The organism is Methylobacterium sp. NEAU K, assembly GCF_030700285.1.
Lineage (GTDB): Bacteria > Pseudomonadota > Alphaproteobacteria > Rhizobiales > Beijerinckiaceae > Methylobacterium.
The window spans coordinates 1-55,835 of sequence record NZ_JAUYZJ010000030.1 but is presented as its reverse complement, the minus strand read 5'-3'; the positions used below and the strand labels follow the sequence as shown (position 1 = coordinate 55,835).

The following is a 55,835-nucleotide window of genomic DNA, read 5'->3' as shown; positions in this document are numbered from 1 at the left end:
CGGCAGCGACGCGGCGCAGCTGCGCGGCCACGGGCTCCTGGAGCGGGTCCACGTCGCCGACAGGCCGGCCTTTCTCAAGGCGGTGAGCGACGTCGCAGCCAGCGGCCGCCCCGCAACCCTTCCCCTGCGCCTGCATGTCGAGCCGGCCGCCGGCCGGCCCGACGGCGCGCGGCTGATCCATGCCGAGATGCGCGCCCACCGGATCGAGCACGGCCCGCACGATGCGGCCAAGACGGTCGTGGCGGTGACCCGCGACATGACCGAGCACCACCGCCACGCGGAGGAGCTGGAGCGCGCCCGCGCCGAAGCCGAACGGGCCGATGCCATCAAGGGTCGGTTCCTGGCCAACGTCACGCACGAGCTGCGCACGCCCCTCAACGCGATCATCGGCTTCTCCGAAGTGCTCGCGGGCGAAGGCGCGATCAGCCTCGGCCCGGACCAGGCACGGGAATATGCCGGGATCATCGGCGCGTCCGGCCATCACCTCCTCGGCGTCGTGAATACGCTCCTCGACATGAGCCGGATCCAGAGCGGCAATTTCGATTACGCGCCTGAGACTTTCGACGCCGCCGCCCTGGTCCAGGCCTGCTGCGACCTGATGCACCTGAAGGCCGATGCGGCCGGCGTCACCTTGGTGGCCTCCCTGTCGGGCCCGGTTGAGATCACCGCCGACCCGACCGCGTGCCGGCAGGTGCTGATCAATCTCGTCTCGAACGCCGTGAAGTTCACACCGCGGGGCGGTCGGGTCGACCTGTCCCTGCGCCGCGGCCCGGACGGGCTGGACATCATCGTGGCCGATACCGGCGTCGGGATTGCCGAGGGTGATCTGCCCAAGCTCGGCACCCCGTTCTTCCAGGCCGGGAGCGGCGGCTACAAGCGCGCGCACGAGGGGACCGGCCTCGGCCTCTCGGTGGTGCAGGGCCTCGTCGGCCTGCACGGGGGCACGATGCTGATCGAGAGTTCGCCGAATGCCGGCACCGCCGTGACGGTGACGCTGCCCCGCGTCTGCCGGAAGCCGGACGCCGCCTCCGGCCCAGCCCCGCTCCGCACGGCCGTGCGCGGTGCGGCCCCACCGCGCCGGGCGGTGGTGCGCCTGCCGCTCGGCCTGTTCGACGCGGAGCCGAGCGCCGCCTCGGCCGCACCGCGTGCCGCCTCCGAGCCGGACATGCGGCGCGCCGGCTGAGCCATCGATCCGCGACAAGGAGACACGATGTCAGGCTACCGCGAGATCACCGTCCCGAACGAGGCGAGTCGCGCCCGCCGTCCCGCGCCCCGGCGCGCCGCCGCCGTCCAGGGCGACTGGCGCGCCGTACTCATGGGTGCGCTGAAGGCGACGGGTGCCTCGTGTCGCAACAGCCCGGGAACGGTGCTCGGCAGCGTCCTGGCTGTGGGCGCGGCCGGCTTCATCTGCGTCAACGCGCTGGGCCATCAATCCGGGCGTCATCCGGCGCCGATCCTGCCGAAGGTCGCCGCCCAGAAGGTGCCACCCCAGCGCGAGGCGGGGCTGACGCCGAAGGAGGCGATTCGGGATGTCGCGAAGGAGCCGGTGCGGCCCGATCCCGATCGGGCACCCGCTCCGGCGAGGCAGGCCGCCCGGGACCCGATCGGCGAGCTGATCCGCTCCGATGAGACCACCGCCTCGGTGACGCCGCGGGCCGCAGGGAAGCCGGCTCCCAAGGACGCCTCCAAGGATGCCTCCAAGGCGGCGAAGCCCGAGAAGGATGCGGATCCGGTCCTGCAGGCGCAAAGGGCCCTGTCGAAGCTCGGCTATTCGGTCAAGCCAGACGGCGCGATGGGTCCCGGCACGCGGGCGGCGATCGAGAAGTTCGAGCGCAGTGCCAAACTGCCGGTGACCGGCGAGGCCGCCGGCCGGACCTTGCGCGCGCTGGTCTCCCGCGCCGGCCAGGGCTGAGCAGATCTCGCAAACGCGTCCTGCCGTCCGGCGTCAAAACCCCCGCTCGACGAAAAGGCCTGGCAGCCACGCATCGGTCCGCTCACAAGGCTGCTCGGGGCGGCGGCCACCGTCTGGACCTCGCCCCCCCGGCTGAGCTCATCGTGACAGCCGTCATAGGCAGAGCGGCGGCCTAGCTACCGGAATGCAACACAAGCAAGCCTTCCATTACTGGGTGCGGACGAAGCGGCAGATCGACTTGCCTCGTCGGCCGCCATTACCCTGACAAGACTTCGCATGGCCTATCGATCCAGTCGTATACCGGGTCTGATTCCCCCCAGCCGGCGGATCACGATCTTGCAGGGATCGCGCCGGGTCGCCTGGCCTCTCGGGCAGGACTATCGGCTCGCGTCCCCCGATAGATCCATGAGCGCCTCCGACTGGCGCTCGCCAGCGGATCGAGAAGATACCCAATGACTGCCACCGGACCGGAGCCCGTGCGCATCCGCGATCCGGTCTGTTTGAGCGTGGTTCCAGTTGCCACGGCAGGCGGATTCGCGCATCTCGGATGCGCTTCCGGGAGGCTCGACACGCATGCGCCTGCGCTCAGACTTCTGGGTCTCGGCCCACCTGCGCCGCCTCGGTGTCGAGGGCATCCCGGCGGTCCTTCGGCGGCGCGGGTCCCCGGAGGCCGGGGCGATCTTCGTGAAGGTCGACCGCCTCGACGGCACCGCCGACCTCTACGGGCCCGCCCCCCAGGCTCTGTTCGAGGCCGAGGAAACCGGTGGCCGCCGCTTCACCGCCCTGGTCACGGGCGGCACCCCGCTCGACGCGGAAGAGCGCCTGACAAAGGAGATCCGGTTCGATTCCGACCTCTGGATCGTCGAGGTCGACGACCGGCAGGGCCGGCATTTCCTGGATCTGGCGGAGTAATATATTACTCGTTTGATTGAATTATTGATGTTTTATCGTTCGCGAGATCGAATCCTGCTCCAGAAACAATTCTCAGACCTGAATTCGTCAGGCATGTTGGCTTGACGGATTGCCTTGGGTCGAGAGCGATCATCCCGTCCCCGCGCGATCCGTCTCACCCCCTACCCCCACAGCTCCGGCTCGGGCGGGTGGACGATGCTGCCATCGTAATGCAGCGGCGGGTCGCGGTCGCGGGCGAGCAGCAGCGGCCCGTCGAGGTCGACGAAGTCGGCCTGGGCGGCGAGCAGCGTCGCGGGCGCCATGCCGAGCGAGGTGCCCAGCATGCAGCCGACCATCACGGAGAGGCCCCGGGCCCGGGCCTCGCGGGCGAGCAGCACCGCCTCGGTCAGGCCGCCGGTCTTGTCGAGCTTGATGTTGATCGCATCGTAGCGCCCGGCGAGGGCGTCGAGGCCGGCGCGATCGTGCAGGCTCTCGTCGGCGCAGACCGGGACCGGATGGGCGATCTCGGCCAGCAGCGCGTCGGCATCGGCGGGCAGCGGCTGCTCGATCAGCGCGACGCCGGCCTTCAGGCAGGCTTCAAGGTTGGCCTCGACGGTCTCCGGCCGCCACGCCTCGTTGGCGTCGACGATCAGCCGGGAGTCCGGCGCGCCGGCCCGCACGGCGGCGATCCGCTCCGGGTCCCCTTCCCCGCCGAGCTTGACCTTGAGGAGCGGGCGATGGGCCGCCGTGCGGGCGGCCTCGCCCATGCTCGTAGGGGTGCCGAGGCTGAGCGTGTAGGCGGTCACCGCCGGCATCGGCGCCGACAGCCCGGCGATCTCCCAGGCACGGCGCCCCTGGAGCTTCGCTTCCAGGTCGAACAGGGCGCAATCGAGGGCATTGCGCGCCGCACCCGCCGGCATCCGCTCCGTCAATTCGTCCCGGCCGATCCCGGCGCCGATCGCCCCGGCCTGCGCCTCGATCAGCGCGACGACGCTCTCGACGCTCTCGCCGTAGCGCGGATAAGGCACGCACTCGCCGCGCCCGACCCCGGTCTCATCCGCGATGGTCGCCACCACCACGGCGATCTCGGTGCGGCTGCCGCGGGAGATCGTGAAGGCGCCCGCGATGGGGAAGCGTTCGACCGAAAGACTCAGGCGGCGGCCCATGTCAGGCTCCCGGGAAGTCGGCGACGATCCGATCCACCAAGCCGGCGACGCCGAAGCGCACCGGGTCGGTGGCAGGCAGGCCGTGCTCGGCGGCGAGACTGTCGAGGAGCGCCAGCGCCTCGGCCTCGCCGAGCGCCTGCGTGTTCACCGCGATGCCCACCGGCTTGATCTCGGGGTTGGTCAGGCTTCCGAGTTGTACGGTGAGGTCGATCACCTGCCGGATGGTCGGAAGCGGATGCTTCACGCCGCGCATGGTGGTGCGGGTGGGCTCGTGGCAGACCACGAAGGCATCGGCCTGCGCGCCGTGCAGGAGCCCGAGGCTGACACCCGCGAAGGACGGGTGGAACAGCGAGCCCTGCCCCTCGATCAGGTCCCAATGGTTCGGGGCGGCGTCGGGCGAGATCGCCTCGACGGCACCGGATATGAAGTCGGCCACCACGGCGTCGATGGCGACGCCCCGGCCCGAGATGAACACGCCGGTCTGGCCGGTGGCGCAGAAATCCGCGTCGAGGCCGCGCTCACGCATCCCGCGCTCCAGCGCCAGTACGGTGTACTTCTTGCCCACCGAGCAGTCGGTGCCCACGGTGAGCAGGCGCCGGCCCGTGCGCTTGGTGCCCTTGCCGGTAGGGAAGCGTTCGTCGGTGTGGCGCACGTCGTGGAGCTTTCGGCCGCGCCGCGCCGCGGCCTCCGCGATGGCCGGGACCGCGCCGAGCTTGACGTGCAGGCCGCTCGCCACGTCGAGTCCGGCCTCGATCGCCGCCACGATCTCCTTGACCCAATGGTCCGGCAGCACGCCGCCGGCGTTGACGACGCCGATCACCAGGGTCCGGCAGCCCTTGGCCAAGGCCTCGGCCAGGGTCATGTCGGGAATGCCGAGATCGGCGGCACAGCCGGGCAGCCGTATCTGGCCGATGCACCAGTCCGGGCGCCAGTCCTTGATGCCGTAGGCGGTCTTGGCCGCCAGCGTGTCGGGCACGTCGCCCAGGAACATCAGGTAGGGCGTGGCGATCTGCATCGGTCGAGCAACCTTCTCCGGAGGCCGGCAGCCCGTCTATGCGGGATCGCGACCGCCCGGCGCAATGCACGATGCCGGCCAGGAGAGTGAACTTCGCCGCCTCCGGCGCATCTCCGGCATGCCCGGGATGCGGTCTCGAGCCTCCACGGGCGAACGATCGGGGCGTCCGCGTCCCGTTTGTACGCCGGAATCGCGCGTCCGGCCCGCGACGTCCGGAACAGGCCCACGCCGAGCACGATTGGCGGGGCACCCCGTGCTCGCGATCCGCGGACTGCGTGGATCGATCAGCCTTCCGCTTCCGGAGGTCATCCGATGATTTTCATGACCGACGCCTCGGGGGCCTTGACCTATGTGAGCCCCGAATGGCGCGGCCTCACGGGGCAGGATCGCCTGGAGGCCGTCGGGAAGGGGTGGTTCGAGCGCCTCCACGCCGAGGACGGCGCGGTCCTGAGGGCCGTCATCAAGGAGGCGGCTCAGGCCCAAGCGGAGTTCATGGTCCGGCTCCGCCTGTCCCGCGAGGGAGGCGCGCCCATCTGGGCGGCGGCCGGAGCGGTGCCCTCCTACGGGCCGCCCGACCACACCTTCCTGGGCTTCCTCGGGTCGATCACCGAGATCGCGCCCGACGCCGCCGAGACGCCGCAGGCGCAGGGCAGCGTCGGGCGCTTCGTGCCGCCGCCGCCGCGCTCCTCGACGACTCCCGCCTCGACCCTCGACCTCGTGGCCGATCACCTGTTGATCGCACACAGCCTGATCGAGCTGGATGGCGGCAAGGCGGCGCTGGCACCCCTGCGGGAAGCCCTGTTCCGGATCGGCCAGGCCATCGCGCAGAAGATGGCCGTCGTGCCCACCGAACCGAAGGGCGAAGACGGCGAGTCGGTCCACTGAGGCCGCAGCCCTGCCCCGCGGCGCTCACCGGGACCCGTCCCGTCGCGGGAGGTCAGGCGGCGCGTCGTCGCGCGACCCCCGCCTCGGCGTTCACGGCCTCGACCGGCGCGGCGCGGCCGGTCGCCCGGACCATCCCCTCGACGCCCGCGAGCGCTCCCGGGCGCAGCTCCAGTCCGAGGAAGCGCGCGCGCTCGAACGGCCCCGGCAGGGTCAGGCCGTCCGCCAGGGCACGGTCGAACCCGAAGCGGGTATAGTAGGGCGCGTCACCCACCAGCAGCACCGCGCCATGGCCGAGGGATTCCGCGCGGCCGAGAGCGGCCTGCATCATCACCGAACCGAGCCCCTGACCCTGGATCGCCGGATCGACCGCAAGCGGCCCGAGCAGCAGGGCGGGCCGGGCGAGGCCGGCCTCGACATGCCACAGGCGCAGGGTGCCGACGAGGCGCCCCGCCCGGGTGGCCGCGAAGGCGAGGCCGCGGGCAGGCAGCCGCCCCTCGCGCAGGCGCTCCGAGGTCTTGGCGCGGCGATTGCCGGGAAAGCAGGCGTCGAGCAGGCGCTCGCGCGCCCCAACGTCGTGGATATGCTCCGCGCGGATCTCGATCATGGGTGTGCCCTCCCCGGGCCGGCGAGCGGGAGAAGCGACAGGTCTTCTCGGCGGGCGGCCCGTGGCCACCCGCCGGGGGCGGTGTCTGACCAAGCTCGGGCGGCGGCCCGGGCCGTACGGTCGATCAGATGACGATCTGCTGGAGGGGCGGGAAACCGTTGAAGGCCACCGCCGCATAGGTCGTGGTGTAGGCACCCGTGCCCTCGATCAGGACCTTGTCGCCGATCGAGAGCGAGACCGGCAGCGGGTAGAGCTGCCGCTCGTAGAGCACGTCAACCGAGTCGCAGGTCGGCCCGGCGATGACGCAGGGCTCGGTCCGGTCCCCGTCCCGCGCGGTGCGGATCGGGTAGCGGATCGACTCGTCCATCGTCTCTGCGAGGCCGCCGAACTTGCCGATGTCGAGATAGACCCAGCGCACCTCGTCCTCGGCCGCGGACTTCTTCGACACCAGCACGACCTCCGCTTCGATCAGGCCGGCATTGCCGACCATGCCGCGGCCCGGCTCGATGATCGTCTCCGGGATCCGGTTGCCGAAATGCTTGGTCAGGCCGCGGAAGATCGCCTCGCCGTAGCTCTCCACGCCCGGCACCGCCTTGAGGTACTGGGTCGGGAAGCCCCCGCCGAGGTTGACCATCGACAGGCCGATGCCCCGCTCGGCACACTCTCGGAAGATCCCCGCCGCGGAGGCCAGCGCCCCGTCCCAGGCCTCGGTGTTGCCCTGCTGCGACCCGACATGGAACGAGATGCCGTAGGCCTCGAGACCCTGCCGGTGGGCATGCTCCAGCACGTCCGCGGCCATCTCGGGCACGCAGCCGAACTTGCGCGACAGCGGCCAGTCGGCGCCGGCGCCATCGCACAGGATGCGGCAGAACACCCGCACCTCGGAGGCCGCCACCGCCACGGCTTCGGCGGCCCGGGCGATCTTCTCGACCTCGGCTTGGCAATCCACCGCGAAAAGTCGGATGCCGAGCTTCAGGGCGCGGCCGATGCAGCGCTCCTTCTTGATGGTGTTGCCGAATGAGATCCGGTCGGCGGTGGCGCCGGCGGCCAGCGCCATCTCCATCTCGGCCACCGAGGCGGTGTCGAAGCACGATCCCATCTCGGCGAGCAGCCGCAGCACCTCGGGGGCCGGGTTGGCCTTCACGGCGTAGAACACGCGGGTATCCGGCAGGGCACGCGCGAAGGCGGTGTAGTTCTCGCGCACGACATCGAGGTCGAGGACCATTACGGGCCCCTCGTCCTGACCGAGGTCGCGGCGCACGCGCAGGAAGTCACGGATGCGATCGGTCATAGTCTGCTCCCGGCACGGGTTCGCGAGCGCCCTACGCGGGGCGCGCTGTCGAAGGTGACGGCCTGGACAGGCCGCCGGCGTCAGGGGGCGATGCGTCGCGCGGACCCACGCGCTTTGGAGACGCGTGTCACCGAGCGGGCGCAGAGCACCCGGAAGCTGCCGTGGATTGGAAGGGAGGACCCCCACCGCACGCCGGGCAAAGAGAAACAAGCCTCTTCGGTGCCGGCCTGTGGAGGGCCGACGAGACCAAAAAAGCCCGTTCGTCGTTGCTTTAAGCTGCGTCCCCCGTGGAGAGCGGGGTTCGCCGGTTTCGCCTCCGGCTGCCGGTTGTTGTCGGGGTCCGGTGTTGCCACCTGGATGCCGGCCGTAGGGATCCACCCTTGCGACCATCGATCCTTTAAGACCCCTGGCGGCTGTCCGGCAGTTGACCGGATGCCCACCAACCGGCACGCGGCCACAGGCACGTGCGAAATTGGGCACGGCGCATATACGGAGATCGCCCCGTCCCGACAAGTGGATGTGACGCCGGTCGACCCGTATTTCCGCCCTAAATCCACACCTCGCCGACATCGTTGCAAAAACGCCGCATCCCGGGCGCGGCGGCGGCCGCGCCCGGGCTTCCCAAGCGGGGCGGAAGCGGGCATCTGACCGGCGGAGCGATGTTCTCAGGCGGGTGAACGATGGCCGGGCCGAACAGATCCAGCGCGACGGCCCGGGCGTGAGCGCGCCCCTGCGCGACCCGCGCGGCGAAGGGCTCCCGGAGCCGGTGATCCGCACGGCCTGCCACGACGATCTCGACGCCCTGATCGCCCTGGAGCACGCCGCCTTCGCGACCGACCGCGCCGAGCGCCGGGCGATCCGCCACGCGATCCGCTCCCCCAGCATGGATGTGCTGGCGGCACTGCTCGAGGCGCCGAACGGGGATCTGGGGCCGGTGCTCGTCGGCGCGGCGGTGCTGGAGCGCCGCCGCGGCAGCCGGATCGCCCGCCTCGCCTCGATCGCGGTGGCGCCCAACCGCGGCGGCCTGGGGATCGGCGGCAGGCTCCTCGACGCCGCGGAGGCCCGGGCCCGCGCCCACGGCTGCGACCGCCTGCGCCTCGAGGTCCGGGCCGATAACGGTGCCGGCATCCGCCTTTACGAACGCCGGGGCTACACCCGCTTCGCCGTACGGCCCGCCTATTATGAAGACGGAATGGAAGCTTGGCGCTACGAGCGAGGGTTGTAGGGGGCCTTCGCCCCTCGCCCCGCTCCCGCCCAGTTAGGGGAGTTTTACGGGTCACACGCTACATCGCTGAGGCCGCCCCGGAGAGACCGCCGCGCATGAGACGCCGTCCATGGCAGTGATCGCCGCCTTCGTCCTCAATGCGGGGCTCAACTTCGTCCTCGGCCTGCTGATCGCTAAGCTGCTCGGGCCGGCGGATTTCGGCCGGTTCGCGCTGGCGACCACCGGGGCGATCGTGCTGAACACGGTCCTTTTCGAGTGGCTGCGGCTCTCGGCGACGCGGTTCTACTCCGGGCGCGTGCGCGTCGACGAGCCCTGGATCCGGCACGGGCTCGACCGGGCCTACCTGCGTATCGGCCTGCTGTTGCTGTGTGCCGCCGCCCTGTGCGGGGCCTTCGGCTTCGCCGGCGGCGCAGCCGGGCGCGAGGCGGTCTTGTGCGGCACGGGCCTCGCGGCCCTGGGCATCGGGGTGTTCGACTACCACGCGGCTTTGGCCCGGGCCCGGTTCGACGGAAGACTCTATCTCGGGCTCGTCGCGGTGAAGAACCTCCTGTCCTTCGCCATGATGGCTGCGGCTGCATGGTGGCTGCCGCAGCCGGCCTGGGTGTTGGCGGCGGCGGGCCTGAGCCAGTTCGCCGCGGTGTTCCTGCTGCGGCACCCGCTGCGCGATCCCCGGACCCCGTTCGAGCGGCCGCGCCTGACCGAGACCTGGCGGGTCTTCGCCCGCTACGGTCTGCCGCTCATCGCGGCCAACACCGCCTACCAGTGCCTGGCCTTCGTGAACCGGGGCGCCATCGCCGGCCATGCGGGTTTCGCGGAGGCCGGGTACTTCGCGCTCGCGGCCGACGTCACCTCGCGATCGCTGATGACGCTCGGCACCGCGCTCGACCTGCTGCTGTTCCAGTTCGCCGTCCAGGCCGAGGAGCTGCACGGCCGCGCGGCCGCCGAGGCCCAGGTGGCCGAGAATGCCGGCACCGTGTTCGCGCTGCTGGCGCCCTGCGCGGTCGGGTTCTGGGCGGTGCTGCCGGCCCTCCAGGGGCTGGTGGTGCCCGATGCCTATCGCGGCCCGTTCGAGAGCTACAGCGTCGCGCTGATGCCTGGCCTGTTCTGCCTCGCCATGATGTTCTACGCCCTCAACCCGGTCTTCCAGATCCGCCGCCGGACGTTCCCGGTGATCGCCGCCGCCCTGGTCGGGCTCGCAGTCAACGGCGCCGGCCTCCTGTTGCTGCCCGACCGGATGGGCGGGATGGGCGTCGCGCTGGCCCAGACCCTGGGGCTCGCCGCAGCAGGGCTCTGGCTCGGCTGGCGTGCGCTCACGGGTCCGCAGCGGATCGTGCTGCCCTGGGGCCAGATCGGCGCTGCGGCGCTCGCCTGCGCGGCGATGGGCCTCGCGCTCGCGCCGTTCCGGCAGTTGCCGCCCGCCGCCGCACTGGCGGTCCTGGTTCCAGCCGGGATGGCCCTGTACGGGGCGCTGGTCTGGATCTTCGACATCGCCGGCCTGCGCCGGCAGGTCCTGGCGCGCCTGCGCCCAGCGCGGACGATGGTCGCGGAGTAGGCGGATCAAGGGCTACGTTTTCATCTTGCGCGCTCCTGCAAGCCCGCGACGCCACCTCCGCTTGAATCCTCCGCCCGTTCCGGCGACACCCGTCCTGGAATGGATCCAAAAAGAACCGGGGCGGAGACGATGGGCGGCTACGAGCCCGGCAGCGAGGCGGAGGCCGAGGACATCGTGCGGGCGGCCGCCGGGCGCGGCGAGCGCCTGCGACTCGCCGGCGGCGGCACGGCGGCGGGCCTCGGCCGGCCCGCGCAGGACACTGCGACGCTGTCGGCGAAGGGCCTGTCCGGCATCACGCTGTACGAGCCCGCCGAGATGGTGGTGGCGGCCCGGGCGGGCACGCCGCTCGCCGAGGTCGAGGCGCTGCTCGCCTCGCGCAACCAGATGCTGCCTTTCGAGCCGATCGACCTGCGCGGCCTCTACGGCACCACCGGTGCGCCGACCCTCGGGGCGGTGGCGGCGATCAACAATGCGGGGCCCCGCCGGATCAATGCCGGGGCGGCCCGCGACAGTCTGATCGGCGTGCGATTCGTCAACGGGCGCGGCGAGGCGATCAAGTCGGGCGGCCGGGTGATGAAGAACGTCACCGGGCTCGACCTCGTGAAGCTCATGGCCGGCGCCCACGGCACCCTCGGGCTGCTCACCGAGGTCACCTTCAAGGTGCTGCCAGCCTGCGAGCGCGTCGCCACCCTGGTGTTTGTCGGCCTCGACGATGCCCGCGCGGTCGCGGCCCTGGCGGCGGCACTGGGCTCGCCCTTCGAGCTCACCGGCGCGGCGCACCTGCCGGCCGGGATCGGCGCCCCCGAGGCGCGGACGCTGATGCGGCTCGAAGGGTTTTCGGAATCGGTCGACTACCGGACCGGCGAGCTGCGCCGCCTGCTCAAGCGCTACGGCGCCCCCGAGATCCTGGAGGGCGAGGCCGGCGCCGCCCTGTGGCGCTCGGTGCGCGACGCTGCCACGCTCGCGGAACCCCGGGAGGCCGCCCTGTGGCGGATCTCGACGGCGCCCACCCATGGCCCGGCTCTGGTGGCGGCGATCGCGGCCCAGCGCGACGCCCGCTGGTTCTACGATTGGGGCGGCGGCCTGATCTGGCTCGCCACCGGGTCGGCCGGCGATGCCGGCACCGCTATTGTGCGCGCCGCAGTGCGGGGTCACGGCGGCCACGCGACGCTGGTGCGGGCCCCCGATGCCGTCCGGGCCGCGGTGCCGGTGTTTCAGCCCCTGGCGGAACCGCTGATGCGGATCACCGCCGGGATCAAGGCGGCGCACGATCCAGCCGGGGTGCTGAACCCGGGCCGGATGTACGCGGGGGTTTGAGTTCGGGTCCCTCCCCGCGTGGAGAGGAGAGCAGCAGGAAGGCATCGTGCAGACCAATTTCAACATCGCCCAGCTCGCCGACCCCGCCATGGCGGCGTCGGAGAAGATCCTGCGGACCTGCGTGCATTGCGGCTTCTGCACGGCGACGTGCCCGACCTATCTGCTGCTCGGTGACGAGCTCGATTCTCCGCGCGGGCGGATCTACCTGATCAAGGACATGCTGGAGGGCGGCAAGCCCGCCTCACAGGAGGTGGTCAAGCACGTCGACCGCTGTCTCTCGTGCCTGTCCTGCATGACCACCTGCCCGTCGGGGGTGCATTACATGCATCTCGTCGACCACGCCCGCGCGCATATCGAGGCGACCTTCGCGCGCCCGGCCGGAGACCGGTTCCTGCGCGCCCTGCTGGCGCAGGTGCTGCCCTACCCGAACCGCTTCCGGCTGGCGCTCATCGCCGCCAAGCTCGGCGCCCCGTTCCGCGGGCTCGTGGCGCGACTGCCGCGGGTGGGGAACCCGCTCGCCGCGATGCTCGACCTTGCCCCGGCGCGACTGCCCGGCCGCGAGCCCACGAACCGGCCCGGCCGGTTCCCATCGGGCAGCGGGCAGGCGGCCAAGCGTGTCGCCCTGCTGCGGGGCTGTGCCCAGAGCGTGCTGCGGCCGGATTTCAATGCGGCGGCGATCCGGTTGCTCAACCGCCACGGGGTCGAGGTGGTCCACGCCGAGGAAGGCTGCTGCGGGGCACTGACCCACCACATGGGCAAGGAGGCCTCGGCCCACGCCCATGCCCGGCAGACCATCGACGCCTGGGACGCAGAGATCGCCAAGGGCCTCGATGCGATCCTGGTCACGGCCTCGGGCTGCGGCACGACGATCAAGGATTACGGCTTCATGTTCCGCGACGACCCGGCCTATGCCGAGAAGGCGCAACGGGTCTCGGTCCTCGCCAAGGACATCACCGAGTACGTGGCGCAGCTCGATCTCGCGGCGACCACCGAGAGCGACCTCGTGGTGGCCTACCACTCCGCCTGCTCGATGCAGCACGGACAGGGCATCCGCACCGAGCCGAAGGCGCTGCTCAAGCGCGCCGGGTTCACCGTGAAGGACGTGCCGGAGGGGCACATCTGCTGCGGCTCGGCCGGGACCTACAACATCCTGCAACCCGAGCTGGCGGCGAAGCTGCGCGCCCGCAAGGTCGCCAACATCGAGCGCGTTCGCCCAGATGTGATCGCCACCGGCAATATCGGCTGCGCCACGCAGATCGGGAAAGGCACCGGGATCCCGATCGTGCATACGGTGGAGCTGCTGGATTGGGCGACCGGCGGGCCCAAGCCGGCCGCGCTCGCCGGAGTGGCGCCGCGGCTCGAGGCAGCGGAATAGGATCCGGGGCGGATGTCCGCTCCGATCGACCGCGATGCGCCACGCCGGCGCACGGTCGCCGTGACGATCCCGTGACATCGTCCCGCTCTTGACCCTTGCCAAATCCCGGCGGCGGTCTGTAATGATATCGACCCTTCTCCGGTCCCGCCGGCCATCGCAACGGCCCGCGGACGCGGCCGAGTTCCTTCGAGAAACCGGGCGCGGCGTCGCGACGGGCCGTTTCGGCCCGTCTGGCGACGACGGGTGTCTTTGCCGATCGGGCAGGTGTCGAACGACGCGGTGGAGATCCTCCGCCGCACCCAGGAATTCACGGCCGGTCCCATCCGGCCGAGATTGTTTCGCGAGGTCGGGACCAGGATGGACGGACGCACGGCCCAGCATGGCGCTGCGCGTGCCCCGGAGGCGCGAGAGACGCGTCGCACCGGTCCGTCACTCCTCCCGGCCAGGTTCAACCCCAGGCGCCCAGGGCGCCGAACGGCGGTTGACGGCAATTTCCCCTCGAACCCAGCCGCCTCGGCGACGAGGCCGGTACCGCGCCCGACAGGTTTGACGTCGGACGGGGCGCCGCCGGGACCACGGGCACGGAGAACGACGTCGGCCGCCATGCCGAGAGTCCGACATGGCCAACAAAATGCTGATCGACGCGATGCACTCGGAGGAGACCCGGGTCGTCACGGTCCACGGGTCTAGGGTCGAGGAATTCGATTTCGAAGCCGCCAACCGGCGGCAGCTGCGCGGCAACATCTATCTCGCCAAGGTCACCCGGGTGGAGCCGTCGCTCCAGGCAGCGTTCGTCGAGTACGGCGGCAACCGCCACGGCTTCCTGGCCTTCAACGAGATCCACCCCGACTATTACCAGATCCCGCTCGCCGACCGGCAGGCGCTGCTCGAGGACGAGGCGCGCGATGCCGAGGAGCACCGCGAGCGCGAGGAGCGACGCCGCCGTTCGCCGCGCCGCTCCCGCGGCCGCCGGGCCGAGGCCCGCACCCGCTCCGATGAGACCGTGAGCGTCGAAGACGCCTCCGAGGCCTCGCAGGGGTCAGAGCACCCGCAGGACTCAGAACACCTGCAGGGCTCGATGTCCTTCCAGGTCGAGGGTCGCGACGAGGTGCAGGGGGCCGGAGCCGATGCGGCGGGAATGCCCGATGCCCTCGCCGAGAACCCCGAGGCCGTGCAGGAGGCCCTCGCTTCCGAGGTCGAGGCCGGGGACATCCCGGCGCACGCCGAGGGCGCCAGCACGCCCTCCGAGGCCCAGCCCGAGCCGCCCGCTGAGCACGACGGCACGGTCGAGCCCGAGACCGTGGTCGCCGTGGCCGAGGCGCTGACCGTGGCCGACGCACCGGCCGAGACCGTCGCCGAGGACATCGCCGCGGCCTCGAGCCCGGGCGGGTCCTCGACGGGCGAGGCCGACGATGTGGTCGATGAGGAGGAGTCGGAGGACGAGGATTCCGACGAGGAGGACGACGAGGACGATTCAGAGGAGGATGACGAGGACGAGTCGGACGAGGATTCCGACGATCCCGACGCCGAGCCCAGGATCGCTCAGGTCGGCGGCAACGGCGACGCCCTCGCGGAGATCCCCGAGCGGCCCCGCCACTACCGCCGCCACTACAAGATCCAGGAGGTGATCAAGCGCCGCCAGATCATCTTGGTGCAGGTGGTCAAAGAGGAGCGCGGCACGAAGGGCGCTGCGCTCACGACCTACCTGTCGCTCGCCGGCCGCTACTCGGTGCTGATGCCCAACACCGGCCGCGGCGGCGGGATCTCCCGCAAGATCACTTCGGCCGCGGACCGCAAGCGCCTGAAGGAGGTCGTTCAGGACCTGGAGGTGCCGGACGGCATGGGCGTGATCCTGCGCACCGCCGGCGCCTCGCGCTCCAAGCCCGAGATCGCCCGCGACTTCGAGTACCTGATGCGCCTGTGGGAGTCGGTCCGCGAGCTGACCCTGACCTCGATGGCGCCGGCGCTCGTCTACGAGGAGGGCTCACTGATCAAGCGCGCCATCCGCGACCTGTACAACAAGGACCTCGACGAGGTGCTGGTCTCCGGCGAGGAGGCCTATGCCGAGGCCAAGGACTTCATGCGGATGCTGATGCCCGGCCAGTCCAAGGTCGTGAAGCCCTATCGTGACCCGACGCCGATCTTCGCCCGCTACGGCGTCGAGCAGCAGCTCGACGCGATGTTCTCCACCCATGTCTCGCTGAAGTCCGGTGGCTACCTCGTGATCAACCCGACCGAGGCGCTGGTCTCGATCGACGTAAACTCCGGTCGTGCCACCCGCGAGCACGACATCGAAGACACCGCGCTCAAGACGAACATGGAGGCGGCCGAGGAGGTCGCCCGCCAGCTGCGCCTGCGCGACCTCGCGGGCCTGATCGTCATCGACTTCATCGACATGGAGGAGAAGCGCAACAACCGCGCTGTCGAGAAGAAGCTCAACGAGTGCCTGAAGAACGACCGCGCCCGCATCCAGGTGGGCCGGATCTCCCCCTTCGGCCTCCTGGAGATGAGCCGTCAGCGCATCCGCACCGGCGTGCTCGAATCCTCCTCGATCCCGTGCGTCCATTGCGGCGGCTCGGGCTACGTGCGCGCCACCGCCTCGGTGGCGCTGCACATCCTGCGCTCCATCGAGGAGGCGCTGCTCAAGTCGGCCTCCCACAACCTGATCCTGCGCACCCGCACCGAGGTGGCGCTGTACATCCTCAACCAGAAGCGCGGGCACCTGCGCGAGCTGGAGCTGCGCTTCGGCGTCACCATCACGATCGCGGCCGATGAGCGGCTGGCGGTCACCGCCGCATTCCAACTCGACCGCGGCGAGCCGGCCCAGCGCGCGGAAGGCCCGGTGACGGGCGTGCGCGCACAGGCGATCTCGCCCGCGATGGAGTTCGAGGACGAAGACGAGACCGAAGAGGGCGACGAGGCCGAGGTGGAAGCCGAGGGCGAGGCCGAGGAAGGCGGCGCCGAGGCGCGCGAGGAAGGCGACGGCCGCCGCCGCCGCCGCCGTCGTCGTCGTCGCGGCGGCCGCCAGGATGGTCGCGCCGAGGACGGCCAATCCGAGGAAGGCCGCTTGGACGGCGAGAATCGGGACGCTGACGACCAAGACGAGGAGCGCGGTGCCGAGGGCATGTCCGATGCCGGTGAGCCCGCGGAAGCCCCCGTAGCCGCCGAGTCCGACGAGACCGTCGCCGGCCCAGACGAGGCTGCCCGGACCGAGGAAGACGGCGGACGCCGCCGTCGCCGCGGACGCCGGGGCGGTCGCGGGCGCGCGGAGGGCCGCACGCGCGAGTCGGGCGAAGCGGAGGGCTCCGCCGAGGCGGAACCCGATGCGGTCGCCCTGTCGGCCGAGGAGCCGGTGAGCGCGCAGGCCGTGGCGGAGGCGGTCGAGGCCGCACCGTCGACGCCCCGGAGGGAGACCGCCGTCGAGCTGACGGTTGCGGCCGCACCGGACGTCGCGCAGCCGGCCGACGCCCCCGCCGAGGCGGCAGCCGGACTCGAGGTGGCGACCGCAGTGGCTGCACCACCGCCCGAGCCCGTGGCGGTGGTGCTGACGCCCCCCTCCGATCCGGATCGGCCGAAGCGCGCCGGCTGGTGGTCCCGCACCAAGGCTGCCCTGACGGGCGAGTGAGAAGCAGCGGCGCTCGCGGACGGTTTCGTCCGGGAGCGCCCTGCGCTATGCCCTCCGACGCATCGGCGGCGTCCGGCGCAGGAGCACGGCCCGCAAGCGCTGACAGTCTCGCAGCTGAAGTAGGATTGGGTTTATCCTTCATCTTCGGTTGAAGATTCCATGCGAATAAAGCTCCCGAATCGTCGCTCGGAGGAGTCCCGCATGTTCAGTTTGCGCCGCAAGCGCCCGAACCCGGAGATGGTTGGGGCCGCGGTCACGGCCTTCAGTCCGGCTGAACCGCCCGTCATGGTGCCCGCGGAGCCGGCCCTGCCGGGCGCGTCCGTTCCTCCTCTGGACCGCGAATTTCTGACCCTCCAGGCGCGCCTGTCGGCCGCAGCCTCGGATGCCGGCACCTCGATCGGCTGGCTTACGAACGATGCCGCCGGCACCGCCGAGCAGGCGCGCCTGATCGCGGCGGCCAGCGAGGAACTCGCCGCCACCACCAGCGAGATCGCCGCCCGGTCGTCGTCCGCGGCCGAGACGGCCGAGACGGCCCGCTCCGGCATCGCCACCTGCGTCGGCGACCTCCAGCGCGCGGCCGAGGGTATGCGCGGGATCGAGCAGGGCACCGAGGAGATCGGCAGCCGGCTCGACAGCTTCTCGGCGGCGGCCCTGCGGATCGAGGAGATGGCCGGCACCATCGCGGCGATCTCGGCGCAGACCAACCTTCTGGCGCTGAACGCCACCATCGAGGCGGCTCGGGCCGGCGAGGCCGGACGCGGCTTCGCGGTGGTGGCCGCCGAGGTGAAGGTCCTGTCCGCCCAGACCGCGAAGGCGACTGACGAGATCCGCGCCCGGCTGGGAAGCCTGCGCGAGGAGATGGCTGCGATGCAGGCGGCGGTCACGCGCAGCCGCAGCGCGGTCGAGACCGGCGCCGCCGCCATGGAGCGGGCCAACCTCCGGGTCGAGGCGGAGAGCGGCGCCGTCGCCACCGTGGCGGCGCAGATGCGCGATGCCTCCGAGATCATGAGCCAGCAGATCCAGGCCACCGGGGAGATCGCCCGGAGTGTGGGCCGCATCGCGGAAGGCACCGACAAGTCCCGCCGGGAGATCGGCGATGCGCTGGGCCAGCTCGACCGGATCGAGGAGCTCGGCCGCGACCTGCTCGACCGGCAGACCGGAGCCGAGGCGGAGTTGCGGATCGCCCGCATCCCGGCGGACTGCGCCGCTTGGCGCCGTGCCATGGCGGCGACCCTGGTCGGAATGCGGTCCGTGGATACGCCCCCGGTGGGCATTCCTGCCAATCCGGCCCGTCCGGCCGCCGTGGAGTCGGCACTGACGCAGGCCCGGGAGCAAGCCGCGGCGTTGGCCCGCCATGTCCGCGCCCACGCCTGGGACGAGGCCACCGCGGCCTTCGTCGCCTTCGAGGCGGCCCTGGCCGAAGCGCAGTCGGCCGCCGCGGCCTGAAGGTCGGGTTCTAGCGTCGACCAAGCCGATTCGGGTTACGCGGGCGACCTCGTCGCACGCGCTGGCCGGATCTCCGGGGATGCCTCTCGAATGCCGGCCGGATCTCGGCTGGGCTGCGCCGGCGACCGAGGCCGCGACGAGCGTCAGCGCAACGCTTGGTCCGGCCACTGTCCGGCTGGGTCCGCATGCGCACCGCTCGGCCGCACTGCGCGCCGCGCGAAGGCCTCCCCAGCAACCGGGGGGCGTTATGTCGTCCTGGGGTTGGCTTGGGACGTCAGTCCGTCGGCGGCCTTCCTGCGGTCGCGCTCCTTGCGTAGCTCCCGCTCGGCCAACAGCCAGAACTCGATCTCGAACCCTTCCGGGCGGTGATTGCGCTCCCAAAGCTCGTAGGCGCGCTCACGGATCTGCTCGAACGGAATCGCGTCCGGCGTCCGTGTCGGGATGTTCGGTGATTTGTCGTCGCACGCGGTCGATGACCGGGGAGGACGAGGCTGGTTCCCCGGAGCGAAGGGCTCCGGGGATGGGTGAAGGCCGAGACCGGTTTCCGACGCCGTCGGCCGCATCAGGAGGCCGGCTTGTCGAGATAGGCGGCAACGCTGGTGATCCGGCTCCCGACGATGGTGACGGCCTTGCGCAGCCGCTCCTCGCTGACGCCGAAGCGCTGCGCCCATTCCTCGCGCACAGCCCGGTCGTAAATGTCGATATGCGTCTTGCCTCGGAATCCGGTCGACATGGTTCACGCGCTCTGAGTGTCGGTAGGCCGCGGCCGTGCCGGGCTCTCTGAAGGGACAACCGGGGTCGGCGTGTTCGGTTGCCGCCCCCCGGGCGCGGCGGGATCGGCGGGCGTCAACGGACGGATCGCTGCGCGATCGATCCGGGCAGCAGAACCGAGCCCGCGATGGTCGCGGCCGTTCCGGCAGGTCGCGCAGCCCGAATCGTTGGAAGGTTCAGGATGAGGCGCGGCGACGGCCTCTGCAGGCCCCTTGCGGGATCTTCGATCCCGAATCGCACGGACCGAGCCGGAAAGGCCCGGCGAGAACCTGTTTGCCGGGGATTTGAAGATCCGAGAGCCGCAGAGCGTCGCACGGCTCGCTCCGCCAGCGCGTCTTCTCACGCCGCGCCGACGACCACCTCGGCGAAGTTGCGCTATGCCTATTTCACGGGAAATAAGCGCGCCCGGCGATCCAGGATCAAGGCGTCTGGCGCGGCTGCATTCCATCGCCGGGTCCTTCGGCCACAGCCTCGCAGGCGAATGGTGACGGCGGTGCCTCGACGCCACGCCAACGGGCGTAGCGCCAGGGGCGGTACCAGGTCGCCCCGTCCGGCAGCCGTTCCGGCACGAGATCGATGCCGTGCGTGCCGAAGGGCCCGCAGCGGCAGATCCGTGAGAACCCCATCCAGGCGCCCGGCCAGAACCCGTGCCGGGTTATGGCTGCATCGGTGTATTCCGAGCAGCTCGGCCAGTGGCGGCACTGGCGACCGATCAGCCCCGACAGGGTCAGCTGGTAGGTGCGGATCGCCAAGTGAGCGGCGTACCGGATCATGTCCCCGAGCAGGTTCCGCACAAGTGCCTCGCGGTTTCGCGTCGGAGACCCGCGATCGATCAAAAGCCTAAGCGGCCTGCCGCTTGGCCGCGATCTGGTCGAGGGCGTCGACCACCGCGTCGAAGGTCAGCAACGTCGAGGCATGGCGCGCCTTGAAGTCCCGGACCGGCTCCAGAACCGCGAGGTCCGCCCAGGCCCCGCCGGGCGCCGGGCCGTTCTCCTTGAGCATCGCCCGCATGGTCTCACGGACGCCGCGCAGTTCCTCTTCCGAGGCGCCGACCACGTATCGGCCCATCAGCGACGAGGAGGCTTGGCCGAGCGCGCAGGCCCGCACCTCCTGGGCGAAGTCGGCGACGCGGCCGTCATCGCCGAGCACGAGATCGACCGTCACGGTCGAACCGCAGAGGCGCGAATGGGCGGTGGCGCTGGCATCGGGATGGGCCAAGCGGCCCAGCCGGGGGATGTCGGCGGCAAGTTCGAGGATACGGCGGTTGTAGATGTCGTCGAGCATCAGGTCCTCGGCCGGGTGCGCACTTCCCCTCCGGATTATGCCCATCGGGAATCTGCCGCGCGGCGCGCGCATTGCGTGTTGCCTCGCGAACAATGATATAGGCCACACACGGTCGCTTCGCGAGGAGGCGACCGATCGACCAGGGTCGCGCCCACGGCCAAGGTAGTTCCCTAGGCTCAGTCCAACCGGGGCGCCGGCTCGAATCCGTTCGAGCCCGGGATCATCCCTCCAAGCCCGACGCGATCCGACGATGTACGCCAAGCCTGACAGCACCACGATGAAGTCCCGTGTGGCGCGGGCCGGAGATGCCATGGATGCCGCGCTTAAATCATTGTCCTACCGCAGCGATGGGCACGATTTGCACCGGAACGGTGTCGATGGGCAGGGTCTGGGGCAAGGTCTGACGGGCATGCGCGACGACAACCGTCCGGTCGGCAACGGCCATCCCGTGCCGCTCGAGGTCGCACCGGAGCCGGCCTCCGCCACACGCGTGCCGGAGGGCATCGAAACCGGCCGGCCGAGCCGCGCCGAGGCCGAGGCCGCCGTGCGCACCCTCCTGCGCTGGGCCGGCGACGATCCTGCCCGCGAGGGTCTGCGCGACACCCCGGCCCGGGTCGCAAAGGCCTACGAGCAGCTGTTTGCCGGATACGTGATGGACGCCGAGGCCCTGCTGGCCCGCGTCTTCGAGGAGGTCGAGGGCTACTCGGATATCGTGCTGGTGCGCGACATCCCATTCTACTCCCATTGCGAGCACCACATGGTGCCGTTCATGGGCCTCGCGCACATCGCCTATTACCCAACCCGCGGCGTCGTCGGGCTCTCGAAGCTCGCCCGGGTGGTCGACACCTTCGCGCGCCGCCTCCAGACGCAGGAGACCATGACCGCCCAGATCGCCGACGTGATCGAGAGCATCCTCAAGCCCCGCGGCGTCGCCGTGATGGTGGAGGCCGAGCATCTCTGCATGGCGATGCGCGGGGTGCAGAAGGCCGGGGTCTCGACCATCACCAGCCAGTTCCGCGGCGTGTTCAAGGACGACGCCAGCGAACAGGTCCGCTTCCTGACCCTGGTGCGCGGCGGCGGCAAGTAGTCTCAACCCCGTAACCTTCGCCCCGTAGCCTCCAGCCAGATTCCCGGGACCTCCCTTCGGCGCCATGACCGCGAGCGACAGCGCTTTCGATCCCCCCGGCACCCGCGCCGAGCTCGAAGAAGGCACGGCCTTCACCCCGCGATTCGACCGGGACGGGCTGGTGGCCTGCATCGCGGTCGACGCCCATGACGGGCGGGTGCTGATGCTCGCCCACATGAACGCCGAATCGCTGGCGCGCACGATCGAGACCGGGGAGGCTTGGTACTGGTCGCGCTCCCGGCAGGAACTCTGGCACAAGGGCGCGACCAGCGGCCAGATCCAGCGCATCGTCGAGATGCGGGTCGATTGCGACCAAGACGCGCTGCTGATCCGCGTGGAGGTCGATGGCGACGGGGGCTGCTGCCACACCGGCCGGCGGGCCTGCTTCTACCGCAGCGTGGTCCGGTCCGCGGAGGGCGGCGTCGCCCTGAAGGCTGCCAGCCCATGAGCCCGACTCTTGCCGCGAAGCGGCAAGATGGTCAGGCCGTGCCCCATTTCCGTCCCGGGACCGTCGAGCCGGTCCGGCCGGTGCCCAGTACCGGCCCACGGGTCGGGCTCGCGCTGGGCGGCGGATCGGCCAGAGGCTGGGCGCATATCGGGGTGATCCGGGCGCTGGAAGAGGCCGCGATCCATCCGACCGTGGTGGCGGGCTGCTCCATCGGCGCCGTGGTCGGCGCCTGCTATGCCGCCGGGCGCCTCGACCGCCTGGAAACTTTCGCCCGGGCGCTGACCAAGCGCCGGGTGGTCGGGCTGATCGATCCGCGCCTGCCGGGCTCCGGCCTGATCGCCGGCAACCGCCTGCGCAAGCGGCTGTTCGCCGATCTCGGCGCGCGCCGGATTGAGGACCTGCCGATCCGCTTCGGCTGCGTCGCCACCGAGTTCGGCAGCGGCCAGGAGGTGAGCCTGATCGAGGGCCCGGCGGTCGAGGCGGTGCGCGCCTCCTACGCGATCCCCGGCCTGTTTCCCCCGGTGACCTACGAGGGGCGCGTGCTGATGGACGGGACGCTGGTCAACCCGGTGCCGGTGGCGCTCGCCCGGGCGCTCGGGGCCGATCTCGTGATCTGCGTGAACCTCAATGGCGACACGGGCGGCCCGGTCGTCCATGAGGCGCCCGCGCCGGTCCCGCGCCGCAGCCTCTTCCAGGTGGTACGCGGGCGCCTGCCGGGCTTCGACCGCGCCGAGCCCGAAATTCCCGTTCCCGGCATCGCCCGGGTGGTGCTCGGCGCATTCAACATCACGCAGGACCGGATCTCCCGGGCGCGGCTGGAGCGCGACCCGCCGGACGTGGCCATCGGCCCGGACGTGGCGGATTTCGGCCTGTTCGACTTCCACAAGGCGGCCGAAGGCATCGCCATCGGGCACAGGGCCGCCCGGGCGGCCCTGCCCCGGATCCGCGCCGTCCTGAAAGGTGCCGCCGCGCGCGCGTAGGATGTCACGCGGCTGTCGCGACCACTTGCGATGGAGGCCTCAACAGGTTTGAGGACTTCCAATGTATGCGAGCCGCCGCCAGATCCTTCTCTCCGGGGGTGCGAGCCTCGTCGGGATTGCGACCGGCCTCGCCCGCCCCGGCCTGAGCCGGGCCGCCGATCGGCCGATGCTCACCCACGGACTCCAGTCCGGCGACGTCGGTACCGATTCGGCGGTGGTCTGGGCGCGCTCGGACCGGCCGGCGCGGGCGATCATCGAGTGGGCGACCACCGAGAGCTTCTCCGAGATCCGCGGGGGGGTCTTCGCCGATGCGCTCCCCGAGACCGACGGCACCGTGAAGGTGGCGCTGACCGGGCTGCCACCGGGACAGGACGTGTTCTACCGGGTCAGGCTCCAGGACGTCGCCGCACCCACGATCGTCGGACCGGGTGAGGTCGGGCGGTTCCGCACGGCGCCGGCGGACCGGCGATCAGTCTCGTTCTGCTGGTCGGGCGACACCGTCGGCCAGGGCTGGGGCATCGACGAGGCCCGCGGCGGCATGACGATCTACTCCGCGATCCTGAGGAACCGGCCGGACTTCTTCATCCATTCCGGCGACACGATCTACGCCGACGGGCCGATCCAGGCCGAGGTGAAGCTGCCGGACGGCAGCCTGTGGCGCAACCGTGTCACCGAGGAGGTGTCGAAGCCCGCCGAGACGCTCGCCGAGTTCCGGGGCCGCCACAAGTACAACCTCACCGACAAGAACGTGCTGGCTATGAACGCCGCCGTGCCGATCCTTGCGCAGTGGGACGACCACGAGGTCACCAACAACTGGTGGCCGGGCGAGCCGCTCACCCGGGCCGAGCACCTGAAGAAGAAATACACCGACCCGAACGTGCTGGCCCTGCAGCTGCGCGCGTCCCGCGCCTTCCACGAATACATGCCGATGCGATTCGAGCCGGCCGAGCCCGGCCGCGTCTATCGCAAGATCGCCTACGGGCCCCTGGTCGACGTGTTCATGCTCGACATGCGCTCTTACCGCGGCCCGAACGGCGAGAACCGGCAGACGGCCTACGGCCCCGATTCCTACTTTCTCGGGCCCCAGCAGCTCGCCTGGCTGAAGCAGGCGCTTGCCGATTCACGGGCGACCTGGAAGGTCATCGCAGCCGACATGCCCCTGGGCCTCGTGGTGACCTACGACACCGACCGCAACTTCGGCTCGGAGGCGGTAGCGCAGGGCGACGGGCCGCCGCTCGGGCGCGAGTTGGAGATCGCCGACCTGCTGCGGTTCATCAAGCGCGCGAACATCCGCAACACGGTCTGGCTGACGGCCGACGTGCATTACACGGCCGCCCACTACTACGACCCGAACAAGGCGCAGTTCCAGGATTTCGACCCGTTCTGGGAGTTCGTCTCCGGGCCGCTTCACGCGGGCACCTTCGGCCCCAACGCCCTGGACAACACGTTCGGGCCGCAGCTGCGCTACGTGAAGGCGCCCGACAAGGGACAGGTGAACCTGTCTCCGGCAGCCGGCTACCAGTTCTTCGGCCACGTCGCGGTCGACGGCGCCACCGAGCAGATGACCGTGACACTCAAGGACGCGGCCGACACCGACCTCTGGCACGTCACCCTCGATCCCGCGAAAGCCTGAGGCCCATGGGCCTCACGGATCCTCGCGGAGCGAAGCCGGCTCAGGCCGTCGTGATGTAGTCGCGCAGGGCCTGATGCTCGGCTTCGACGCTGGCGATCTTGCGCGCGACCACGTCGCCGATCGAGATCAGGCCGACGAGGCGGCCGCCCTCGCAGACCGGCACATGGCGGAAGCGGCCCTTGGTCATCAGCTCCATCACCTCCTCGATCGAGGTGCTCTTGCCGCAGGTCGTGACCGCGGTCGTCATATGGGCCGAGACCGGCGCGTCGAAGGTCGCGCCCCCATGCTGGGCGAGCGCCCGCATGATGTCGCGCTCGGAGATGACGCCGGCCACCGATCCGTCGGCATGAGCGACCACGAGGGCGCCGATGCGCTTCTCGGCCAGGATCTGGATCACGTCCTCGAGGGTCTTGTCGGGGCTCACGGTGACGACGGAAGTGCCCTTCTCGGCGAGGATGCGTGCGACATTCATGGCTCTCTCCCTTGTGACGCGTCTGATGCGTCGTCAGCCCGCGGCGCCCGCGTTGCGCTGTCGTCCGGGTAGACCCCGGCTCGTTCACATTGTGGCGAGTGTGTGACCGAACCGTCGTGTTGGCAAGGTGTTCAGCGCCGGACCCGGTCGCGCGGATCCAGCAGCGGGAAAAGCAGGAAACCCGCGATAAAGCCGCCGAGGTGGGCATCCCACGCGATGGCGGCGTTCTCGGCGACGAGCGGCACGCTGACGAGGCCGAAGAGCAGGTTGGTGACGAGCCAGATCGCCAGGAATGCGACCGCCGTCCGGTTGCGCAGAAGCTCGGGGATCGTCTCGACAGGCCGACGCGGCGGCAATTGCCAGGGCGGCCCCTCGTAGCCGGAGGCGGGGGGCTGGAAAACGAAGCGGGCGGCGGCGGCCATCAGGGCCGAGATCCCCGCCGAGGCGCCGACCAGCGGCCCCGCGCTCAAGGGATCGATCAGCACGTGCAGCACGCCGCCGGCCGCGGTGCCCGCCAGGGCGATCGCCCCGTAGCGCCACGCGCCGCAGCGCCGGGCCACCGGCGAGCCGAAGGCGGCCAGCCAGACGCTGTTGAAGACCACGTGCATCCAGGAGCCGTGCAGCAGGGCATAGGTGACGAGCGTCCAGGGCTGCAGCGCGTGCTCGGAGACGATATAGCGGGCGAACGCCTCGCGGGCGGCCTCCATGTCAGCGTCGCCCGCCCCGGCCGCCGCACGGATCACGTCGACCGCCTTGTCGGGATCGAACCACACCGTCCAGCGGGCCGGCACCAGAGCGAGGTCGAGGACGACCTGGATGTCGAGGGTGTCCGGCAGCAGGAATGCGCGCACCGCCTGGATCGCCATCAACAGCCCGATCGAGAGCGTCACCACCCCCGGCATGTTGAAGACGGGCACGCGGCTCTGGCGCGGAAATTCAGGGGAGGCATCCATTCCGGCACCATGTCGGGGCGACGGGCGTTCGGGCAAGTCCCGGCGACGTATTGAAGCCTTATCGGACCGGGCCGCAGGACCCAAAGCAGTGCGGCGCGTCAGGAGTCCGAGGGGCAATCTGCTCGCAGCGTCACGAAAATCATATCGGCGGCAGCGTGGCGAAGACCCCCGGCGATTACGAGCCCCAGGTCGATGCCCCGCGGCCTACCGGTGCCCGTAACCGGCCCAGCCGAGGCCACCCGGGAGAGGAGGCCACCCGGGAGAGAATGTCCCGCGCCGGGCGGCACGCCGCATGCGCCTTGAGCCCGAGATCGCCCCGGAAAGGCGGCGCGTCCCCCGCGGATGTGCCAAGTCGATCCGGGGACGGGCAACAGGCGTATCAAATCGGGACACCGATGAAACATCCCACGAGCCGCATGCTTCATGCCTATTGGGAGCGTCTGCGCGGAGAGCGCGCCGCGCCCGAACGCGCTGAGATCGAGCCGGGCGAGATCCGGCACCTGCTCGCCGACAGCCTGATCCTGGAGCTCGATATGGCCGAGCGCTCGGCCACCGTCCGGCTAGCGGGCACCCGGGTCTGCGCCCTCTACGGCCGGGAGCTGAAAGGCGAGACCTTCGCAGGGTTGTGGGGCGCGCAGGCGCCGGATCCCTGGCGCATCGTCGAGATCGTCGCCAGCGACACCCTCGGGGTAGTGGCTGGCCTGCGCGGCACGAACACGGCCGGCGAGGCGGTCGACCTCGAACTCCTGCTCCTGCCGCTGCGCCACCGCGGCCGCATGCAGGTCCGGGCGCTCGGCACCCTGAGCCTCGAGAGCCCGCCCCACTGGATCGGGCTGCGCCCGCTGGTGCAGGCGGAGACCACCTCTCTGCGCATCCTTCCCGGGCGCAGGAGCGAGGCGACGCTGCCGGCACGGCCGGCGATCCGCGCAAGCGCCGGCTCTCCCGGCCCGGTGCGCCGGGGTCACCTTCTCGTCCACGCGGGCGGCCGCGCCTGAGGTCTTGGTTCGGGACGCCTTGTCCGACGCTCGCGCGTTGGGGTTGCTTGCCCAGGACAGACGAGAGGGAGATCCTCAAGTCATGTGCGTGATCGACGACAGGGCGCCACAGAGCGATATTTTGATAAGGTCGATAAAGCCTGCACCGGGAACAAGGCTTTCGTAACGGTCCCGGCCTAGCCTGCGGTTCCGATTGTCACGGCGCAGGACCCATGTCGGTATGATCGCGGTCGACGCCACCGCCTGGAGGGATGCAGCCGGCGCGCCCAGCGCGGGGCGCAACGCTGCCGACCAGCGCCGCCACCAGCGTGTGCGGGTCGCCGTGCTCGGGCGCTACATGCTGGCGGACCGCCGGGAATATCCCTGCCAGACTGTGGACATGTCGCCGGGCGGCGTGCGCCTGACCTGCGCGGTGGTGGGCGAGGTCGGCGAACGCGTCGTGCTCTACCTGGAGCATATCGGCCGGATCGAGGGCATCATCGCGCGCCACAGCACGGGGGGCTTCGCGGTTCAGCTCAGCGCCACGCCGCGCAAGCGCGACAAGATCGCGTCCCAGCTCACTTGGCTTGCCAACCGGGAGATCCTGGGGCTGCCCGAGGGGCGCTCCCACGAGCGTCTCGTGCCGACCCAGACGGCGGTGGTCCTGCGCCTCGACGGCGGCCGGGAGATCCACGCCCGGCTCATCGACATCTCGATGTCGGGCGTCGCGATCTCCAGCTCTGTCTCGCTCCCGCTCGGCGCCGCCGTGACGGTGGGCAGCACCCCGGGACGGCTGGTGCGCTACTTCGAAGGCGGCTTCGGCGTCCAGTTCCTGCTGCCGCTCTCCCCAGATCGCTTCCATGCCGGGATGACGCTGTAGAATCCGGCGGATCAGATCTTCTTGGCCAGCTGCGCCGCGGTCTCCTCCGCCGGGCGCGAGAGGTCGAGGGCGCCGAGGAAGCGGTTCTGCGCGTCCATCACGTAGACGATCGCGGTGTGCTCCATCGTGTAGTCCCCATCCTTGCCGGGCACCTTACGGGCGTAGGCGCGGTATGCTTTCTCGGCGGCGGCGACCTGCTCGGGGCTGCCGGTGAGGCCCGTGATGCGCGGATCGAAGCTCGACAGGTAGGTCTTCAGGCTGGCCGGATCGTCGCGTTCGGGATCCACGGTGACGAAGGCGACGCGCATTCGCCCGGCCTTGGGACCGAGGGCGGCGAGCACGTCCGAGACCTGCTGCAGGGTCGTCGGGCACACGTCTGGGCAATGGGTGAAGCCGAAGAACACGAGATGCGTCGCGCCGGCGAAGTCGCGCTCGGTGACGCTGCGCCCGTCCTCATCGACCAGGGTGAACGGCCCGCCAACCCCCGGCACGCCCACCGGCGCCCGGTCGGGCATGAACGCGAACACCGCCGCCCCGGTGATGCCGACGAGGCCGAGGCAGAAGGCGAGAAGCGGGATCAGGGCGCGGCGCATGTCTCGGTTCCGACCTCCGTGCGGTGACTGGCACAGCACGGAACGGCGCGCGGTGGCAAGCCTGCAGCGTGCCGCCGGCTGTTTGTCGGACCCGCGGGCCTGCGGTCGCGCGAACCCGTCAGGGCTTCTGCGCCGGCTCCCCCGCGGGCGCGGCGCCCTTCGGCGGCTCCTTGCCCAGGTAGACGTATTCCGGCGCGGCCTTCAGCTGGTCCTTGGTCGTGTCGATGCGCGCCTGCAGCGACTTGCCGTCGGTGCGGTCGAGCTTCAGCACGGACGGGTCGACGGCCACGTATTTCGAGCCGAGCCCGAGGAAGCCGCCGACCCCGATGATCCAGGCCTTTACGCTGCCCTTCTGATCGAGGACGAAATCGGCGATCTGCCCGATCGTCTCGTTGGCAGCGTTGGTCACGCTCGCCCCGATCAACTTGCTGGCGACCATATCGTCGGCGGTCTGGGCCACGAAGGTCGGGCGGAGGTTGTCGGCCATCGTGGCGGGCTGACCGGGCACCGGCGCCGCGGGGCTGCTGCCATCCGGGTTTGGGCCTGCATTCTGCGCCGAGGCAGTTGCGAGGGCCGCCAGCAGGAGGGCCGAGGCGAGGAGCGGGGTGCGCATCGGGTCAGGACTTTCGGACGAAGGGCCGCGGACAGGATGCGGCCTTAAGGCTCTGGCGCAGCGTAAGTTCCGCCAATTCTCATCGCACGCCCGGGATTGCGCAGCCCGTTGCCGGCTGAGCGGCGACCATCCGGGGCTTTGACGGCGGGGCGCCCGAGCACCACAAGGCTGCTCCCATGCTCCGCCTCGCCCTCTACCAGCCCGATATCCCGCAGAACACCGGCACGATGCTGCGCATGGCCGCCTGCCTCGGCTTCGCGGTGGAGATCGTGGAGCCCGCGGGCTTCGACGTCTCGGACCGGCACCTACGCCGCTCGGGCCTCGACTATCTCGACCATGTCGCGATCACCCGGCACCGTGCGTTCGCGGCCTTCGAGGCGTGGCGGGCCGAGGCCGGCCTGCGGCTCGTACTCGCCACCACGGCCGGTGCCGTGCCCTACACGGAGTTCGCGTTCCGCCCGGACGACTGCGTGATGGTCGGGCGCGAATCGGCCGGCGTACCCGACTCCGTCCACGCTGCGGCCGATGCCCGGGTCGTGGTGCCGATCCGGCCCGGCCTGCGCTCCCTCAACGTCGCGGTGGCGGCCGCCATGATCGCCGGCGAGGCCCTCCGGCAGACGGGCGGCTGATCCGGACGCGTGGCGCCCATCCCGGGGGCGCCTCGACCGTCCCTACTCCGCACGCATACCCTGCGCGATGCTGACCGAGGCGGGCGATGGATCGCTGCGGGCCGCCGAGCTCGGCGCAGTGGCGCAGATGGCCGAGGCCTGCGGAGCGGCACCCGAAGGATCCTGGGCCTCCTCGGCGAGGCGCCGACGCTCCTCTGCGTAGCCCCCCGCGATGGCCATGTCGACGAGCCGCCGGGTCAGCCGGAAGGCCAGCCAGAACAGGGCGAGGCAGACGATCGTCGCGGCGGCGGCCTTGAGCGGGTCCACGGGACTCCCCGAAAAATCTCCCCTATGTCGGGCTGGTCCTCTTAGAGCCGCCGCCGATCGCGTTGCAATTGGACTCGGCTCCAAAACGTGGTTTGCCGCGCTCTCTCGCCGGACCGGAGCCGTTCCGGCAGCGGGCGCCCTTGATCAGGCGGGTGCCGTTGCGCGAGACCTTCCATATTGAAGTCCTCGGACCGGACGCGGACGAGGTCCAGACTCGGATCTCCGTGCGCGTCGGCAGCTTGGAGAGCGCGCAGGAGCGGGCCCTGCGCCTGTTCGCCCGCGCCCGGGTCCCGCAGAGATCCGGCGAGCCCGCCCAGGCCGTGCGGGTGATCGACGGGGCCGGCCGCGAGGTGTTCTTCCGCAGCCGTTTCGACGCTGGAGATTGAGCCGAGCCATGCGCACCGCGCTGATCCTTCCCGGGCTTGTCCTGCTGGCCTGCGCGCTATTCCTGCGCAGCTACACCCTACCCCCGGCCCCGGACCGGCGCGGCGGTACGACGCTCCTGCTCACGTGGCCGAACCACCCGGCCTTCGGCAGCCCGCGGGCCGACTGCCTCGGGACGCCGGCAGACGAGCCGGTCATGGCCTGCTTGATCGCCTCCGTCGGCCACGGGCACAGCGACGGGATCCCGGTGGTGCAGCTGCCGTTCTGCGCGACCTGCTACGCTTTGTCCGAGCGGATCGCGCTCATCGGTCGGGACGACGCGGCGACGCGGGCGCGGCTGGCGCAGATCGCCCGCTTCGGCTGGTGAGGCGCGCCCGCGCTACGCGCTCGCGGGCGCGCTCCAGGGCCTGGGCCGCCGGGAATAGCGGGTCACGCTCCGCCTCGACCAGGAGGTGGGCAATCGTCCGCCGCTCCGTCCAGAAGGTTGAGCCGAGGGCGAAGTCCGGCGGCGCGCAAGAATCGATCCGGTCGATCCCCAGCTGGCCGGCGACCGCCGCTTCGGTCAGGCGGTGGACGAGCTGCACCCCGGGTGCGGCCTCCGGCTGTGCCTCGTCGTGGGCGATCTTGAGGACCCATGCCTCGGATCCGGTGAGCGGCAGGATCAGGGAGGCCAGCGTCCGGCCAGCCCGGCGCAGGCGGGCGACGCGCACGCGCCCTGCGGCCCCGAGATCGGCCAGGACGGCCCGCAGGAAGGCGACCTCTTCCGGCCGCTGCCCCAGGCCGGTGCCCGCCCGGCCCTTCCAGCCGGCCGCCTCGAGGGCGACGTGGTCGTCCAAGGCGCCATCGAGGGCGGCGGGCGCATCCAGGATCTCGAGCGTGACGGGACCTTCCACCTCCAGGCGCGCGCGGGCGCGACGCAGCTTGCGCCGCCGCTGGCCCGAGAGATGGTCGAGATAGGTTTCTCGCGCCTGCGTCGCTCGGCCGGTCACGTCGAGCAAGCCTCGTTCATGGGGCCAGTAGGCGGCGCACCGGACGCTGCGCCGCGCCATCAGACCGGCCAGTGGGCCGTCCGCGGGCGCGTTCGGCAGGAGGAGACGCGGCGGCAAGCCGAGCACCCGCGGCGCTGCGAGCAGGCCGGCGAGCGCGGCTTCCGGGTCGGCGGCGTCGAGGAGCGGCGCCCCGAAGGGACAGTAGCCGTGGGTCCAGCCCGTCAGCACCGGCAGCGGCACGCCCCAGCGCCACCAGGACTTGCGGAACGGCCAGGCGGCCAGCAGCCGCGCCCCCGGCGCCTCCGGGGGGCGGTCGGCGACGATCAGGAGCCGCACGCCGTCACCGAAGCCCTTTCGCGCGGCGAGCGCGTATCCGGCCTCGTAGAACGGGTTCGGGACCAGGGCCGCCGCGCCGAGGGACCGCCAGGCCGGGATCCAGGCGGCGGAGGGGACGAGGGGCCGGACCGCCGCCACGAGGCCGCCGGGAAGGGGCACGGTGGCCGGCATGGCGCGACCGTCAGGCCGCGAGCCGGTGGCGGATCGCGCCGGCAAAGCCGAGCACGTCATAGCGCCACGCGGTCGCCCCCGCCGCCGCGGCGAGCAGGACCATGCGCAGGGCCTGCCCGGGCGGCATCAGCCCGCCCGGCACCAGGCTGATCCCGACGATCACCACCCCGCAGGCCAGGGCGGAGCCGGCGATCCCCGCCATGTCGGCGAGCGGCAGCGGCATCGCGGTACCGGCCCGGCGGGCGCCGAGGACCAGCACCAGGCACGCCGCCGTCTGGCCGCCCGCGAAGGCCAGGGCCGCCCCGGCGGCGGCGAGCGTCGGGATCAGCAGGAGCGAGAGCGCGGCCACCGCCGCCAGGGTGGCGACGGCTGCCCCCGCCTCCAGACGGCTGGAGCGGGTGAAGTAGATCACCTGCCCGAAATAGTAGGCGCGGAACATCATCAGGATGCTCGCCAGGATCAGCACCGGGGCGAGTTCGCGCGCCTCCGCCCGGTAGTCGGGGCCGAGCAGCACCGCGACCACCAGATCGTCGAAGCAGAGGAAGAACACCGCCCCGAAGGCGGCGACCAGGGTCATGGCCCGGGCGGCGTCGTTCAGCACCGCGGCGGCCGCCGCCATGCCGCCCGCCCGCGCCTCGCGCTTGGCGATCGAGATCAGCGACAGGGCGATCGCCTCGCCGAACACGATGAAGCTCTGCTTCAGGAAGTCGGCGAGCGCCCCGTAGGCGCCGAGCCCCGCCGGCCCCACAGTCTTGGCGATGATCAGCCGGTCGAGGCTCTGGGCGAGCGCAGCCGTTCCGAACGAGAGCACCAGCGGCCAGCCATAGGCGAACAGGCGCAGGGCCTCGGCCCGGCTGCCGCGGCCGGGCATCATCGGGGCGATGGTCAGCGCCGCCGGGAGCGCAGCGAGGGCGTTGGCGGCGGCCACCGCGAAGGCGAGGTGCAGGGGATCGGCCGACAGGTGCAGCGCCAAGCTGCCGAGGCCGAGGATCAGCACTGCCCGGCACATCACCGAGGCCGCCACCGCCCCGGCCTTCAGGCGCGTGCGGGCGATCTCGGTGGCGCCTTCGAACAGGGTGGTGCCGATGGCGAGCCCCAGGATCGCCCCCGCCATCCGGGCCGATACGAGGCCGAGCCCGGCCGCCAGGGCGCTGCCGAGCCCGGCCAGCAGCAGCGTGCCCGCAAGGATGCGCACCACCGTGCCGACCTGGGCCGGCTCGCGGGCCTCGTCATAGAGGGCGAAAAACGCGAATTTCGGCCATTGGCAGGTCGCGCCATAGAGCACCAGCGCCCAGGACAGGACGTACAGGTAGGTGCCGTAGCTCTCGACCGGCGCGAGCCGCGTGAACACCGCCACGGAGGCCATGTTGAGGGCGGCGGCGAAGCCGCGCGAGCCGACATAGATCAGGCTGTGCCGGGCGATCATGTCTTCGTGCCCCGTCGGGCATGACCGATCGATTTCAAGACGCGCCCGTCATCCCGGGGCCGCGCGGCGGAGCCCGGAATCCAGAACCGCCGAGATCGTGCGAGTCAGGCAGGTCGTTCCGCATCATCCCCTTCCACCGGCGGCTCCGGTTTCCGGAATCGCGCCTCCGCCGAGTTCCGGAAGGACAGGGCGGCTTTCGGAGACGAAACAATACGACCGATAAATCGCGGAGGGCTTTCCGAACAGGCGACCAACTCGCCCCGCTTCGGGACAGAAAGATCCCGCGAAGGGACGTATCGTGGGGGCTTCGCACATGGCAGCTCGCGCTCGTGCAGGCGCCGTGCCGCCAGTCCCGCTCAGGGCCCGGGCGCCCTCCGGATCAGCGACACCCCGGTCATCTCGGCCGGCTGAGCGAGGCCCATCAGGTCGAGAAGGGTCGGCGCCACGTCCGCCAGACGGCCGTCGGCCAGCGACACCCCGTCGACGCCCACGAGCATCACGGGCACCGGGTTGAGGGTGTGGGCGGTGTGGGGCTCGCCGGACCTCGGGTCGCGCATCATCTCGCAATTCCCGTGGTCGGCGGTCACCAGCAGCGCGCCCCGGCAGCCCGTGATCGCGTCGACCACCCGGCCGAGGCAGGCATCGACCGTCTCGACCGCCGTCACGGCGGCGGCGAGGCTGCCGGTATGGCCGACCATGTCGGGGTTGGCGAAATTCAGGATGATGAGGTCGTACCGCCCCGAGCCGATCGCCGCCACGGCGCGGTCGGTCAGTTCCGGGGCCGACATCTCCGGCTGCAGATCGTAGGTGGCTACCCGGGGCGACGGCACCAGGATCGCGTCCTGGCCCTCGAAGGGCGCTTCGCGGCCGCCGTTCATGAAGTAGGTGACGTGGGGGTACTTCTCGGTCTCGGCCATGCGCAGCTGGGTGCGTCCGGCGCGGGCCACGGTCTCGCCGAGCCCGTTCGGCAGGTCGAGGGGCGCGAACAGGGTGCCGGCGAAGGCATCGATCTCGACGCTGTACTGGACGATCCCAAGGGCGGCGGCGAACCGGATCGTCCGCGCGCGCGGGAAACCCGCAAAGGCCGGGTCGAACAGGGCCTCGAGGATCTGCCGGGTCCGGTCGGCGCGGAAATTGAAGCTCAGCACGCCGTCGCCGTCCCGCATGCCGGCGTAATCGCCGATGATCGCGGGGCGCATGAACTCGTCGGACAGATCTTCGGCGTATGCGGCGGTGATCGCCTGCAGCGCCGTCTCGAAATGGGCGCCGCGCGCGATCGCCATCGCCTCGTAGGCGATCTGGACCCGCTCCCAACGCCGGTCCCGATCCATCGCGTAGTAGCGTCCACACACGGTCGCGATGCGCGCGCCCTCCGGGAGCGCGGCCTCCACGGCCTCGATGCAGGGGGTGGCGGAACGCGGCGGCATGTCGCGCCCGTCCGTGAACGCGTGGAGACGGACCGGCAGGCCGGCCGCGACCAGCACGCGCGCGAGCGCAACCGCGTGGTCTTGGTGCGCGTGGACGCCGCCGGGCGACAGCAGGCCGACGAGGTGGCAGGTCCCGCCGGTCGCGCGCAGCGCGTCGATGAACCGGACGAGCGCCGGGTTCGTGGCGAGCGAACCGTCGGCGACAGCGGCATCGATGCGCGGCAGGTCCTGCATGACCACGCGGCCCGCGCCGATATTCAGGTGCCCGACCTCGGAATTACCCATCTGCCCCTCGGGCAGGCCGACATCCGCCCCGAAGGTCCGCAGGCGCGCCCGGGGGCGCTCCCGCATCAGGCCGTCGAAGATCGGAGTTCGCGCCTGATGGACGGCATTGTCGGCGACCGCGTCCCGGAGACCCCAGCCATCGAGGATCACGAGCATCACGGGGCGCGGGGTCCTGTCGGGCACGGTCACAACTCTCCACGGCCTTCGCGCGCGGCACATCCGGGGCTTCCGGGACGTCCGCACATCATGCGCGTGTCGATAATCGGCTTGGCCGCGCGGGACTACCGGCCGGCGCGCGGAATTCGCGACGGGTGTGGGACGACGTCCGGCTTTTGACATACCCCGGACGTCCGCTGGGGCCGCGCGGGACTTCAGACCCCGCGCGAGACGCTGGTGAAGCGCGGCTTCCGGCCCAGGGCGGTCCGCACCAGCGTCTTCCGATAGCCTCGATGCGACAGGAACCCGGCGGCCCAGGACAGGTGCATCGCGATCGCCGCCAGTCCGCTCATGACCAGGACGGGTTCCCGCGAGCGGAGCGCCAGGGCGAGGCCGCTCAGTCCGCAGATTCCGGCATAGAGCGCCAGGAGGATCAGAAGCCCCGGTGCGACCGTCGCGAGCGCGAGGGCGGCGATGCCGTAGAGCAGGACCAGGGGCGGCAGCATCTGGCGCAGCCGCGGCAGGCTGGCGTGCTTCTCGAGGGTCCGGGCGCAGCCGCGGCCGTACAGGAAGTACTGCCGCGTCAGGCTGCCCAGGGTCGCACGCGGAAAGTAGGAGACGGCGAGATCCGCCGCGAGATAGATCCTGCCGCCCGCCGCGCAGAGCCGTCGGTCGAGTTCGGCATCCTCGTTGTGGGAGAAGCTCTCGTCGTAGCCGCCCACCCGCAGGAACTCGCGCCGGTCGAAGATGGCGTGGTGGCCGTGGGACACGTAGCCCGAGATCCCGCCCAGGCGATGCGCCGATCCGCCGTTGCCGAGGCGGCTGTTCTGGGCGGCCGCGATGGCTCTCTGCAGCGGCGTCACCCCGATGGTCCGCAGCGGCACGACCACCGAGACCGCCTCCCGCAGGCGGATGGCGTGGATCAGGTCCGGCACCCAGTTCCCGGGATACGCGGCGTGGCAATCGGCGCGGACCAGATAGGTGGAGTCGGGATGCGCGAGGCGCGCGGCGAGGTTGATGCCCGAGGCCTGGATGCGGCGCTCGTTGGGAATCAGCCGGATCCGCGGATCCTGCGCACTCAGCGCCCGGACGATCGCGCAGGTATCGTCGCTGCTCCCGCCATCCATCACCAGCAGTTCGCATGCGACCGCGTCGGGCGCCGGCATCACCGAGCGGATCGCGTCGGCGATATGGCGGGCCTCGTTCAAGGCCGGCATGGCGATCGTTACCAGCGGAATGCCGGCAACGTCCGAGGCGTCGTTCATGGCGGTTCTCCTGGACCTGGGCCCGATCTTCTGCCGAACCCGCGGCGGCCCCGTTCCGGAGGAAGCGCCAGGCCCCGGCGATGGGCCGCCCGCCCCGCGCAATGGCCCGGGCCGGCCGGACCGGACTCGACGGAGGCGACGTCCCGCGTCTGGGGTCTCGTCGGTCATGATAGGCGGCCAATACGGTCTTACTCGACAACCACCTCTTCAGTCGGGAGTGTCGTTACGACGAAAGGTGTAATTCAAGCCGATCTACCGCAGTGATAGCCCAGCTCAGCGGGATCACCGATCGGGCAGCCGAGCGCCTCGACATGATTCCCGCGAGCGCCGATTGTCGTGCGGGACCGCCTCGAATGATGGAATCTCTGGACGCGCTGGTACTGGACGCATCAAAGCACGCCGTGGCCGGATCGAGCCCCGAACTGGCGGCGATGCCCGTCACCGAGATCGCCCCGGAAGACCGGATCCTGGCCTTCGATGCCACGAGCGTCTGGCGCTATCGCGGGTTGCTGCGGGTCCTGATCCTCCGGGACCTCAAGGTGCTCTATCGGCAGACCGCGCTGGGCGCCTGCTGGGCGATCGCCCAGCCGCTCTTCACGGTGCTGATCTTCACCATCATCTTCGGCCACTTCGCCAAAATGCCGACCGACGGCGCGCCCTACGCGCTCTTCGCGGGCAGCGCCATCATCCTGTGGACCTACTTCGCCGAGGCGGTGCGCCGGAGCTCCACCGGACTCGTCGCGGAAGCCGAACTCATCCGCAAGATCTACTTCCCGCGGCTTGTCATCCCGCTCGCCACGGTGGTGTCGCCGATGGTCGACTTCGCCATCGCCCTCGGCGTGATGCTCGCCCTGATGGTCTGGTACGGGGTTATGCCGGACTGGCATCTCGCCTTCGCGATCCCGACCCTTGCCGTCACCGCGATGCTGGCGCTCGGCGTGAGCCTCTGGCTCGGCCCGATCAACGTCCGCTTCCGCGACGTGAAGCACACGCTGCCGTTCGTGATCCAGATCTGGATGTACGCCTCGCCGATCGTCTACGCGTCCAGCATCGTCCCCGGCTCGGTGCGCTGGCTCTACGCGCTGAACCCGATGGTCGGGCTGATCGAGGCGTTCCGGTTCGCGATCCTCGGGGGGACGCCCCCCGACGCCTTCGCGCTCGCGGTCTCGGTCACGGCCGCGTCGCTGCTGCTGTTCACCGGACTGATCTTCTTCCAGCGCATGGAGCGCTCTTTCGCGGACGTAATCTGATGTCGATGGCGATCAGCGTACAAGATATCGGCAAGCAATACTGGCGCGCTCCCCGGGCCGCGCACCAGAATTCCCTGCGCGAGGCGCTCAGCCAGAGCATGCGGGGCCTGATGTCGCGCCGGACTGAGGCGCGCCGCTCCAATGAGGGCTTCTGGGCGCTCAAGGATGTCAACTTCGGCATCAGGCACGGCGAGAATGTCGGCATCATCGGGTTGAACGGGGCGGGCAAGAGCACGCTCCTCAAGCTCATCTCCCGGATCGCCGCCCCGACCACCGGCAGCATCCGCCTGGTCGGCCGGGTCGGCGCGCTCCTCGAAGTCGGCACCGGCTTCCACCGGGAGTTGACCGGTCGCGAGAACATCTTCCTCTACGGCTCGATCCTCGGCATGGGCCGCCAGGAGATCGCCGCGAAATTCGACGCGATCGTCGAGTTCTCCGAGATCGGCGACTTCATCGACATGCCGGTGAAGCGCTACTCGAGCGGCATGTATGTCCGTCTGGCCTTCTCGGTCGCCGCGCATCTGGAGCCCGACATCCTGCTCCTCGACGAGGTCCTGGCAGTCGGCGACTACGCCTTCCAGAAGAAATGCATCGACTTCGCGCGGCGCCTTCAGAGCAAGGGTTCGACCATTCTGCTCGTCTCGCACAACATGTTCAGCATCAAGACCATGTGCCAGCGGGTCATTTACATCAAGAACGGCCGCGTAGCCTTCGACGGCCCGACCGACGAGGGCCTGCGCCACTACGAGCAGGACAGCTACCTCGCCGACGCTTCGTGGTTCCGGCCGGAGAGTGGCCACCATCCGGTGAAGATCCGGGAGGTGACCATCGCCGACGAGTCCGGGGCGCCGAAGACGCTGTTCCGGCACGGCGAACGGATGCGGATCCGTGCCCTTTACACCGCGTCGGAACCGGTCGCCGAGCCCCATGTCCTGTTCTCGATCACGCGGTCGGACGAGCTTCTCTGCAGCAACTTCAGCACGCTGACGGATCGTGCCAAGCTGGCACCCCTGTCGGGCGACGGCGAGATCGAGCTGCTGACGCCGCCGCTGACGCTGAATGCGGACACCTACACGGTCTCGGTCGTGGTCCGGCAGCGCGGCTTCGAGCGCCTGCTCGCCGCGCAGGTCGGCGGCCGCTTCCATGTGGAGCACCCGGTCTTCGCGCCCGACGTGTTCGGCGTGTTCCACCAGCCGGGAACCTGGACGTCCGACGCCGCCCCGCATCGTTGAAGGCCGGAGAGCATGATGGCAACCGTCGCGTCAGGGGTCCGTCACGACGGGGCCGAGGGGGAGACCGCCCGGCGGCCCGGGCGGATCCGGATGAATTTCGACGCCTTCGATACCCGGGTCCGGCACGCGGAGCGTCTCGCGGCGGCCGGCGACGATGCCGCTGCTGCCGTCGAGACCGCCATCGCGGCGACCCTGGCGGCGCATCGCCATTGCGGTGTGTTCGCGAGTCCCCGCCTAGAGCGCCTGATGGCCGAGGTCGGCCGACGGCTGGAGCCGCCGACCGATGATCGCCCGGCCGCGGACCCGGCGCCCTTCCGGCGCGTCCTCCACGTCTGCACGCAGCTCGCCCCGGTGGGGGGCCTGACCAAGATGCTCGCGCTCTGGATCAACGCCGACCATCACCGGATCAACGGGGTCGCCCTGACCCAGCATCGCGGCCCGGTCGATGCCCGGATCACAGAAGCGGTGCGCGGGAGCGGCGGCGCGATCCATCACCTGAACCATCGGCAGGGCGGGAAGCTGGCCTGGGCGCGCGAACTGCGGCGGGTCGCCCGGGACTACGACGTCGTCGTCCTCCACATCCATTGCGAGGACGTCATCCCGCTGATCGCCTTCGCGGATCCGGCGAAGCATCCGCCGGTCCTCATCCTCAACCACGCCGATCACCTGTTCTGGATCGGGACACGGATCAGCCACGGGGTGATCAACCTGCGCGAGGCCGCGCGCAGGCTCGCGATCACGCGGCGCGGCGTCGAACCGGCCCGGAGTTTCCTCCTCCCGACGCTGATCACGCTGCCCGAACGCCAGCGCTCCCGCAGCGCGGCCAAGCAAGCCCTCGGCGTCCCGGACGACTGCGTGCTCCTGGTCTCGGTCGCGCGCGGCGCCAAGTACCGGAACGTCGGGCCGGTGACCTACGCGGACCGCCATGTCGACCTGCTGGCCGCACACCCCAACGCCCGGCTCATCGTGGTCGGCCCCGGCGAGCGGGCGGACTGGGCCCCGGCGCAGGCCGCCACGGATGGGCGCATCATTGCCTATCCGGAGCAATCGGATCCGCGGATCTTCTTCGAGGCCGCGGACATCTACGTGGATTCCTATCCCTTCGTCTCTTCGACCTCGATGCTCGAAGCCGCAGCCTACGGACTTCCGCTGGTGACCCGCTTCGAGGCGCCCGAGGCGGCGGAGATCGTGGCGATCAACCATCCGGGGCTCGACGCCACCGCCCACGTCGCCCACGACCAATCCGCCTACGAGGCCCACCTGACCGCGCTCATCGCCGATGCGCCGGCGCGCCGGGCGGCGGGGGCCGAGACCGCCGCTGCCATCGCGCGCCTTTACGCGCCGGCCGCCTGGCTGGCCGGGCTCGACGCGGTCTACGCACAGGCCCGGGCGCTGCCCCGGCTCGCGTCGGACGCCGCCGACCCGGTCCCGGCCGAGGCTCCCCATCTCGGCGAGCCGGACCTGCGCCACCAGGACATGTTCGGCTCCGACTTCCCGGTCTCGGGGATGACCAAGAACTACATCGGCATGCTTCCCCTGCGCCAACGGATCGCCTCCTGGGCCGCCCTGCGGAGCGCCGGTCACTTCTCGGGGCCATGGGAGCGGGTTCGCCTGCTCCTCCCGGAATGGCTGGTGCGCAATGTGAAGGACCGGTCCGGGCTCCTGCGCACGGGATCCATCTGATCGGCGTGAGCGCCGGACGCTGGCCGGCCTGAGCCCGGATCTCTGCGACCGGGCGGGTTTGTGCCGGACGCGCGCGTCGCCCTCTCCATCCGCGGAGGAGGGAGGGCGCGCTTCATCCCGGGACGGGGTTCCCTTTCGAGCCGCCGACGATCCGGAACGCGAGGTGCGGGAGCCCGAACGGGAGAGGGCGCGCGGCGCGTCCGGTCCTATCGGGCCGCCGTCATGTCTGGCCGTGTTGCCCCGCGCGGCGAGCCCCCGGCCAGACGGCGCCGTGATCCGAGGAAGTCCCTCCCGAGCCGGATGACGAAGCTCTACCGCGTCTCCGGCTCGGCCGCCGCCAGGGGCCGGCTCGCCTGCGCGGCGGCGGTGGCCAGCAGGGCCGCGCGCAGGTGCGTCGGCCGGATCGCGTCCTTGATCGCCCGGTGCGGCATCAGCCGGAAGGCGGAGGCGAGCGCGCGCAGGGCGGCGCGCCGATCGCCGCGGGCCGCGTGAGCCTGGGCGGCAGCCGAGAAGGCGTCGTAATAACCCTGCACCGTCCCGAAATAGAGCCGCAACGCCGCGAGCGGCGAGACGCCCAGCGCCGGCGCGTGGCGGCGGAAGACCAAGCGGGTGAAGCGGATCCGGCGGGCGATCAGGCTGTCGAAGGTCCCGGCCGGCCGCTGCCGGAAGTGCACGCAGGGCGCCGCGACGAAGCCGGCCCCGTGCCGGCGCACCGCGCGGATCTGCCAATCCCAATCCTGGTCCCCGAGGAGCGCCTCGTCGAACAGGCCGATGTCGTCCACAAGGCTCCGGCGCACCAGCGTGGCACCGATTTGCGGGAAGTACCCGCTCATCATCCTGCGCAGCAGCGTTCCCCTCTCCTGCGGGAGATCCGCCGGCCAGGGTCCGTAGACCGGCTCCAGCTCCGGAGAGGTCGTGACGATCTGCCCGAAGACGATCCCGAGATCCGGGTCGGCCTTGAGAAGCCGGAGATGGCCGCGGACGTGGCCCGGCATCCAGACGTCGTCGTCGTCGAGGAAGGCCACGTAGGGGGCGCTGGCCCGGAGCAGAGCCACGTTGCGGGCCGCGCCCGCACCGGGGCGATCGACGGGGACATGGATCGCGCCGAACTCGGCGGCCACCCGAGCGCCCGGCCCCGGCTCGCCGTTGTCGCCCACGATGATCTCGAAGGTGAGATCGGCCCCCTCCAGGGCGCGGATGCTCGCCAGGGCCTCGCGAAGAAGGGAAGCCCGGTTGCAGGTGGGCACCACAACGGAGACCTCGGGACGGCGCGCGGTCTCGGTCATATCCACTCCTCCCAGGCATCGTAGGCCCCCCCGAGAAGGGCGCCGAAGACGAGATCGTTGTCGAAATACGTGACGAAGCTGCGCCCGACCGTCCCGCCCGGCCGCGTCTCCACGGCCTGCGCGTAGACGATCCTGTAGCCGGCCCGCTCGGCGGCGCGGGCGGCAGCGGGCGTCCAGTTCGCCGACTGGCCGAGGGGGATCGCGAAGCTGTCCGGCCGGATACCGAGGCGGGCCGCGATCGCGCTGCGGGACCCTTCCAGTTCCTCGGCCGCCTGCTCGGCGCTGATCCGCCCGAAATCCGGATGGGTGATGGAGTGGCTGCCGATCTCGGCGCCGGCCGCCGCCAGGGCCTCGACCTCCCGCCAGCCCAGGACTCCGGGCGGGCCGGTCCCGGGCCGGTCGAGCCAGCCGGAGACGACGAACAGCGACCACGGAACCTCATGCTCGCGCAGAATCGGCGCCGCCGCGCCGAGCACGCTGTGCCAACCATCGTCGAAGGTGATCGCGAGGTCCCAGGGTTCGCCCCGGCCCTCCGCGATGGTGGCCGCCGGCACGAAGCGGTAGCCGAGGCGCAAAGCCAGCTCGATCTGGTGGCGAAAGCGCCCGGGGGTGAGGTCGTTGACCCCGCATTCCGGCTGCCCGATCGCGTGGTAGCAGAGGATTCGCCCGCCCGGGAGGGCGCGGCGCGGCCCGGCCAAGGCCAGGGTCGTGCGCTCGCAGGCCATCCGGGCGGCCGCGACCCGCGGGCGGGTGAGCCCCACGGTGCGGGCGAGGCTCTTGATCGGCCGGGGGATCATCGCAGGGCGGTGCGCAGGCCGGCGACGACCTTGTCCTGCTCGGCTTCCGTCATGGCCGCGTAGAGCGGCAGGAGGATTGCGTGATCGCGCGCGCGCTCGGATTCGGGCAGGGCGAAGCGCCGCGGCGCCTCGGCGTAGGGCGGCTCGAGATGCGCGCACATGATACCGCGGCGGGTCGCGATGCCCAGGTCGAGCATCGTCTGCATCACCGTGCCCTGGTCGGCCGCCTCCGGCAGGCGGACGCAGTAGCTCTGCCAGTTGCTGCGCAGGCCCATCGGCTCGGGCGGCGCGCCCACCTCCGGAAGCTCGGCCAGCCGGGCGCGGTAGCCCTCCGCCAGGGCGCGCCGCCGGGCGATCAGTCCGGGCAGCCGCGTGAGCTGCGCGCGGCCGATGGCGGCCTGCACGTCCGTCATCCGGTAATTGTATCCCGCGACGGAATACTCTTCGGCGACCACCCGCGCGCTGCCGTGCCGGGCGATGTCGGACACGCTCATCCCGTGCTGGCGCCACAGCCTGAACTTGCGGTCCCATGCGGGATTGGCAGTGGTGATCATGCCGCCGTCGCCGGTGGTCAGCACCTTGCGCGGGTGGAACGAGAAGCAGGCGACGTCGCCGCTCGGGCCTCCGATCGGCCGCCAGACATCGCCCTGGAGGCGCTCGGAGCCGATCGCGCAGGCCGCGTCCTCGATCACCGGGATCCCGGAGCGGCGCCCGATGGCCACGATGGCGTCGATGTCGCAGGGCATGCCCATCTGGTGGACGCAGACGATCGCCCGGGTGCGCTCCGTGATCGCCGCCGCGGCGGCGTCCGGACGCATGTTGAAGGTCGCCGGGTCGATGTCGACGAAGATCGGCGTCGCCCCGCACTGGGCGATGGCGTTCGCGGTGGCGATGAAGCTGTGGCTCACCGTCACCACCTCGTCCCCGGGGCCGACCCCGGCGGCGAGCAGCGCGAGATGCAGCGCGGTGGTGCAGTTCGAGACCGCGCAGGCATGGGGGGCGCCGACGACCTCGGCAAACGCCGCCTCGAAGGCCGCGACCTGCGGCCCCTGGGTCAGCCAGCCGGACCGGACGACGGCGGCGGCGGCCTCGGCCTCGGGCTCGCCGACCTCGGGTTTCGCGATCGGGATCATGCCAGCGCCCGCCTCAGATGATCCGATCGGGCCTCGTCCTGCCACCACGCCACGAGGTCGGCGAGGCCCTCCGCGGCACCGATCTCGGCCTCGAAGCCGATCAGCTCCCGGGCGCGCCGGGTGTCGCACAAGCGCCGCGGCACCGGGTTCACGGCCCGCTCGGCCTCGTGGAGAAGCGGGGTGCCGTCCCGGCCCATGATCCGGGTGAGATGCGCGGCGAGGTCCACCAGGGAGGTCTCGACGCCGGTGCCGACGTTGAGCACCACGTCGGTCGCCGGTGCCGTCGCCGACAGGATGTTGGCCCGGGCGATGTCGCGGACATGGACGAGGTCCATGGTCTGCAGGCCGTCACCGAACACGATGGGCGACTGGCCATCGGCCAGGCGCTGCATCCAGCGCACCATCACCTCGGTGTAGCGGCCGGTCAGGTCCATCCGCGGTCCGTAGGCGTTGAAGTATCGCAGGGCGACGTAATCGAGCCCGTACATATCGTTGAACGAGCGCAGGAGACCTTCGCCGAAGGACTTCGCGGCCCCGTACAGGGTCCGGTTGTCGTAGGGGTGATGCGTCTCGTCGGTCGGGAAGGTCTCGGCCATCCCGTACACGGAGGCCGAGGAGGCCATCACAACCTTGGCGACGCCCGCCTCGACGCAGCGCTCCAGCAGGTCGAAGGTCGCGGTCGCCATCACCTCGAAGGCCTGGCGCGGCTCGGCGGCACATTGCGTGATCCGCAGGGCCGCCTGGTGGAACACCACGTCGGTCCCCTTGACGAGGGTGTCCATCAGGGCCCGGTCGCGGATGTCGCCCTGCACCAGCCGGACGCGCCCGGAGCCGAGGGCGTCCTTCAGGTTCTCGGGGCGGCCACGCACCATGTTGTCGATGGCCACGATCTCGTCGCAGCCGGCCTCGACCAGCAGGTCGATGATGTGGGAGCCGATGAAGCCCGATCCGCCGGTGACCAGGATCCGGGTCCCGCGCAGATCGCCGCTGAAGCGGCTTCCCTTGGTGACCTCACGCAGCTTGGGCATCGGCGACCTCGCAGTAGCTGGAGACGGCCCGGCAGACGGTATCGATCTGGGCAGGCGTCATTTCCGGGAACATCGGCAGGGACAGGGTCCGGGCGGCTAGGCGCTCGGTGACCGGCAGGCGTCCGGCTCCGTCGTCGAGGTGGCGGTAGGCAGGCTGCCGGTGGACGGGGACGGGATAGTGGATGCCGGTGGCGATGCCGGCCTCGTTCAGGTGCCGGCGCAGCCCCTCGCGGTCGACGGCGCTGACCGCGTAGACGTGGAAGGCGTGGTCGCGTCCGGCCGGACCCGGCAGGTCGAGGCCGAGGCCCGCGAGCTTCGTGCCGTACTCGGCCGCGATCGCCTGCCGGGCGCGGGTCCAGGCCTCCAGGTAGGGCAGCTTGGTCCCCAGGACGGCGCCCTGGACCCCGTCCATGCGCAGGTTGAAGCCGTGCCGGACGTGGTTGTACTTCCCGGCCTGCCCCCAGTCGCGCAGGCATCGTGCGGCCTCGGCCAGATCGTCCCGGTCCGTGACGATGGCGCCGCCCTCGCCGTAGGCTCCGAGATTCTTGCCGGGATAGAAGCTGAAGCAGCCGATATCCCCCACCGTGCCGGCCTTGCGCCCGTGACGCTCGGCGAGATGCGCCTGGGCGGCGTCCTCCACGAGGGCGATCCCGTGGCGCCGGGCGATGGAGCCGAGCGCGTCGAGATCCGCCAGGCGGCCGTGCAGGTGCACCGGCAGGATCGCCTTGGTGCGGGGCGTGATCGCCGCCTCGACCAGGGCCGGATCCATCGTCCAGTTCACCGGGTCGATGTCGACCAGGACCGGGGTAGCACCGGCGTAAAGGACCGCCGCCACCGTCGCCACGAAGGTCGCCGAGACCGTGATCACCTCGTCGCCTGGACCGATGTCGAGGGCGAGCAGGGCGAGATGCAGGGCCGCGGTACCGCTGCTCACGGCGACCGCGTGCCGGGCGCCGCAGGCCTCGGCGAAGGCCTTCTCGAACGCGGTGACGGCCGGCCCGAGGACGTAGTCGCCGCTGCGCAGGACGTTGAGGACCGCAGTCTCGACGTCGCCGCCGATGGCCGCGTACTGCGCCTTGAGGTCGAGAAACGGGATCACGAAGCCCTCGCAAGTGGCATGAGGTCGATCGGGTGGCCGTTCTGGCGCAGGGAGCGCATCGCGGCTTCGAGCAATTCGACCACGCGCAAGCCGCTGTGGCCGTCGGTCTGCGGCGCCTTGCCGGTCGCGATGCAGTCGACGAAGTGCTCGATCTCGACGACGAGCGCCTCGCGGAAGGAGAGATGCGGCGACCACATGTCCCCGGTCCGGTAGGAGACCATCAGCTCGGTGATGTCCCCGGACCCGTCGCCGACGGTGACGCCGCGGTCGTAGACCTTGACCTTCTCGATCGGGTCGAGGTCGTTGTAGACGATCATCTTCTTGCTGCCGCCGATCAGCGTCTGCCTGACCTTCACGGGCGCCAGCCAGTTGACGTTGATCTGCGCGACGACGCCGCGTGGATAGAAGATCGTCAGGTGGGCCATGTTCTCGGGGCGGCCGCTGAAATGCCCAGTGCCGCTCGCCGAGATCGCCACCGGCGCGAGGTCCAGGACGTGGTCGAGGATCGCGAGGTCATGGACCGCCAGATCCCAGATCACGTTCACGTCGCGCTGGAACAGGCCGAGATTCACCCGGGTCGAGTCGTAGTAGAACACCTCGCCGAGCGAGCCGTCCTTGACGAGTTCGTTGATCTTCTCGACCGCCCCCGTATAGACGAAGGTGTGATCGACCATGAGGGTGAGGTTGCGCTTGGCGGCCTCCTCGATCAGCAGCCGCGCCTCGAAGGCCGAGGACGTGATCGGCTTCTCGATGAAGACGTGCTTGCCGGCCCGGAGCGCGTTGATGGCGATCTCGAAATGCGAACTCACCGGGGTCGCGACCATGACGGCGTCGATCTCGGGATCCGCGACGAGGTCGCGCCAGTCCTGGTAGAGGCGGACGGAGGGGTGCCGCTTGCCGGCTCGCCCGAGCGCCGTGGCCGACTGGTCGGCGATGGCCGCAAGCCGGCACTGCTCGGTCTCCGACGTGCAGCGGGCGAGGTTCGGCCCCCAATAGCCGTATCCGACGATTCCGATGGCGATCATGTGCGTGTTTCCCCTCAAGCGATCTGCAGAGGCTTGGCCGGCACCGGCCGCGACGGCCGGCGGGATCGAGCGCGCTTCTCGCGCGTGTCGCCGATGACCCGGGCGGGGCAGCCGGCCACGATGGCGTAGGGCGGGACATCGCGGGTCACGACGGCGCCGGCCCCGACGAGGGCGCCCTCCCCGATGGTGATGCCGGCCACGATGGTGGCGTTGGAGCCGATCGACGCCCGCGCCCCAACCACGGTCTCGACGAGGTCCCAGTCCCCGTCGCGCTTCAGGCTGCCGTCGTCGTTGGTCGCCTCGGGGTAGAGTTCGTTGGTGAAGACCACGCCGTGCCCGACGAAGACTTCCGCACCGATCGAAACGCCTTCGCAGATGAAGGTGTGCGAGGACACCTTGCAGCGCGGGCCGATGCTGCTGTTGCGCTGGATCTCGACGAACGGTCCGATGCGCGACCCTGCTTTTATTTCACATCCGTAAATATTTACGAGATCCGGGTAGAAAATACCCACATCATCCTCAATATCGGCATCGGTAATCGGCATCCCAGCGGCTCCTTTTGCCGAATTTCTGTACGGCAAAACTGCGCGGAGCTGCGGACGATCGGGAACCCAGGCTTTCGATACCGGTCCTCCGTCGAAAGGCGGCCATCGTCCGCACGCGGCGGCCAACCCGGCGCACCTCCGCCGATCGGGCCGGCCGGCCATACATCGAAAGGGGCAATCCGCGGCCCCGGGCGGTGCGGCCGGCCCCCTTTTGGATGAGTCCCGGCGAACTGTGCCGTTACGCATCATGCCGCTCCAGCCATCCATGAGCGGCGAAACCGGCACGCGGTGGGGCCGCGTGGGGGCCGAACCCGCGCCCGAGCATGAGGGATGCCGCGTGAAGACCTGGCCCAATCCAGCACGCCAAAGAATCCGTGAAACCCGAGCCGGCCGGCGCGGAGGCCTCGCGGCGCTCGCGGCTGTCCTGCTCGGGATGGGGGCGCACCCAGCCTCGGCGGAGTACCGGATCTCGGCCGGCGACACGCTCGAGGTAACGGCCCTGAGCATCCCCGCCTTCAAGCAGGAGGCCACCGTCGGGATCGACGGCACCATCATGGTCCCGCTGCTCGGGGAGGTTCCGGCCGTGGGCCTGACCCTCACGGAGCTTCGCCAGATTCTGCAGAAGTCGCTTCCGGCCAAGGCCGTGCGGCAGCGCAACTCCGACGGCAAGGAGTCGATCGCCGTGATCGAGCCCGACGAGATCGGGGTCCGGATCGCGAAGTACCAGCCGGTCTACCTGAGCGGCGACGTGACCAAGCAGGGCGAGCACCCGTTCCACCCGGGCATGACCGTCCGGCAGGCGATTGCGCTCGCGGGCGGCTACAATCTCCTGCGCTTCCGGATGGAAAACCCGGTCGTCGAGACCGCCAACCTGCGCGCCGAGTACGACAGCGTCTGGGCGAGCATCGCCCGGGAGAGTGCCAATGTCTGGCGCCTCAAGGCGATCATCGCGGCGGCGCGGGCCGACAAGGCGCCTGCGCCTCCCCCGGCCGCCACGGATGCGGCCCTCGGCGCCCCTGGATCACGCGCGACCGTCGCGCAAAAGCTCGCCGAGCAGCAGCTCCGCCTTCAGATCTCGGACATCACCAAGGAGAAGGAGCATCTGCAGCGCTCCCTCGCCCGGTCCCAGACCCAGCTCGCGAGCCTGACCGAGCAGCAGGCCAAGGAGAAGGAGGGCGTCACCGCCGATGCCGATGAGTATGATCAGGTGCGTGCCCTGTTCCAGCGCGGCGCCGTGGTGACGACGCGCCTGACCGACGCCCGGCGATCGGTGCTGCTGTCCTCGACCCGGGCGCTCCAGACGTTGGTCCAGGTGACCCAGCTGGAGCGGGACAAGAGCGATGTCGCCCGCAAGCTCGAACGGGTCGACGACCAGCAGGCCCTGGATGCGCTGGAGAAACTTCAGGTCGCTGAGAGCAACCTGACGGCCCTTCGCTCGCGTCTGAACAGTGTCAACGACAAGCTGGTCTATACCGGCGCGCTGCGGACCCAGCTCTTGTCCGGAAGCCGAGCGCGCGCGTCGCTCGCCGTCTTCCGCCAGAACAAAACGTCACCGGACAAGATCGATGCGGCTGAAGAGACGGAGCTTCAGCCGGGCGACGTCGTGGAGGTTCTGCTCAAACCGGATCCCGCCCTGCGGGGGATCGGCGACGGGACCGGCCAGAACTGACGTTGCGCGGATGCGCGGCCCCGCCGCGGTGAGGGAACAGCCATGAATCGACATTCGACCAGCGCGTCCTTTCTCCGGGTCGATCCTGCCGGCCCCGGCCTGGCAGGACCGTGGAGAGGCGCGCCGATGCCGGCCGAGGCCGAGGCCCAGGTCTCGATCCTGACGGTCGTGCGGGAGCATTGGCGGTCGATCCTGGCGCTCAGTTCCCTCGGATTGATCGCCGCGATCATCTACGTGGCGACTGCACCGTCGATCTACACCGCAAAGGCGCGCGTCTACATCGAGAGCCGCTCGAGCCCGGTTACGGCGCGCGACACGCCGGGCGCGGCGACTCCGCTCGAGATCGCCGAGGTCGAAAGTCAGGTCGAATATATCCGCTCGGAGAAGATCGCGCTGGCCGCCGTGCGCAAGCTCGGCCTGCCGCCGTCGCAGGACCTGTCCGTGCCGCCGCATCCGCTGGTCGCGAAATTCCGCGAAGCCATAGGCGCGGCCAAGGAATTCGTGCATCGTCGCTTCGGCGCCTCGGCCGCCGGCAACGAGCATGTCGCGGTGAGCCCGGAGCAGCGGCAGGCCGGGACGGTCCGCGAGAACCTGGAAGCCGCCCGCATCGGGGCGGCCTACGTCATCGAGGTCGGCTACAGCCTCGACAACCCCGCCGAGGCGGCCGCCGTCGCGAACGCCGTCGCGGACGCCTATGTGAGCACGCAGCTGGAGAACCGGTCGCAGCTCTGGAAGGTCGCCGGCGAGTGGATGCTGCCGCGGCTGAAGGAGCTCCAGCAGCGTTCCAGCGAGGCCTCGCGCGAGGCCCAGACCTACAAGGCCGAGCACGCCATCATCGATCTCGGCAAGCGCGGCCTGGTCGGCGAGCAGCAGCTTGAAGAGCTCAACACCGCCGTGGCGAATGCCCGGTCCAAGACCGTCGACGCCCGGTCCGTCCGCGACCAGATCCGCGGGCTGCTCGATTCGGACATCGCTGATCCGGGCATCACGGAAGCCTTTAAGGACACGGTGATCATCCAGCTGCGCAAGCAGTATGTGGATCTCGTGCAGCACGGCGATGATCTGAAGCGCCGCCTCGGCCCTGACCACGAGGCGGTCCAGGCCGTCCAGAGGGACATCCTGGCGGCCAAGCGGTCGCTGCGCACCGAGCTGGAGCGCCTCGCCGTCTCGCTGGATCACGATTACGAGGTCGCTAAGGCGCGCGAGGACAGCATGACGGCGGCCTTCGACGCCCTCATCTCGAAGACGCTCGTCACCAGCAACGCGCGGGTCAAGGCGAAGGAACTCGACCGGGCCGCGGAGACCTACGACCAGATCTACACGAACCTGCTCCAGCGCTACATCGACGCCGTCAACCAGCAATCCTACCCGCAGCCCTCCGCGCACGTGATCACGTCCGCCAGCGTCCCCGAGCGTCCGAGCGCGCCGCGCGGCGGCCTCATCGCGATGCTCGGGATGCTGGTCGGCGCCGGGCTCGGGGTGAGCGGCGCCTTCGCCCGGCACTGGTTCGACCGGACCGTCCGATCGCCCGGGCAGCTGACCGGCAAGGGCCTGACGTGCCTCGCCGCCCTCCCCGAGTTGCGGCGCGAGCCGGGCTACCGGGCGTCCCTGTCGCTCGCGCAGGCCCATGCCGGCGAGGCGCAGCGCCCGACCAGCGTGGAGGCGTTCAAGGCCAGCGCCGTGCGGTTCATGCCGCAATCGGCCTTCGTCGAGCGCCTGCACAGCCTGAAGACCCATCTGCTGGGCAACGAGCGCCAGGGCCCGGTCTTCGCGATGGGCATCACGTCGATCGGGGCGGGCGCCGGCAAGACGACGTTCGCCAGCAATTTCAGCCAGTTGCTGACCCGCGCCCGCTCGTCTTCCGGGGGCCGGATCCTGCTGATCGACGCCGATGTGCGGCAGGCCACGCTGTCGCGTCTCAACCAGGCCGCAGACGTGCGCGGGCTGCTCGACGTGCTTGCCGGCCGCTGCTGCGCCGAGGAGGCGGTCCGGCTCAAGCTCGGCGATGTCCGCCTGCTCGCCTGCGGCAGCCTCCAGCCCGGCGATCCGCATTTCAGCGATCTGATGACCCCGGACGGGATCGCCGGCCTGGTCCGGGACGAGCGCACGAATCTCGACCGCATCGTCGTGGACCTCCCGCCGGTGGAGGAGCTTCCCACCCTGCGTCCGCTCCTCGACGTGCTGGATGGGCTGATCATCGTGGTCGAGGCGGGCAAGACGAACATCGACGAGGTCGCCGCCGCCGTTCACGACCTCGAATCCCGCGGCTTCACCATCCTGGGTGTCGTCCTCAACAAGACGACCGAGGGCCCCACGGTCCGACGCGGCACCACCGTGGACGCCCTGGTCCGGAAAGTCGCGGTCTCGGCCGACCCGCCCCGGGTCGGCCGGCCGTGGCGGCGGCGGACGCGGCCCGAGGTGTCCGACGCGGTGCGCAGCCGGCCCCCGGGCCCTGGTTCGGAAGCCTCCGCATGACGGCGCGCAGCACGCCATGATGCGGGTCGACGCAGGCGCGGAGGCCCTCGGGGCCGGCCCGGAAGTCTCGTCCGGTCTGGTCGCCTTCTTCGGCCACGACCGGGTCGAGCCGACGATCCGGAAGCGGGTCGGCGCGATCCGGCACGCAGGCTGGTCCGTCATCGAATACATGTTCGTGCGGGCGCGTGACGGCCTGGCCGATCTCACGATCGTGGGCGACGCCGTCCCGCTCGGGCGGACGGTGGACCGGCATTATGGCCGGCGTCTGCCGGTGCTGGCGCTCGGCGTCGTCCGGGCGCTCCGGCGCTGGCGCGACCTCCGCGCCGCGGACGTGGTCTACGTGCGCAACCTCGATATGGCTCTGGTGGCCTGGGCCTCGGTGCGCCTGGCGGGCAGCCGCGCGCCCCTCGTCTACGAGGTGCTCGACATCCAGCGGCTGATGGTGCGGCCGGACTCGCCCGGGCGGCTCGCCCGCGCGGTCGAACGCTGGATCCTCGGCCGATGCGCACTCCTGGTCGTCAGTTCCCCGGACTTCGTGACCCGCTACTTCGAGCCCGTCCAGGGCTTCGCCGGCGCGTGGCATCTCCTGGAGAACAAGGTCATGGCGCACCGCCTCGGCGAGGTGGCGCATCGGCTGGATCGCGACCGCCTGGCGGGGCCGCCCTGGGTCATCGGCTGGTTCGGCACCCTGCGATGCAGCAGGAGCCTGACGATCCTCGCCGGCATCGCCGGCGCGCTCGGCAATTCGGTGCGGATCGTCATCGCCGGGCGCCTCTCGGAGGAGGACATCGATCCCCGCGACCTCGCCGAGACGCTGAGCCGGCACCCGAACATGTCGTTCCGTGGCCCCTACGCCAATCCGGTGGAGCTGCCCGACATCTATGAAGGAGTGCACTTCAGCTGGGCCGTCGATTACCTTGACGACGGCCTAAACTCGGACTGGCTGCTGCCGAACAGGCTCTACGAGGGCGGCCTGTGCGGGGCGCTGACGCTGGCGCGCGCCGACACGGCAACCGGCCGTTACGCGGTCTCCGAACGGTTGGGCTGGGCCTTCCCCGAACCGCTCGAGCACGCGGTCATCGCGTTCCTGCGCACCCTCGACGGCACGACCTACACGGACATGCAGAGCCGGCTGGTCGCCTGCGAGCTTTCCAAATTCGTCGACGTGCACGGCATGCGCGATCTGCTGGACCGCATCGCCTGAGCCCCCGCCGGGACATCTCGCCGTCGACGATTCGACGCCCCCCTTGGATCCACGGGCCTGCACGGGCTCCACTACGCAGACCCATCAACGAAATCAGTAGCCGCGCGTCATTTCGACTGCGAATTCTGCATTTCCGCCGACAAAAATCGGTAGCTGGAATGCATCCGCGCACCGACGGCCCGTCAAGCAAAACAGATATCCGAAGGCCCCTTCGGCGCGCTGAATTCCGCACTCGAATGTCCCGGACGGCTTGGCGATAACGCCGGCTGCGCAGACCGAATATTTTTCTACGCCGGGACTTCCGATCGATTCATTCGATACCGCTCTCCCGCGCCGAAGAACAGCAGGAGACGCACAGTGACTTTGAAAATTCGGCGCAAGATCTAATACCGAGATCAAAAACGATTATATTAAATGCTACGTACGTAGTCTGAAACTGATGTAGTTTGCCTTGAAATTAAATCCCCTCGGTAGCGATAGGGTATTTACAGCGCTTTTTACGAAAGTTAGCATTATATCCGCGGTTATCGAGAGGGGCTCATTACGGCACCGCAAGAGCCGCCGCCCGCCAGTGTCACGTCGATGGCGTGTTCAGTGCGTTTCTACGCCGTCGCCCGGCAATGGGCTTCCTGCGAAAGGAGGTAACTTCTTATGGCCAGTCTTGGTACTCGAGACGAGCTCGTCATCGTTGAGCGGGACACCCCCGAGAGCCGCCACGGCTTTTCGGGAGCGCAGGGCGGTGACGGTCCGACCGTCATCGAGCAGCGGGATCCGTCCACAGCCCGCACGAATCGCATCGTGATCATCGATCGGAGGCAACTCGTCGGTCGATGCCTCGCCGCGTCCCTCAGGGAAGCCGACAAGGATACGTCGTTCGAGGTCTTCCCGGATATCGAGACGTGGAAACGCCAGACGCCCTTCGCGGCAGCGAAAGTGGTCGTGCTCTGCCGTCCGGACGGCAACCTGTCGGAGAGCGAGTGGGCCGAGATCACCCGGGAACTGACGCTGCTGCAGGGCGAGGTCGATGCTCCGCCTGTCGCCGTCATCTCGGACGGAGAGAGTCTCGATCAGATCGTGCGTATCATCAAGCTCGGGGTCAAAGGCTATATCCCGACGACGACCTCCGTCGACATCGCCCTGCAGGCCCTCCAGCTTGTCCAGGCGGGCGGCGTCTACATCCCGGCGGAATGCCTCTTTCCCCTTCTGGCCAGCATCAAGGTGGAAGAGCCGGTCGAGACCGGCGAAGACGAGATCTTCTCGCCGCGCCAGCTCTGTGTCGCGCGGGCGCTGCGCAAGGGCACGCCCAACAAGATAATCGCGTACGAGTTGAACATGTGCGAGAGTACCGTGAAGGTCCATGTCCGCAACATCATGAAGAAGCTGAAGGCCAAGAACAGGACCGAGGTCGCGTATCTTACGAACAAGTACTTCCTGCGGGAGGATTCGAGCCTAGCCGGCCTGAAGGCCCCCGCGGCTTGATCGCGGGTCGGCCGCCGCCGGAGCGCGCCTTGCGCGGGATGCCGTTTCGGCCGGGGGCGAGTGCGCACGATCACAGGCGCCACAGGATGAAGGCCCGATCCAGCGCGATCGGGCACGGCTTCGGGGCCTCCTCCCGATCGCCTCGAAGGGCGATCGAGGCGGAGGCCCGTTTTTTATCCGCGCACACGTTTCGGCCACCGCGCCGGATCAGGCCGGATCAGGAGGCCGGCGCCTCGGCGCGGCCGATGCTGCTGTAGGCGAACCCGGCGAGCCGGACCTCTTCCGGCCGATAGATGTTGCGCAGGTCGATCAGCACGGGCGCGGCCCCGGATGGCGCCATGGCCTGGCGCAGCCGGTCCAGATCGAGCGCCCGGAAGGCGTTCCACTCGGTCACGATCACCAGCGCGTCCGCGCCCTCGGCGCAGGCGTACGGGTTCTCGGCGTATTCCACAGACGGCATCAGCGCGCGCGCCTGCTCCATCCCCTCGGGATCATAGGCGCGCACCGTGGCGCCGGCATCCTGCAGGCCGGCCACGATCGCCAGCGAGGGCGCCTCGCGCATGTCGTCGGTGTCGGGCTTGAAGGTCAGGCCGAGCAGCGCGACGGTCCGGCCCCGGACGCTGCCGCCGCAGGCCTTGATCACCTTGCGGGCCATGGCGCGCTTGCGCTGGTCGTTGACCGCCACCACGGTCTCGACCAGCCGCAGCGGCGCCCCGGCATCCTGAGCGGTCTTGACCAGGGCGAGGGTATCCTTCGGGAAGCACGAGCCGCCATAGCCCGGCCCCGCATGCAGGAACTTGGTGCCGATCCGGTTGTCGAGCCCGATGCCGCGGGCGACCTGCTGCACGTCGGCACCGACCGCCTCGCACAAATCCGCGATCTCGTTGATGAAGGTGATCTTGGCGGCCAGGAACGCATTGGCGGCGTACTTGGTCAGCTCCGCGGTGCGACGCCGCGTCACCAGGATCGGCGCGGCGTTGAGGTAGAGCGGCCGGTAGACCTCGCGCATCACCGCCTCGGCCCGGGCATCCTCGGCGCCGACCACGATGCGGTCGGGACGCTTGAAGTCGGCGATCGCCGCGCCCTCGCGCAGGAATTCCGGGTTCGAGACCACGGCGACATCCGCCCCGGGGGCGGCCTCGCGGATGATGCGCTCGACCTCGTCGCCGGTGCCCACCGGCACCGTCGACTTGGTCACCACCACGGTGAAGCCCGACAGCGCTCCCGCGATCGCCCGGGCGGCCTCGAACACGAAGCTCAGGTCGGCGAAGCCGTCGCCCCGGCGCGAGGGCGTGCCCACCGCGATGAAAACCGCGTCGGCCCCCGCCACCGCCTCCCGCAGGCTCGAGCCGAAGCCCAGCCGGCCCTGGCGGACGTTCTCGGACACCAGCGCGTCCAGCCCGGGCTCGTAGATCGGCATGCGGCCGGCGTTCAGGCTCGCGATCTTGTCCGGGTCGCGGTCGATGCAGACAACGCTGTGGCCGAAATCCGCCAGGCACGCCCCGGAAACCAGGCCGACATAGCC

51 protein-coding genes (1 of these 51 running past the window's edge) are annotated in these 55,835 nt (G+C 70.5%); 26 read left to right on the top strand and 25 right to left on the bottom strand.

The window, feature by feature from the left end; all coding sequences use genetic code 11:
• The 3 genes from Q8W67_RS20765 to Q8W67_RS20755 form a co-directional block, all read left to right on the top strand.
• Positions 1–1,183: the 3' portion of a cell wall metabolism sensor histidine kinase WalK gene (locus Q8W67_RS20765; protein WP_305549522.1), read on the top strand. 716 nt of this gene lie to the left of the window's left edge; the window shows 1,183 of its 1,899 coding nt (coding positions 717–1,899); its start codon lies beyond the left edge, outside the window; it ends in the stop codon at positions 1,181–1,183.
• A gap of 27 nt (positions 1,184–1,210) precedes the next feature.
• Positions 1,211–1,912 (top strand): peptidoglycan-binding protein, encoded by a 702-nt coding sequence (locus tag Q8W67_RS20760; protein WP_305549520.1) that lies wholly within the window; start codon positions 1,211–1,213, stop codon positions 1,910–1,912.
• A gap of 573 nt (positions 1,913–2,485) precedes the next feature.
• Positions 2,486–2,824: a DUF1491 family protein gene (locus tag Q8W67_RS20755; RefSeq protein ID WP_305549518.1), complete on the top strand. Its 339-nt coding sequence runs from the start codon at positions 2,486–2,488 to the stop codon at positions 2,822–2,824.
• A gap of 161 nt (positions 2,825–2,985) precedes the next feature.
• Here the strand turns inward: Q8W67_RS20755 and dgcA are convergent, their stop codons facing one another.
• Entirely contained in the window at positions 2,986–3,969 is a 984-nt protein-coding gene (gene dgcA, locus Q8W67_RS20750; protein WP_305549516.1) for an N-acetyl-D-Glu racemase DgcA, read from the bottom strand.
• A 1-nt stretch (position 3,970) separates the two neighbouring features.
• Positions 3,971–4,984, bottom strand: coding sequence for an N-acetyltransferase DgcN (dgcN, locus tag Q8W67_RS20745; RefSeq protein WP_305549514.1), 1,014 nt, complete (start codon positions 4,982–4,984; stop codon positions 3,971–3,973).
• Between the two features lie 312 nt (positions 4,985–5,296).
• Between dgcN and Q8W67_RS20740 the strand changes: the two genes are divergently transcribed.
• Entirely contained in the window at positions 5,297–5,869 is a 573-nt protein-coding gene (locus tag Q8W67_RS20740) for a PAS domain-containing protein (protein WP_305549512.1), read from the top strand.
• Between the two features lie 52 nt (positions 5,870–5,921).
• On the opposite strand, the gene Q8W67_RS20735 is transcribed toward Q8W67_RS20740, so the two are convergent.
• Positions 5,922–6,473, bottom strand: coding sequence for a GNAT family N-acetyltransferase (locus Q8W67_RS20735; protein ID WP_305549510.1), 552 nt, complete (start codon positions 6,471–6,473; stop codon positions 5,922–5,924).
• Positions 6,474–6,597: 124 nt separating this feature from the next.
• Positions 6,598–7,764, bottom strand: a complete 1,167-nt coding sequence (locus tag Q8W67_RS20730; protein WP_305549507.1) for a type III PLP-dependent enzyme — start codon at positions 7,762–7,764, stop codon at positions 6,598–6,600.
• A gap of 718 nt (positions 7,765–8,482) precedes the next feature.
• Between Q8W67_RS20730 and Q8W67_RS20725 the strand changes: the two genes are divergently transcribed.
• The 6 genes from Q8W67_RS20725 (at position 8,483) to Q8W67_RS20700 (ending at position 18,304) form a co-directional block, all read left to right on the top strand.
• On the top strand, positions 8,483–8,989 hold the full coding sequence (locus Q8W67_RS20725; protein WP_370693920.1) for a GNAT family N-acetyltransferase: 507 nt from the start codon (positions 8,483–8,485) through the stop codon (positions 8,987–8,989).
• Between the two features lie 109 nt (positions 8,990–9,098).
• On the top strand, positions 9,099–10,541 hold the full coding sequence (locus Q8W67_RS20720) for a lipopolysaccharide biosynthesis protein (protein WP_305549504.1): 1,443 nt from the start codon (positions 9,099–9,101) through the stop codon (positions 10,539–10,541).
• 129 nt (positions 10,542–10,670) lie between these two features.
• A complete protein-coding gene (locus tag Q8W67_RS20715) occupies positions 10,671–11,858 on the top strand; it encodes an FAD-binding protein (protein ID WP_305549501.1) in 1,188 nt (395 codons plus the stop codon).
• A gap of 46 nt (positions 11,859–11,904) precedes the next feature.
• Positions 11,905–13,233, top strand: a complete 1,329-nt coding sequence (gene glcF, locus Q8W67_RS20710) for a glycolate oxidase subunit GlcF (RefSeq protein WP_305549498.1) — start codon at positions 11,905–11,907, stop codon at positions 13,231–13,233.
• 619 nt (positions 13,234–13,852) lie between these two features.
• Entirely contained in the window at positions 13,853–16,858 is a 3,006-nt protein-coding gene (locus Q8W67_RS20705; RefSeq protein WP_305549495.1) for a ribonuclease E/G, read from the top strand.
• 201 nt (positions 16,859–17,059) lie between these two features.
• A complete protein-coding gene (locus Q8W67_RS20700; RefSeq protein WP_305549491.1) occupies positions 17,060–18,304 on the top strand; it encodes a methyl-accepting chemotaxis protein in 1,245 nt (414 codons plus the stop codon).
• Between the two features lie 245 nt (positions 18,305–18,549).
• On the opposite strand, the gene Q8W67_RS26895 is transcribed toward Q8W67_RS20700, so the two are convergent.
• The 4 genes from Q8W67_RS26895 to Q8W67_RS20680 form a co-directional block, all read right to left on the bottom strand.
• Positions 18,550–18,867 carry a DUF2934 domain-containing protein gene (locus tag Q8W67_RS26895; protein ID WP_370693918.1) on the bottom strand — a complete coding sequence of 106 codons (318 nt, stop codon included), beginning with the start codon at positions 18,865–18,867 and terminating at the stop codon, positions 18,550–18,552.
• Entirely contained in the window at positions 18,867–19,037 is a 171-nt protein-coding gene (locus tag Q8W67_RS20690; protein WP_305549488.1) for a DUF3606 domain-containing protein, read from the bottom strand. The genes Q8W67_RS26895 and Q8W67_RS20690 overlap by 1 nt, the downstream gene beginning before the upstream one ends.
• Positions 19,038–19,494: 457 nt before the next feature.
• Complete coding sequence (gene yidD, locus Q8W67_RS20685; RefSeq protein ID WP_305549545.1) at positions 19,495–19,848, bottom strand: membrane protein insertion efficiency factor YidD; 354 nt, start codon at positions 19,846–19,848, stop codon at positions 19,495–19,497.
• 67 nt (positions 19,849–19,915) lie between these two features.
• The gene (locus Q8W67_RS20680; protein WP_305549485.1) at positions 19,916–20,359 is read right to left on the bottom strand and encodes an iron-sulfur cluster assembly scaffold protein; all 444 of its coding nucleotides are present in this window, start codon (positions 20,357–20,359) and stop codon (positions 19,916–19,918) included.
• Between the two features lie 250 nt (positions 20,360–20,609).
• Between Q8W67_RS20680 and folE the strand changes: the two genes are divergently transcribed.
• The 4 genes from folE (at position 20,610) to Q8W67_RS20660 (ending at position 24,546) form a co-directional block, all read left to right on the top strand.
• Positions 20,610–21,446, top strand: a complete 837-nt coding sequence (gene folE / locus Q8W67_RS20675; RefSeq protein ID WP_305549482.1) for a GTP cyclohydrolase I FolE — start codon at positions 20,610–20,612, stop codon at positions 21,444–21,446.
• Positions 21,447–21,510: 64 nt separating this feature from the next.
• Entirely contained in the window at positions 21,511–21,933 is a 423-nt protein-coding gene (gene hisI, locus Q8W67_RS20670) for a phosphoribosyl-AMP cyclohydrolase (protein WP_305549479.1), read from the top strand.
• Complete coding sequence (locus Q8W67_RS20665) at positions 21,930–22,913, top strand: patatin-like phospholipase family protein (protein WP_305549476.1); 984 nt, start codon at positions 21,930–21,932, stop codon at positions 22,911–22,913. The genes hisI and Q8W67_RS20665 overlap by 4 nt, the downstream gene beginning before the upstream one ends.
• Before the next feature lie 61 nt (positions 22,914–22,974).
• Positions 22,975–24,546 (top strand): alkaline phosphatase, encoded by a 1,572-nt coding sequence (locus Q8W67_RS20660; protein ID WP_305549473.1) that lies wholly within the window; start codon positions 22,975–22,977, stop codon positions 24,544–24,546.
• A gap of 40 nt (positions 24,547–24,586) precedes the next feature.
• Here Q8W67_RS20660 and Q8W67_RS20655 read toward each other — a convergent pair whose 3' ends face one another.
• Together Q8W67_RS20655 and Q8W67_RS20650 are read right to left on the bottom strand one after the other, a co-directional pair.
• The gene (locus Q8W67_RS20655) at positions 24,587–25,018 is read right to left on the bottom strand and encodes a CBS domain-containing protein (RefSeq protein WP_305549470.1); all 432 of its coding nucleotides are present in this window, start codon (positions 25,016–25,018) and stop codon (positions 24,587–24,589) included.
• Between the two features lie 131 nt (positions 25,019–25,149).
• Positions 25,150–25,971, bottom strand: a complete 822-nt coding sequence (locus Q8W67_RS20650) for a rhomboid family intramembrane serine protease (RefSeq protein WP_305549467.1) — start codon at positions 25,969–25,971, stop codon at positions 25,150–25,152.
• Between the two features lie 395 nt (positions 25,972–26,366).
• Between Q8W67_RS20650 and Q8W67_RS20645 the strand changes: the two genes are divergently transcribed.
• Together Q8W67_RS20645 and Q8W67_RS20640 are read left to right on the top strand one after the other, a co-directional pair.
• The gene (locus Q8W67_RS20645; protein WP_305549464.1) at positions 26,367–26,966 is read left to right on the top strand and encodes a PAS domain-containing protein; all 600 of its coding nucleotides are present in this window, start codon (positions 26,367–26,369) and stop codon (positions 26,964–26,966) included.
• Positions 26,967–27,186: 220 nt separating this feature from the next.
• Entirely contained in the window at positions 27,187–27,825 is a 639-nt protein-coding gene (locus tag Q8W67_RS20640; protein ID WP_305549461.1) for a PilZ domain-containing protein, read from the top strand.
• An 11-nt stretch (positions 27,826–27,836) separates the two neighbouring features.
• Here the strand turns inward: Q8W67_RS20640 and Q8W67_RS20635 are convergent, their stop codons facing one another.
• Complete coding sequence (locus tag Q8W67_RS20635) at positions 27,837–28,418, bottom strand: SCO family protein (protein WP_305549458.1); 582 nt, start codon at positions 28,416–28,418, stop codon at positions 27,837–27,839.
• Between the two features lie 118 nt (positions 28,419–28,536).
• Entirely contained in the window at positions 28,537–29,031 is a 495-nt protein-coding gene (locus Q8W67_RS20630) for a PRC-barrel domain-containing protein (protein WP_305549455.1), read from the bottom strand.
• A gap of 176 nt (positions 29,032–29,207) precedes the next feature.
• Between Q8W67_RS20630 and Q8W67_RS20625 the strand changes: the two genes are divergently transcribed.
• Entirely contained in the window at positions 29,208–29,660 is a 453-nt protein-coding gene (locus tag Q8W67_RS20625) for a tRNA (cytidine(34)-2'-O)-methyltransferase (RefSeq protein ID WP_305549452.1), read from the top strand.
• Between the two features lie 42 nt (positions 29,661–29,702).
• Here Q8W67_RS20625 and Q8W67_RS20620 read toward each other — a convergent pair whose 3' ends face one another.
• Positions 29,703–29,966, bottom strand: a complete 264-nt coding sequence (locus tag Q8W67_RS20620) for a hypothetical protein (protein ID WP_305549449.1) — start codon at positions 29,964–29,966, stop codon at positions 29,703–29,705.
• Positions 29,967–30,124: 158 nt separating this feature from the next.
• Here Q8W67_RS20620 and Q8W67_RS20615 point away from each other — a divergent pair, with 158 nt between their 5' ends.
• Positions 30,125–30,352 carry a hypothetical protein gene (locus tag Q8W67_RS20615; protein WP_305549438.1) on the top strand — a complete coding sequence of 76 codons (228 nt, stop codon included), beginning with the start codon at positions 30,125–30,127 and terminating at the stop codon, positions 30,350–30,352.
• Between the two features lie 8 nt (positions 30,353–30,360).
• The gene (locus Q8W67_RS20610) at positions 30,361–30,717 is read left to right on the top strand and encodes a hypothetical protein (RefSeq protein WP_305549435.1); all 357 of its coding nucleotides are present in this window, start codon (positions 30,361–30,363) and stop codon (positions 30,715–30,717) included.
• On the opposite strand, the gene Q8W67_RS20605 is transcribed toward Q8W67_RS20610, so the two are convergent.
• The 4 genes from Q8W67_RS20605 to Q8W67_RS20590 form a co-directional block, all read right to left on the bottom strand.
• On the bottom strand, positions 30,653–31,846 hold the full coding sequence (locus Q8W67_RS20605; protein WP_305549432.1) for a GNAT family N-acetyltransferase: 1,194 nt from the start codon (positions 31,844–31,846) through the stop codon (positions 30,653–30,655). The two genes, Q8W67_RS20610 and Q8W67_RS20605, sit on opposite strands and share 65 nt — an antisense overlap.
• 10 nt (positions 31,847–31,856) lie before the next feature.
• Positions 31,857–33,272 (bottom strand): lipopolysaccharide biosynthesis protein, encoded by a 1,416-nt coding sequence (locus Q8W67_RS20600; protein WP_305549429.1) that lies wholly within the window; start codon positions 33,270–33,272, stop codon positions 31,857–31,859.
• A gap of 356 nt (positions 33,273–33,628) precedes the next feature.
• Positions 33,629–35,140 carry a 2,3-bisphosphoglycerate-independent phosphoglycerate mutase gene (gpmI, locus tag Q8W67_RS20595; protein ID WP_305549543.1) on the bottom strand — a complete coding sequence of 504 codons (1,512 nt, stop codon included), beginning with the start codon at positions 35,138–35,140 and terminating at the stop codon, positions 33,629–33,631.
• Between the two features lie 215 nt (positions 35,141–35,355).
• Positions 35,356–36,405 (bottom strand): glycosyltransferase family 2 protein, encoded by a 1,050-nt coding sequence (locus tag Q8W67_RS20590; RefSeq protein WP_305549426.1) that lies wholly within the window; start codon positions 36,403–36,405, stop codon positions 35,356–35,358.
• 353 nt (positions 36,406–36,758) lie between these two features.
• Here Q8W67_RS20590 and Q8W67_RS20585 point away from each other — a divergent pair, with 353 nt between their 5' ends.
• From Q8W67_RS20585 to Q8W67_RS20575, 3 genes are read left to right on the top strand one after another with little or no spacing between them, the layout of a single operon-like run.
• A complete protein-coding gene (locus tag Q8W67_RS20585) occupies positions 36,759–37,655 on the top strand; it encodes an ABC transporter permease (protein ID WP_305549423.1) in 897 nt (298 codons plus the stop codon).
• Complete coding sequence (locus Q8W67_RS20580; protein ID WP_305549420.1) at positions 37,655–38,887, top strand: ABC transporter ATP-binding protein; 1,233 nt, start codon at positions 37,655–37,657, stop codon at positions 38,885–38,887. Before Q8W67_RS20585 ends, Q8W67_RS20580 begins: the two co-directional genes overlap by 1 nt.
• Before the next feature lie 12 nt (positions 38,888–38,899).
• On the top strand, positions 38,900–40,570 hold the full coding sequence (locus Q8W67_RS20575) for a glycosyltransferase (protein ID WP_305549417.1): 1,671 nt from the start codon (positions 38,900–38,902) through the stop codon (positions 40,568–40,570).
• Between the two features lie 311 nt (positions 40,571–40,881).
• On the opposite strand, the gene Q8W67_RS20570 is transcribed toward Q8W67_RS20575, so the two are convergent.
• From Q8W67_RS20570 to Q8W67_RS20540, 7 genes are read right to left on the bottom strand one after another with little or no spacing between them, the layout of a single operon-like run.
• Positions 40,882–41,856 carry a glycosyltransferase family A protein gene (locus Q8W67_RS20570; RefSeq protein ID WP_305549414.1) on the bottom strand — a complete coding sequence of 325 codons (975 nt, stop codon included), beginning with the start codon at positions 41,854–41,856 and terminating at the stop codon, positions 40,882–40,884.
• Positions 41,853–42,653: a polysaccharide deacetylase family protein gene (locus tag Q8W67_RS20565; RefSeq protein ID WP_305549410.1), complete on the bottom strand. Its 801-nt coding sequence runs from the start codon at positions 42,651–42,653 to the stop codon at positions 41,853–41,855. The genes Q8W67_RS20570 and Q8W67_RS20565 overlap by 4 nt, the downstream gene beginning before the upstream one ends.
• Complete coding sequence (locus tag Q8W67_RS20560; protein ID WP_305549408.1) at positions 42,650–43,786, bottom strand: DegT/DnrJ/EryC1/StrS aminotransferase family protein; 1,137 nt, start codon at positions 43,784–43,786, stop codon at positions 42,650–42,652. The genes Q8W67_RS20565 and Q8W67_RS20560 overlap by 4 nt, the downstream gene beginning before the upstream one ends.
• A complete protein-coding gene (locus Q8W67_RS20555) occupies positions 43,783–44,814 on the bottom strand; it encodes an SDR family NAD(P)-dependent oxidoreductase (protein ID WP_305549405.1) in 1,032 nt (343 codons plus the stop codon). Before Q8W67_RS20555 ends, Q8W67_RS20560 begins: the two co-directional genes overlap by 4 nt.
• Positions 44,798–45,913 carry a DegT/DnrJ/EryC1/StrS aminotransferase family protein gene (locus Q8W67_RS20550; protein ID WP_305549402.1) on the bottom strand — a complete coding sequence of 372 codons (1,116 nt, stop codon included), beginning with the start codon at positions 45,911–45,913 and terminating at the stop codon, positions 44,798–44,800. Before Q8W67_RS20550 ends, Q8W67_RS20555 begins: the two co-directional genes overlap by 17 nt.
• Positions 45,910–46,938, bottom strand: coding sequence for a Gfo/Idh/MocA family protein (locus Q8W67_RS20545; protein WP_305549399.1), 1,029 nt, complete (start codon positions 46,936–46,938; stop codon positions 45,910–45,912). Before Q8W67_RS20545 ends, Q8W67_RS20550 begins: the two co-directional genes overlap by 4 nt.
• A 14-nt stretch (positions 46,939–46,952) precedes the next feature.
• Positions 46,953–47,483 (bottom strand): acyltransferase, encoded by a 531-nt coding sequence (locus tag Q8W67_RS20540; RefSeq protein ID WP_305549396.1) that lies wholly within the window; start codon positions 47,481–47,483, stop codon positions 46,953–46,955.
• Positions 47,484–47,916: 433 nt separating this feature from the next.
• On the opposite strand from Q8W67_RS20540, the gene Q8W67_RS20535 reads away from it, so the two are divergent.
• The 4 genes from Q8W67_RS20535 to Q8W67_RS20520 all read left to right on the top strand — a co-directional run bounded on the left by Q8W67_RS20535 (position 47,917) and on the right by Q8W67_RS20520 (position 54,310).
• Positions 47,917–49,152, top strand: a complete 1,236-nt coding sequence (locus Q8W67_RS20535) for a polysaccharide biosynthesis/export family protein (protein ID WP_305549393.1) — start codon at positions 47,917–47,919, stop codon at positions 49,150–49,152.
• A gap of 126 nt (positions 49,153–49,278) precedes the next feature.
• Complete coding sequence (locus Q8W67_RS20530; RefSeq protein WP_305549390.1) at positions 49,279–51,627, top strand: polysaccharide biosynthesis tyrosine autokinase; 2,349 nt, start codon at positions 49,279–49,281, stop codon at positions 51,625–51,627.
• A gap of 16 nt (positions 51,628–51,643) precedes the next feature.
• The gene (locus tag Q8W67_RS20525; protein WP_305549387.1) at positions 51,644–52,831 is read left to right on the top strand and encodes a glucosyl transferase; all 1,188 of its coding nucleotides are present in this window, start codon (positions 51,644–51,646) and stop codon (positions 52,829–52,831) included.
• Positions 52,832–53,482: 651 nt separating this feature from the next.
• Positions 53,483–54,310: a response regulator transcription factor gene (locus Q8W67_RS20520; RefSeq protein ID WP_305549384.1), complete on the top strand. Its 828-nt coding sequence runs from the start codon at positions 53,483–53,485 to the stop codon at positions 54,308–54,310.
• 217 nt (positions 54,311–54,527) lie between these two features.
• On the opposite strand, the gene Q8W67_RS20515 is transcribed toward Q8W67_RS20520, so the two are convergent.
• The coding region (locus Q8W67_RS20515) for a UDP-glucose/GDP-mannose dehydrogenase family protein (protein WP_305549381.1) at positions 54,528–55,835 on the bottom strand (1,308 nt) is incomplete at its 5' end.

What these genes read in the sequence shown, in the direction of transcription:
- Q8W67_RS20760 (WP_305549520.1), top strand. Translation starts at nt 1,211, where the DNA reads ATGTCAGGCTACCGCGAGATCACCGTCCCGAACGAGGCGAGTCGCGCC.
- Q8W67_RS20555 (WP_305549405.1), bottom strand. Translation starts at nt 44,814, where the DNA reads ATGCCCAAGCTGCGTGAGGTCACCAAGGGAAGCCGCTTCAGCGGCGAT.
- Q8W67_RS20720 (WP_305549504.1), top strand. Translation starts at nt 9,099, where the DNA reads ATGGCAGTGATCGCCGCCTTCGTCCTCAATGCGGGGCTCAACTTCGTC.
- gpmI (WP_305549543.1), bottom strand. Translation starts at nt 35,140, where the DNA reads ATGCTCGTGATCCTCGATGGCTGGGGTCTCCGGGACGCGGTCGCCGAC.
- folE (WP_305549482.1), top strand. Translation starts at nt 20,610, where the DNA reads ATGTACGCCAAGCCTGACAGCACCACGATGAAGTCCCGTGTGGCGCGG.
- Q8W67_RS20590 (WP_305549426.1), bottom strand. Translation starts at nt 36,405, where the DNA reads ATGAACGACGCCTCGGACGTTGCCGGCATTCCGCTGGTAACGATCGCC.
- Q8W67_RS20625 (WP_305549452.1), top strand. Translation starts at nt 29,208, where the DNA reads ATGCTCCGCCTCGCCCTCTACCAGCCCGATATCCCGCAGAACACCGGC.
- dgcN (WP_305549514.1), bottom strand. Translation starts at nt 4,984, where the DNA reads ATGCAGATCGCCACGCCCTACCTGATGTTCCTGGGCGACGTGCCCGAC.
- Q8W67_RS20705 (WP_305549495.1), top strand. Translation starts at nt 13,853, where the DNA reads ATGGCCAACAAAATGCTGATCGACGCGATGCACTCGGAGGAGACCCGG.
- Q8W67_RS20545 (WP_305549399.1), bottom strand. Translation starts at nt 46,938, where the DNA reads ATGATCGCCATCGGAATCGTCGGATACGGCTATTGGGGGCCGAACCTC.
- Q8W67_RS20575 (WP_305549417.1), top strand. Translation starts at nt 38,900, where the DNA reads ATGATGGCAACCGTCGCGTCAGGGGTCCGTCACGACGGGGCCGAGGGG.
- Q8W67_RS20600 (WP_305549429.1), bottom strand. Translation starts at nt 33,272, where the DNA reads ATGATCGCCCGGCACAGCCTGATCTATGTCGGCTCGCGCGGCTTCGCC.
- Q8W67_RS20560 (WP_305549408.1), bottom strand. Translation starts at nt 43,786, where the DNA reads ATGATCCCGATCGCGAAACCCGAGGTCGGCGAGCCCGAGGCCGAGGCC.
- Q8W67_RS20580 (WP_305549420.1), top strand. Translation starts at nt 37,655, where the DNA reads ATGTCGATGGCGATCAGCGTACAAGATATCGGCAAGCAATACTGGCGC.
- Q8W67_RS20530 (WP_305549390.1), top strand. Translation starts at nt 49,279, where the DNA reads ATGCCGGCCGAGGCCGAGGCCCAGGTCTCGATCCTGACGGTCGTGCGG.
- Q8W67_RS20755 (WP_305549518.1), top strand. Translation starts at nt 2,486, where the DNA reads ATGCGCCTGCGCTCAGACTTCTGGGTCTCGGCCCACCTGCGCCGCCTC.
- Q8W67_RS20730 (WP_305549507.1), bottom strand. Translation starts at nt 7,764, where the DNA reads ATGACCGATCGCATCCGTGACTTCCTGCGCGTGCGCCGCGACCTCGGT.
- hisI (WP_305549479.1), top strand. Translation starts at nt 21,511, where the DNA reads ATGACCGCGAGCGACAGCGCTTTCGATCCCCCCGGCACCCGCGCCGAG.
- dgcA (WP_305549516.1), bottom strand. Translation starts at nt 3,969, where the DNA reads ATGGGCCGCCGCCTGAGTCTTTCGGTCGAACGCTTCCCCATCGCGGGC.
- Q8W67_RS26895 (WP_370693918.1), bottom strand. Translation starts at nt 18,867, where the DNA reads ATGCGGCCGACGGCGTCGGAAACCGGTCTCGGCCTTCACCCATCCCCG.
- Q8W67_RS20660 (WP_305549473.1), top strand. Translation starts at nt 22,975, where the DNA reads ATGTATGCGAGCCGCCGCCAGATCCTTCTCTCCGGGGGTGCGAGCCTC.
- Q8W67_RS20570 (WP_305549414.1), bottom strand. Translation starts at nt 41,856, where the DNA reads ATGACCGAGACCGCGCGCCGTCCCGAGGTCTCCGTTGTGGTGCCCACC.
- Q8W67_RS20740 (WP_305549512.1), top strand. Translation starts at nt 5,297, where the DNA reads ATGATTTTCATGACCGACGCCTCGGGGGCCTTGACCTATGTGAGCCCC.
- Q8W67_RS20715 (WP_305549501.1), top strand. Translation starts at nt 10,671, where the DNA reads ATGGGCGGCTACGAGCCCGGCAGCGAGGCGGAGGCCGAGGACATCGTG.
- Q8W67_RS20640 (WP_305549461.1), top strand. Translation starts at nt 27,187, where the DNA reads ATGATCGCGGTCGACGCCACCGCCTGGAGGGATGCAGCCGGCGCGCCC.
- Q8W67_RS20690 (WP_305549488.1), bottom strand. Translation starts at nt 19,037, where the DNA reads ATGTCGACCGGATTCCGAGGCAAGACGCATATCGACATTTACGACCGG.
- Q8W67_RS20665 (WP_305549476.1), top strand. Translation starts at nt 21,930, where the DNA reads ATGAGCCCGACTCTTGCCGCGAAGCGGCAAGATGGTCAGGCCGTGCCC.
- Q8W67_RS20650 (WP_305549467.1), bottom strand. Translation starts at nt 25,971, where the DNA reads ATGGATGCCTCCCCTGAATTTCCGCGCCAGAGCCGCGTGCCCGTCTTC.
- yidD (WP_305549545.1), bottom strand. Translation starts at nt 19,848, where the DNA reads ATGATCCGGTACGCCGCTCACTTGGCGATCCGCACCTACCAGCTGACC.
- Q8W67_RS20735 (WP_305549510.1), bottom strand. Translation starts at nt 6,473, where the DNA reads ATGATCGAGATCCGCGCGGAGCATATCCACGACGTTGGGGCGCGCGAG.
- Q8W67_RS20630 (WP_305549455.1), bottom strand. Translation starts at nt 29,031, where the DNA reads ATGCGCACCCCGCTCCTCGCCTCGGCCCTCCTGCTGGCGGCCCTCGCA.
- Q8W67_RS20635 (WP_305549458.1), bottom strand. Translation starts at nt 28,418, where the DNA reads ATGCGCCGCGCCCTGATCCCGCTTCTCGCCTTCTGCCTCGGCCTCGTC.
- Q8W67_RS20540 (WP_305549396.1), bottom strand. Translation starts at nt 47,483, where the DNA reads ATGCCGATTACCGATGCCGATATTGAGGATGATGTGGGTATTTTCTAC.
- Q8W67_RS20700 (WP_305549491.1), top strand. Translation starts at nt 17,060, where the DNA reads ATGTTCAGTTTGCGCCGCAAGCGCCCGAACCCGGAGATGGTTGGGGCC.
- Q8W67_RS20565 (WP_305549410.1), bottom strand. Translation starts at nt 42,653, where the DNA reads ATGATCCCCCGGCCGATCAAGAGCCTCGCCCGCACCGTGGGGCTCACC.
- Q8W67_RS20585 (WP_305549423.1), top strand. Translation starts at nt 36,759, where the DNA reads ATGATGGAATCTCTGGACGCGCTGGTACTGGACGCATCAAAGCACGCC.
- Q8W67_RS20520 (WP_305549384.1), top strand. Translation starts at nt 53,483, where the DNA reads ATGGCCAGTCTTGGTACTCGAGACGAGCTCGTCATCGTTGAGCGGGAC.
- Q8W67_RS20525 (WP_305549387.1), top strand. Translation starts at nt 51,644, where the DNA reads ATGATGCGGGTCGACGCAGGCGCGGAGGCCCTCGGGGCCGGCCCGGAA.
- Q8W67_RS20645 (WP_305549464.1), top strand. Translation starts at nt 26,367, where the DNA reads ATGAAACATCCCACGAGCCGCATGCTTCATGCCTATTGGGAGCGTCTG.
- Q8W67_RS20605 (WP_305549432.1), bottom strand. Translation starts at nt 31,846, where the DNA reads ATGCCGGCCACCGTGCCCCTTCCCGGCGGCCTCGTGGCGGCGGTCCGG.
- Q8W67_RS20610 (WP_305549435.1), top strand. Translation starts at nt 30,361, where the DNA reads ATGCGCACCGCGCTGATCCTTCCCGGGCTTGTCCTGCTGGCCTGCGCG.
- Q8W67_RS20680 (WP_305549485.1), bottom strand. Translation starts at nt 20,359, where the DNA reads ATGCTCGACGACATCTACAACCGCCGTATCCTCGAACTTGCCGCCGAC.
- Q8W67_RS20535 (WP_305549393.1), top strand. Translation starts at nt 47,917, where the DNA reads ATGGGGGCGCACCCAGCCTCGGCGGAGTACCGGATCTCGGCCGGCGAC.
- Q8W67_RS20655 (WP_305549470.1), bottom strand. Translation starts at nt 25,018, where the DNA reads ATGAATGTCGCACGCATCCTCGCCGAGAAGGGCACTTCCGTCGTCACC.